50 protein-coding genes and 3 pseudogenes (1 of these 53 cut by a window edge) are annotated in these 56,910 nt (G+C 59.8%); 32 read left to right on the top strand and 21 right to left on the bottom strand.

Features of this window, described 5'->3' with window-relative positions:
- Both G9Q84_RS19535 and G9Q84_RS19540 read left to right on the top strand, forming a co-directional pair.
- Positions 1-795, top strand: the 3' portion of a protein-coding gene (locus tag G9Q84_RS19535; protein WP_032891314.1) for an ABC transporter permease. 90 nt of this gene lie to the left of the window's left edge; 795 of the gene's 885 nt are visible here — the last part of the coding sequence; its start codon lies beyond the left edge, outside the window; it ends in the stop codon at positions 793-795.
- Complete coding sequence (locus G9Q84_RS19540; protein WP_181643923.1) at positions 792-2,417, top strand: dipeptide ABC transporter ATP-binding protein; 1,626 nt, start codon at positions 792-794, stop codon at positions 2,415-2,417. Before G9Q84_RS19535 ends, G9Q84_RS19540 begins: the two co-directional genes overlap by 4 nt.
- Positions 2,418-2,420: 3 nt before the next feature.
- On the opposite strand, the gene G9Q84_RS19545 is transcribed toward G9Q84_RS19540, so the two are convergent.
- Positions 2,421-3,761, bottom strand: a complete 1,341-nt coding sequence (locus G9Q84_RS19545; RefSeq protein WP_181643924.1) for an ABC transporter substrate-binding protein — start codon at positions 3,759-3,761, stop codon at positions 2,421-2,423.
- A 275-nt stretch (positions 3,762-4,036) separates the two neighbouring features.
- Here G9Q84_RS19545 and G9Q84_RS19550 point away from each other — a divergent pair, with 275 nt between their 5' ends.
- Positions 4,037-4,426 (top strand): DUF2946 family protein, encoded by a 390-nt coding sequence (locus G9Q84_RS19550; RefSeq protein ID WP_122753223.1) that lies wholly within the window; start codon positions 4,037-4,039, stop codon positions 4,424-4,426.
- A gap of 84 nt (positions 4,427-4,510) precedes the next feature.
- Positions 4,511-6,574: a TonB-dependent receptor gene (locus G9Q84_RS19555; RefSeq protein ID WP_242461463.1), complete on the top strand. Its 2,064-nt coding sequence runs from the start codon at positions 4,511-4,513 to the stop codon at positions 6,572-6,574.
- Between the two features lie 223 nt (positions 6,575-6,797).
- Here G9Q84_RS19555 and G9Q84_RS19560 read toward each other — a convergent pair whose 3' ends face one another.
- Positions 6,798-7,316: an SgcJ/EcaC family oxidoreductase gene (locus G9Q84_RS19560; RefSeq protein WP_095184873.1), complete on the bottom strand. Its 519-nt coding sequence runs from the start codon at positions 7,314-7,316 to the stop codon at positions 6,798-6,800.
- A gap of 164 nt (positions 7,317-7,480) precedes the next feature.
- Here G9Q84_RS19560 and G9Q84_RS19565 point away from each other — a divergent pair, with 164 nt between their 5' ends.
- From G9Q84_RS19565 to G9Q84_RS19615, 11 genes are all read left to right on the top strand, one after another.
- Positions 7,481-8,647, top strand: a complete 1,167-nt coding sequence (locus G9Q84_RS19565) for a sensor histidine kinase (RefSeq protein WP_181643925.1) — start codon at positions 7,481-7,483, stop codon at positions 8,645-8,647.
- Entirely contained in the window at positions 8,644-9,297 is a 654-nt protein-coding gene (locus tag G9Q84_RS19570; protein WP_032891304.1) for a response regulator, read from the top strand. The genes G9Q84_RS19565 and G9Q84_RS19570 overlap by 4 nt, the downstream gene beginning before the upstream one ends.
- On the top strand, positions 9,294-11,609 hold the full coding sequence (locus tag G9Q84_RS19575; protein ID WP_181643926.1) for an ATP-binding protein: 2,316 nt from the start codon (positions 9,294-9,296) through the stop codon (positions 11,607-11,609). Before G9Q84_RS19570 ends, G9Q84_RS19575 begins: the two co-directional genes overlap by 4 nt.
- Complete coding sequence (locus G9Q84_RS19580) at positions 11,606-12,094, top strand: response regulator (protein WP_095184877.1); 489 nt, start codon at positions 11,606-11,608, stop codon at positions 12,092-12,094. The genes G9Q84_RS19575 and G9Q84_RS19580 overlap by 4 nt, the downstream gene beginning before the upstream one ends.
- A 39-nt stretch (positions 12,095-12,133) precedes the next feature.
- Positions 12,134-12,649, top strand: a complete 516-nt coding sequence (locus G9Q84_RS19585; protein ID WP_181643927.1) for a sterol desaturase family protein — start codon at positions 12,134-12,136, stop codon at positions 12,647-12,649.
- A 156-nt stretch (positions 12,650-12,805) separates the two neighbouring features.
- Complete coding sequence (locus G9Q84_RS19590; RefSeq protein WP_032891300.1) at positions 12,806-14,173, top strand: hypothetical protein; 1,368 nt, start codon at positions 12,806-12,808, stop codon at positions 14,171-14,173.
- The gene (locus G9Q84_RS19595; RefSeq protein ID WP_181643928.1) at positions 14,170-14,682 is read left to right on the top strand and encodes a sorbitol dehydrogenase; all 513 of its coding nucleotides are present in this window, start codon (positions 14,170-14,172) and stop codon (positions 14,680-14,682) included. The genes G9Q84_RS19590 and G9Q84_RS19595 overlap by 4 nt, the downstream gene beginning before the upstream one ends.
- Positions 14,679-16,892 (top strand): GMC family oxidoreductase, encoded by a 2,214-nt coding sequence (locus G9Q84_RS19600; protein WP_181643929.1) that lies wholly within the window; start codon positions 14,679-14,681, stop codon positions 16,890-16,892. The genes G9Q84_RS19595 and G9Q84_RS19600 overlap by 4 nt, the downstream gene beginning before the upstream one ends.
- 300 nt (positions 16,893-17,192) lie before the next feature.
- Complete coding sequence (mexE, locus tag G9Q84_RS19605) at positions 17,193-18,434, top strand: multidrug efflux RND transporter periplasmic adaptor subunit MexE (RefSeq protein WP_032891296.1); 1,242 nt, start codon at positions 17,193-17,195, stop codon at positions 18,432-18,434.
- A 15-nt stretch (positions 18,435-18,449) separates the two neighbouring features.
- A complete protein-coding gene (locus G9Q84_RS19610; RefSeq protein ID WP_181643930.1) occupies positions 18,450-21,629 on the top strand; it encodes an efflux RND transporter permease subunit in 3,180 nt (1,059 codons plus the stop codon).
- Positions 21,626-23,041 carry an efflux transporter outer membrane subunit gene (locus tag G9Q84_RS19615; protein WP_181643931.1) on the top strand — a complete coding sequence of 472 codons (1,416 nt, stop codon included), beginning with the start codon at positions 21,626-21,628 and terminating at the stop codon, positions 23,039-23,041. The genes G9Q84_RS19610 and G9Q84_RS19615 overlap by 4 nt, the downstream gene beginning before the upstream one ends.
- Before the next feature lie 841 nt (positions 23,042-23,882).
- Here G9Q84_RS19615 and G9Q84_RS29390 read toward each other — a convergent pair.
- A pseudogene (locus G9Q84_RS29390) lies at positions 23,883-24,073 on the bottom strand (hypothetical protein); the annotation flags it as partial.
- A 189-nt stretch (positions 24,074-24,262) separates the two neighbouring features.
- Between G9Q84_RS29390 and G9Q84_RS19620 the strand changes: the two are divergent.
- Positions 24,263-24,781 carry a hypothetical protein gene (locus G9Q84_RS19620; RefSeq protein WP_242461464.1) on the top strand — a complete coding sequence of 173 codons (519 nt, stop codon included), beginning with the start codon at positions 24,263-24,265 and terminating at the stop codon, positions 24,779-24,781.
- Positions 24,782-24,930: 149 nt separating this feature from the next.
- On the opposite strand, the gene G9Q84_RS19625 is transcribed toward G9Q84_RS19620, so the two are convergent.
- Positions 24,931-25,953: an AraC family transcriptional regulator gene (locus tag G9Q84_RS19625; protein WP_095184882.1), complete on the bottom strand. Its 1,023-nt coding sequence runs from the start codon at positions 25,951-25,953 to the stop codon at positions 24,931-24,933.
- Positions 25,954-26,082: 129 nt separating this feature from the next.
- On the opposite strand from G9Q84_RS19625, the gene G9Q84_RS19630 reads away from it, so the two are divergent.
- The 6 genes from G9Q84_RS19630 to efeO (G9Q84_RS19655) all read left to right on the top strand — a co-directional run bounded on the left by G9Q84_RS19630 (position 26,083) and on the right by efeO (G9Q84_RS19655) (position 33,014).
- A complete protein-coding gene (locus G9Q84_RS19630; protein WP_181643933.1) occupies positions 26,083-27,681 on the top strand; it encodes a J domain-containing protein in 1,599 nt (532 codons plus the stop codon).
- Positions 27,678-28,670: a hypothetical protein gene (locus G9Q84_RS19635; RefSeq protein WP_181643934.1), complete on the top strand. Its 993-nt coding sequence runs from the start codon at positions 27,678-27,680 to the stop codon at positions 28,668-28,670. Before G9Q84_RS19630 ends, G9Q84_RS19635 begins: the two co-directional genes overlap by 4 nt.
- A gap of 115 nt (positions 28,671-28,785) precedes the next feature.
- A complete protein-coding gene (efeU, locus tag G9Q84_RS19640) occupies positions 28,786-29,631 on the top strand; it encodes an iron uptake transporter permease EfeU (RefSeq protein ID WP_032891284.1) in 846 nt (281 codons plus the stop codon).
- Between the two features lie 10 nt (positions 29,632-29,641).
- Entirely contained in the window at positions 29,642-30,844 is a 1,203-nt protein-coding gene (gene efeO, locus G9Q84_RS19645) for an iron uptake system protein EfeO (RefSeq protein WP_122681567.1), read from the top strand.
- Positions 30,845-30,859: 15 nt separating this feature from the next.
- Positions 30,860-32,164, top strand: coding sequence for an iron uptake transporter deferrochelatase/peroxidase subunit (efeB, locus tag G9Q84_RS19650; RefSeq protein WP_181643935.1), 1,305 nt, complete (start codon positions 30,860-30,862; stop codon positions 32,162-32,164).
- Positions 32,165-32,192: 28 nt separating this feature from the next.
- Positions 32,193-33,014 carry an iron uptake system protein EfeO gene (gene efeO / locus G9Q84_RS19655; RefSeq protein WP_032891279.1) on the top strand — a complete coding sequence of 274 codons (822 nt, stop codon included), beginning with the start codon at positions 32,193-32,195 and terminating at the stop codon, positions 33,012-33,014.
- On the opposite strand, the gene G9Q84_RS19660 is transcribed toward efeO (G9Q84_RS19655), so the two are convergent.
- Both G9Q84_RS19660 and pssA read right to left on the bottom strand, forming a co-directional pair.
- Positions 32,912-35,806, bottom strand: a complete 2,895-nt coding sequence (locus tag G9Q84_RS19660; RefSeq protein ID WP_181643936.1) for a hypothetical protein — start codon at positions 35,804-35,806, stop codon at positions 32,912-32,914. The two genes, efeO (G9Q84_RS19655) and G9Q84_RS19660, sit on opposite strands and share 103 nt — an antisense overlap.
- Before the next feature lie 122 nt (positions 35,807-35,928).
- Positions 35,929-37,272 carry a CDP-diacylglycerol--serine O-phosphatidyltransferase gene (gene pssA, locus G9Q84_RS19665; protein WP_181643937.1) on the bottom strand — a complete coding sequence of 448 codons (1,344 nt, stop codon included), beginning with the start codon at positions 37,270-37,272 and terminating at the stop codon, positions 35,929-35,931.
- 123 nt (positions 37,273-37,395) lie between these two features.
- On the opposite strand from pssA, the gene G9Q84_RS19670 reads away from it, so the two are divergent.
- Positions 37,396-37,959 (top strand): TetR/AcrR family transcriptional regulator, encoded by a 564-nt coding sequence (locus G9Q84_RS19670; protein WP_181643962.1) that lies wholly within the window; start codon positions 37,396-37,398, stop codon positions 37,957-37,959.
- 41 nt (positions 37,960-38,000) lie between these two features.
- On the top strand, positions 38,001-38,480 hold the full coding sequence (locus G9Q84_RS19675) for a nuclear transport factor 2 family protein (RefSeq protein WP_181640055.1): 480 nt from the start codon (positions 38,001-38,003) through the stop codon (positions 38,478-38,480).
- Positions 38,481-38,536: 56 nt separating this feature from the next.
- Here the strand turns inward: G9Q84_RS19675 and G9Q84_RS19680 are convergent, their stop codons facing one another.
- Both G9Q84_RS19680 and G9Q84_RS19685 read right to left on the bottom strand, forming a co-directional pair.
- Positions 38,537-39,685 (bottom strand): PQQ-dependent sugar dehydrogenase, encoded by a 1,149-nt coding sequence (locus G9Q84_RS19680; RefSeq protein ID WP_181643938.1) that lies wholly within the window; start codon positions 39,683-39,685, stop codon positions 38,537-38,539.
- Between the two features lie 11 nt (positions 39,686-39,696).
- The gene (locus tag G9Q84_RS19685; RefSeq protein ID WP_032891269.1) at positions 39,697-40,011 is read right to left on the bottom strand and encodes a hypothetical protein; all 315 of its coding nucleotides are present in this window, start codon (positions 40,009-40,011) and stop codon (positions 39,697-39,699) included.
- Positions 40,012-40,195: 184 nt separating this feature from the next.
- Here G9Q84_RS19685 and ku point away from each other — a divergent pair, with 184 nt between their 5' ends.
- Together ku and ligD are read left to right on the top strand one after the other, a co-directional pair.
- Entirely contained in the window at positions 40,196-41,023 is an 828-nt protein-coding gene (gene ku / locus G9Q84_RS19690; RefSeq protein ID WP_032891268.1) for a non-homologous end joining protein Ku, read from the top strand.
- A gap of 24 nt (positions 41,024-41,047) precedes the next feature.
- On the top strand, positions 41,048-43,510 hold the full coding sequence (gene ligD, locus G9Q84_RS19695; RefSeq protein WP_181643939.1) for a DNA ligase D: 2,463 nt from the start codon (positions 41,048-41,050) through the stop codon (positions 43,508-43,510).
- An 18-nt stretch (positions 43,511-43,528) separates the two neighbouring features.
- Here ligD and lpxO read toward each other — a convergent pair whose 3' ends face one another.
- Positions 43,529-44,428, bottom strand: a complete 900-nt coding sequence (lpxO, locus tag G9Q84_RS19700) for a lipid A hydroxylase LpxO (protein ID WP_181643940.1) — start codon at positions 44,426-44,428, stop codon at positions 43,529-43,531.
- Between the two features lie 240 nt (positions 44,429-44,668).
- Here lpxO and G9Q84_RS19705 point away from each other — a divergent pair, with 240 nt between their 5' ends.
- Complete coding sequence (locus G9Q84_RS19705; RefSeq protein WP_095184893.1) at positions 44,669-45,055, top strand: TIGR03067 domain-containing protein; 387 nt, start codon at positions 44,669-44,671, stop codon at positions 45,053-45,055.
- A gap of 137 nt (positions 45,056-45,192) precedes the next feature.
- Here G9Q84_RS19705 and G9Q84_RS19710 read toward each other — a convergent pair whose 3' ends face one another.
- Complete coding sequence (locus tag G9Q84_RS19710) at positions 45,193-46,005, bottom strand: class I SAM-dependent methyltransferase (RefSeq protein WP_181643941.1); 813 nt, start codon at positions 46,003-46,005, stop codon at positions 45,193-45,195.
- A gap of 157 nt (positions 46,006-46,162) precedes the next feature.
- On the opposite strand from G9Q84_RS19710, the gene G9Q84_RS19715 reads away from it, so the two are divergent.
- Complete coding sequence (locus G9Q84_RS19715; RefSeq protein ID WP_099602364.1) at positions 46,163-47,401, top strand: MFS transporter; 1,239 nt, start codon at positions 46,163-46,165, stop codon at positions 47,399-47,401.
- A 54-nt stretch (positions 47,402-47,455) separates the two neighbouring features.
- On the opposite strand, the gene G9Q84_RS19720 is transcribed toward G9Q84_RS19715, so the two are convergent.
- From G9Q84_RS19720 to G9Q84_RS19735, 4 genes are all read right to left on the bottom strand, one after another.
- A complete protein-coding gene (locus tag G9Q84_RS19720; protein ID WP_095184895.1) occupies positions 47,456-47,653 on the bottom strand; it encodes a hypothetical protein in 198 nt (65 codons plus the stop codon).
- A gap of 145 nt (positions 47,654-47,798) precedes the next feature.
- Complete coding sequence (locus G9Q84_RS19725) at positions 47,799-48,152, bottom strand: hypothetical protein (protein ID WP_181643942.1); 354 nt, start codon at positions 48,150-48,152, stop codon at positions 47,799-47,801.
- A 60-nt stretch (positions 48,153-48,212) separates the two neighbouring features.
- The gene (locus G9Q84_RS19730) at positions 48,213-48,845 is read right to left on the bottom strand and encodes a hypothetical protein (RefSeq protein ID WP_181643943.1); all 633 of its coding nucleotides are present in this window, start codon (positions 48,843-48,845) and stop codon (positions 48,213-48,215) included.
- 92 nt (positions 48,846-48,937) lie between these two features.
- A complete protein-coding gene (locus tag G9Q84_RS19735; RefSeq protein ID WP_143499365.1) occupies positions 48,938-49,540 on the bottom strand; it encodes a hypothetical protein in 603 nt (200 codons plus the stop codon).
- Positions 49,541-49,754: 214 nt separating this feature from the next.
- Between G9Q84_RS19735 and G9Q84_RS19740 the strand changes: the two genes are divergently transcribed.
- Positions 49,755-50,321: an isochorismatase family protein gene (locus G9Q84_RS19740; RefSeq protein WP_181643944.1), complete on the top strand. Its 567-nt coding sequence runs from the start codon at positions 49,755-49,757 to the stop codon at positions 50,319-50,321.
- A gap of 429 nt (positions 50,322-50,750) precedes the next feature.
- Positions 50,751-51,311, top strand: a complete 561-nt coding sequence (locus G9Q84_RS19745) for a fasciclin domain-containing protein (RefSeq protein ID WP_122753200.1) — start codon at positions 50,751-50,753, stop codon at positions 51,309-51,311.
- Positions 51,312-51,401: 90 nt separating this feature from the next.
- Here the strand turns inward: G9Q84_RS19745 and G9Q84_RS29395 are convergent.
- Positions 51,402-51,602 (bottom strand): annotated as a pseudogene (locus tag G9Q84_RS29395) (phage tail protein); the annotation flags it as partial.
- Between the two features lie 68 nt (positions 51,603-51,670).
- Here G9Q84_RS29395 and G9Q84_RS29400 point away from each other — a divergent pair.
- Positions 51,671-51,925: a Pathogenicity locus gene (locus tag G9Q84_RS29400; RefSeq protein WP_032891253.1), complete on the top strand. Its 255-nt coding sequence runs from the start codon at positions 51,671-51,673 to the stop codon at positions 51,923-51,925.
- A gap of 36 nt (positions 51,926-51,961) precedes the next feature.
- Here G9Q84_RS29400 and G9Q84_RS29555 read toward each other — a convergent pair whose 3' ends face one another.
- Positions 51,962-52,093: a hypothetical protein gene (locus G9Q84_RS29555; protein WP_256583473.1), complete on the bottom strand. Its 132-nt coding sequence runs from the start codon at positions 52,091-52,093 to the stop codon at positions 51,962-51,964.
- A gap of 118 nt (positions 52,094-52,211) precedes the next feature.
- Complete coding sequence (locus G9Q84_RS19750; protein ID WP_181643945.1) at positions 52,212-52,859, bottom strand: hypothetical protein; 648 nt, start codon at positions 52,857-52,859, stop codon at positions 52,212-52,214.
- A gap of 1,644 nt (positions 52,860-54,503) precedes the next feature.
- Between G9Q84_RS19750 and G9Q84_RS29405 the strand changes: the two are divergent.
- Positions 54,504-54,689: pseudogene (locus G9Q84_RS29405) on the top strand (site-specific integrase); the annotation flags it as partial.
- A gap of 230 nt (positions 54,690-54,919) precedes the next feature.
- On the opposite strand, the gene G9Q84_RS19755 reads toward G9Q84_RS29405, so the two are convergent.
- The 4 genes from G9Q84_RS19755 to G9Q84_RS29875 all read right to left on the bottom strand — a co-directional run bounded on the left by G9Q84_RS19755 (position 54,920) and on the right by G9Q84_RS29875 (position 56,220).
- Entirely contained in the window at positions 54,920-55,165 is a 246-nt protein-coding gene (locus tag G9Q84_RS19755) for a hypothetical protein (RefSeq protein WP_122757232.1), read from the bottom strand.
- Complete coding sequence (locus G9Q84_RS19760) at positions 55,162-55,440, bottom strand: hypothetical protein (protein ID WP_099602355.1); 279 nt, start codon at positions 55,438-55,440, stop codon at positions 55,162-55,164. The genes G9Q84_RS19755 and G9Q84_RS19760 overlap by 4 nt, the downstream gene beginning before the upstream one ends.
- A 140-nt stretch (positions 55,441-55,580) precedes the next feature.
- On the bottom strand, positions 55,581-55,778 hold the full coding sequence (locus G9Q84_RS19765) for a hypothetical protein (RefSeq protein WP_143521221.1): 198 nt from the start codon (positions 55,776-55,778) through the stop codon (positions 55,581-55,583).
- A 136-nt stretch (positions 55,779-55,914) separates the two neighbouring features.
- On the bottom strand, positions 55,915-56,220 hold the full coding sequence (locus tag G9Q84_RS29875) for a helix-turn-helix domain-containing protein (protein WP_122753198.1): 306 nt from the start codon (positions 56,218-56,220) through the stop codon (positions 55,915-55,917).
- Positions 56,221-56,910 lie beyond the last annotated feature (690 nt).

Raw genomic sequence — 56,910 nt, forward strand, 5'->3', positions numbered from 1 at the left:
TTGCTGCGCCGGCCGGGGTTCAGCCTGGCCGTGGCAGTGGTGGTGTTCTCGCTGGTCGCCGCCCTGGCGCCGCACCTGCTGAGCAGCTTCGACCCCTACGCCACCGCGCCGCTCGCCAAACTCACGGCGCCCAACTTGACCCATTGGTTCGGCACCGATGAACTGGGCCGTGACCTGTTTACCCGCGTGGTCTACGGCGCGCGCCTGTCGGTGCTGGCGGCCTCGCTGGCGGTGGGGATCGCGCTGGTAGGCGGACTCGGGCTGGGCATTTTGTCCGGGTTTGCCGGTGGCCGTATCGATGCGGTGATCATGCGCGTGGTCGATGTACTGCTGGCTCTGCCTGGACTGCTGCTGGCCCTGGCGATCGTCACGGCCATCGGTTTCGGCACCGTACCGGTGGCCATCGCGGTGGGCATCGGCATTATTCCTGGCTTTGCCCGTACCACCCGCGCCGAAGTACTGCGGGTGAAAACCCTGCCCTATGTCGAAGCCGCACGGCTGGGCGGTGCCAGTTGGGGCCGCACGTTGTTGCGGCACATTCTGCCCAACGCCTGGGGCCCGGTAGCGGTACTGGCAACGTTGGACTTCGGCGCAGCCATCCTCGCCACCGCAGGCTTGAGTTTTCTCGGTTTCGGCGCCGCACCACCGGCGGCGGAATGGGGCACCTTGATCGCCAACGGCCGGCACTTTCTGATCACCGCACCTTGGGTGTCGTTGCTGCCCGGCCTGTTCCTGGTGGCCGTGGTGTTCAGCCTCAACCATATCGCCCGCACCTTCGAGGAGATCCAGCGATGAGCCCGTTTTTGGTCGATGTACGCCAACTCAGTGTCGATTACCGCTCCAGCGGCCAGGTCAATCCAGCGGTGCGTTCGCTGTCGTTTTCCCTCGCCCAAGGCGAAACCGTGGCGATTGTCGGCGAGTCCGGCTCGGGCAAATCCACCCTGGCCAACGCCATCCTTGGCCTGCTGCCAGACAACGCGCAAATCAGAGCCGGTCAACTGTGGGTGGATGGCCATAACTTGACCCACGCCAGCGAACGCCAGAAACGCAACCTGCGCGGCCGCACCATTGGCCTGGTGCCCCAGGACCCGATGGTCAGCCTCAACCCTACCCTGCGCATCGGCCAACAGATCGCCGAGGCGTTGATCCTGGCCAAGGGCAAGCGCTACCCCGGCGTCGATGCGGATATTGTCGAGTTGCTGCAACAGGTGGGGATCGACAAACCGGTGCTGCGCGCCCGCCAATATCCCCATGAACTCTCCGGCGGCATGCGCCAGCGCGTGCTGATCGCCATCGCCCTGGCCGGTAATCCGCGCCTGATCATTGCCGACGAACCCACCAGCGCGCTCGACGTCACCGTGCAGCGCAAGATCCTCGATCACCTGCAACGGCTGGTCAGGGAGCGCGGCATTTCGCTGTTGATCATCACCCATGACCTCGGCGTGGCCACCGACCGCGCCGACCGCATTCTGGTGATGCAGCACGGCGAGGTGGTCGAACAAGGCCCGCCACAGCAGATCCTGGGCCGCCCCCGCCACGACTACACCCGCGCACTGATTGCCGCCGCGCCCGCCTTCACCAAGCGTCGCGAACCGTTGATCAATCTCGACCTGGGGCGCGAGCCGATCCTCAGCCTGCACAACGTCGGCAAGACGTTTGCCCTACCCAAGGTCAAGGGCGAAGCCTCGACCTTCATGGCCCTGGAAGGTCTTAACCTTGAGGTGTACCCCGGCCAGACCCTGGCCATCGTCGGCGAGTCCGGTTCGGGCAAGAGCACCGCGCTGCGCATCGCCCTCGGCCTGGAGAAGCCGAGCCAGGGCCGGGTCTGGTTCGAACAACAGGACGTTACAGACCTCAGCTGGCGCGACTTCCGCCCGTTGCGCCAACGCCTGCAACTGGTGCAGCAGAATCCCTTCGCTGCGCTGGACCCACGCTTCACCGTGTTCGACAGCATCGTGGAGCCGCTGGTGTCGTTTGGCTTGCTCAAGGGTGCCGCCCTGGAACAGGCGGCGCGGGAGCTGATCAGCCGCGTGCACCTGCCGGTGAGCTTTCTGGACCGTCTGCCCCGTGAACTGTCCGGCGGCCAGTGCCAACGCGTCGCCATCGCCCGCGCCCTGGCGTTGAAGCCCGACCTGTTGTTGCTGGATGAACCGGTCAGCGCCCTGGACGTGTCGGTGCAGGCACGCATTCTTGACCTGCTGCAAGAGCTGCAACGGGAGATGGGCATTGCGTATGTGCTGGTGTCCCACGACTTGTCAGTGGTGGCCAACTTCGCCCATGAGGTGCTGGTGCTGCGCAATGGTCGCGTGGTTGAACAAGGCTCGGTGGCGCAAATCTTTAACCAGCCGGCCACCGAGTACACCCGCGAACTGATTGCGGCCATCCCTGGCCGGCAAGTCGCGGCAAGCGCCGCCTGAGGTTTACTGCGCCGAACAATCACGCGCCACGATGCCCTTTTCCTGGGCATACGCGGCGGACTTGGCTTCGATCAAAGGACGCAAAGTGGCGCGGTCGGCTTGCAGCCAGTCGGTCACCAGCACCCACTTTTGCCCATCCCATTGCTGCACTCGGGCCGAACCGCCGCCTTCGTGGTCCGCGCAGGACAATGTCAACGGCGCCAACAGCCCGTCGAAGCCCATGGCCTTGAGGCGTGCCGCATCGATATTCAGGTGCTCGAACGCCCAGCGAGTTTCCTCACCGTTCAGCGCGCGGTTGCCGAACTTGGCCTGACCGGTGCGCAGCGCTTCGACAGCAATCGCGGCGTTGATCAGGCCGATGTTGTAGTAGACCTTGCCGAAGTAGCTGGCGTCCTTGAGGTTGCTCTTGCCGGGATCGAGGATGAACTGCTTGAGCTTTTTATGAATTTCGAAACCGTCGCCACCGGGGAACGGCGCCAGCGCCTGGTAGCCTTTGGCGGCGGTGCCGGCGGGAATCACGTCGGCTTCAGAGCCTGCCCACACATCACCGATCAGACGGTCCACGGGAACGCCAAAACGCACGGCGGTCTTGATCGCCACCGGTGTCGAAACGCCCCAAGTGCGCAGGAATACCCAGTCCGGGTTGATCTGGCGCACTTGCCGCCATTGAGTGGACTGCTCGTTACCTGGGTCTGCTACGGGAATCTGGATGTTCTCGAAACCGTACTTTTGTGCCAGCAACTGCATGGCCGCCTGGGTTTCGCGACCGTAGGCAGAGTCGTGATAGACAGTGACGATCTTCTTGCCCTTGAGCTTGTCCAGCCCACCTTCGCGCTGGGCAATATAATTGATGCCCACCGAGGCCTGGCCGTAGTAGTTGAGCAACAACGGAAACGCGTAAGGGAACACGCGGCCATCAGTGGATTCGGTACGCCCGCCGGCGCCATCGATCAAGGGGATGTGATCGACGGCAGCACGGTCCATCAGCGCATAGGAGGCCGGGGTGCTATGGGTAAAGAAGAACCCGGTGGGCGCACCGTCAAGGCCGCCTTTGTAGCGTTCGTAGCATTCGATGATGCGGTCGGTCTTCCACTCGGTCTCGCATTCCTGCCAGACCAGCTTCACGCCGTTCACCCCGCCTTCGACTTCGTTGATATAGCGAAAGTAATCAATTTCCCCGGCCCACCACGGAATACCGCTGGAGGCATAGGCGCCAACTCGGTAGGTGGCCAGCGGGATGAACTGTTGATCGTTGGCGGCCTGGGCGATGGTCGACAATGGCCCGCCCAAGGCGCCGAGTGCCAGCAGGCTGGCGATGACTGTGCGTTGCAAGACGTTGTGCATGGGTGTGGTTTCTTATGAAAGGTGAGGTTTCCCCTCCCGTTGTCGGGTCAGCGCCAATCGGGTCACAACACAATTCATGCCAAGCGCATAAGCCTTCTTATTCAAGGGGTTGCGCTGTACCGGTCACCCCGCACGGCTCGGATAATCGAACACTTTATTGAACCGCTGTTGCGCCACCAACACCGCGTTCGGTCGCCAGGCCTGCGGCAAAATAGCGCGTTTTACTTCATGCCTGAACTGCGGCTAAATACGCGCCCCTTTGCGTCGATGGCTTTATGGCTATGTTCAAACGCATCAGCCCCTGGATCGCCTGCCTGGCCCTGTTGCTCAACATGCTGGCCATGCCGTTGAGCCGCGCCCTGCAAACGCCGGACATCGGCCTGATGCTGTGGGGTGGATTCTGCTCGGGCGGCGCCTCCCAAGCCCTGCCACCAGGCTTTGACAAGCTGATCGACCCGCTCAAATCTGCGCCTTCGACTGCCGCCATGAAGCATGGCGACTGCTGCTGCGGGCATGCTGGCCTGGCCGCGCTGCCGTCCAACTATTACCGGCATTGGCTGCCGCGCTATGCGCCGGATGTCGCCCTCGCTGATCCGCTGTTACCCACGTTGCATCCCAGGGTTCGCTGGCCGAGCCTGAGCCCGCGCGCCTCCCCTGTTGCCTGACTGCCCCGAAACCCTTTGTTTTCTGCCGCCCCTTGAGGGTGGCTGAACGTCCTTGAAGTCTTTTGGTCATCAGGAAGCGTGCTCATGCCTGCTCCATTTACTCTGTCCCGCGCACAGCGTATCGCTGTGCCCTCCTCACTCTGGCCGCTGCTCTCAGTGTTTGCACTCACGCCACTGGCCCATGCAACCGAAAGTTCGGCCCTCACCCTTGGCACCGTCAGCGTCCAAGGCAGCACCAACGCCAGCGGCCCGCTGAACACCGCCAGCGTGCTCAGTTCGGTCGACATCCTCGGTGCCGACATCCTGGAGAAAATGCCGGTCAACTACAGCTGGGAGCTGTTCAGCCGTGCGCCAGGGGTCATGCTCACCGAATTCAACCAAGGCACCACCTCCGGCAAGATCTCCTTTCGCGGTTTCAACGGCGAAGGTGAAGTGAACGCGGTGAAGCTGCTGATCGATGGGATCCCCAGCAACAGCAACGACGGCAACATGCCGTTCATGGACATGATTTTCCCCATGGAGCTGGACAGTATCGAAGTGGTACGTGGTACCAGCGACGCGCGCTACGGCCTCAACAACATTGCCGGCAACGTCAACATGCTGACCCGCACAGGAGGCGACTACACCAAGGCGCGAATCCGCTACGGCAGCTACAACACCCGCGAGACGCAACTCGCCAAAGGCATCGAAGGCAGCAACTGGACGCAGAATTACTTCTTCGCCTACCAGAAAGCCGATGGCTACCGGGATCATGCCCAGGCGGATAAATTCTCGATGTCCGGCAAATGGTTCTACACCCCGGACGACAGCAGCTACCGTGTCGGCCTGATCGCTCGCCATTACGAAACCGAGGCGCAAGAGCCGGGATATTTGAGTGAAGACGACGCCCGCCACCACCCCACCATGACCAACCGCTACAACGCCACCGACAAAGGCACGCGGCGGATGAACCAACTCAGTGTGCACTTCGATACCGAACTGGCCGAAACATTGGCCTGGGCGGCAAAAACCTACCTCAACACCTTCGACGACCGACGCTGGACGCAATACTGGCGCACCAGCTCCCAGCAGGAGCGCGACGCCTACGAAACCCAGTACGGCGCCCTCACCTCCCTGACCTGGCGGCCCGAGGTAAGCGGGCTCTACGCCTTCGCCCTGGAAGGCGGCGCGGACGTCCAGCAGCAACAGAACACCAGTGAACGCTACCGGACCCAGAACCGCACACGCCTGGCGCAAACCCGCGACCAGCAGTTCGACTTTGATACCTACGGGGCTTACATCCAGGCTGAGATCAAACCGTTTGAATCGCTGAAAATCATCCCGGCCTACCGCGTCGATAAAATCCACGGCGACTTCACCAACCAAATGACCGGCATGGATTACGCCATCAACGACTATGGGCTGATCAAACAACCCAAGCTCAGCGTGGTGTACTCGCCGTGGGACGTGGCCAGCGTGTACGCCAACTGGGGCCGTACCTTCCAGGTCGGCACCGGCGCCGCTGCCTACAAGATACCGCCACGGGATACCGACCTCGCGCCGTCGATCAACGAAGGCTGGGAAACCGGTATCAAGTTCACCCCCGCCGACTGGATCGACGGCCGCGTCGCCTATTGGCAGCAGGAAGCCAGCGGCGAAGTCAGCCGCCGGCTCAATGACCCGAATGGCGAATCGGATAACGTCGGCGAAACCCGCCGCTGGGGTTACGACGCGCAGTTGAACCTGCACCCGAACGACCGCACCGACATCTGGATGGCCTACGCCTGGCAGTACTCGAAAATCCTCCAGCCCAGCGCCACCCTGCCCAACAGCAAAGGCCAGGAAATCGACCACATCCCCCATCACCTCTACAACGCAGGCATAAACTACAAAGCCACCCCCGCGCTGCAACTGACCGCGTGGATGAACGGCCAGACCCACTATTACCTGGAGCGCGAAAACACCAAGGGGACTTACGGCGGTTACGTGTTGATGAACCTGGGGGCGACGTACCAAGTGACTGAATCCGTCAGTGTCGACCTGCAACTGAAAAACCTCACCAACCGCTACTACGAATACGTCTGGTACGACCCGGACGGCGCGAAGGCGTCACTGCACTCACCCGGCGACGGGCGTGCGCTCTATACCGGCGTCACCTTGGACTTCTGAAAGGCAACCCCTTGTTATCAAACATAAAATAAGTCACTGATTTTAAAGGGTTAACCATTTCCCTAAACGGGCCTGTTTTTGTGACGAGCGTGGCCTCTCACATTTGGATAGGGAGAGGTCGTCAAATGCCCATGGGTTCCGGGTCCGTCACAGGGGCACTCTCCCAACCACCACAAAAAAATGCCTACCCCCGCCAAGGGGTAGGCATTTTTTCCTCCCATCGTTACTGCTTAGCGTGCTTGACCTGCACCTCAGGCATCGCCGAAGAGTGGTGATTAAGAATTTTCCACTGGCCCCCCACCTGCTCATAAACGAAGGTGTAGCGCGCCTGCACATGGCTGACCTGCCCCTTCGCGTCGGTCAGGGTGAAGGTGTAGACCCCGCTGTCCATGGCTACGTTAGTGCCCAGTTGGCGGATTTCACGGTAGTTGATCTGGCCTACCGGCTTGAGTGCCAGGAAGTGATCGAAGTAGTCCTTGATCTGATCCGGCGTAGTGCGCACTTGGTTGGACACGGTGGGCTGCAGCACCGCGCCCGGCGCATACAGGTCGACCACCGAGGTGACGTTGCCGGTCTGCAAAGCGCTGTTCCAACGGTCAAACAAACCGGCAATCTCCCGGTCCTTCACATTGGCCGGCGCCTGGGCCACCTCACGGTAGACATACGGCGACGTTTCGGCGGCCTGAACAAACGGAACGCTCAAGGCAAACATCAGGGCGATTGCTGCGGGCTTGAATTGCATTGGGATACTCCAGTGGTGTTCGTTGAGCCCACTTTGCCAAGCCGACCGTGGCGCGCCATCGGCCAACCGGAGTCATTTACCTATGCCATTTGGCAGATAGCGCCCAAGGTGTTTAACCATGTTTAATAGACCCCCCGCACGCCCGCAGCACTGGAGCATCACCCATGCATAACCCGCCCCATGACCCCGGCAGCGCCTTGGCCATGCGCGCGCATTTCCGGCAATCGGAAAGCCGCACGGCGCGGCTGCGGCTGTTAGTGGATACCGGGCAGGAGCTGAGCCAACTGGCCCCCGACGCCATGCGCGAACGCGTGCTCGCACGGGCTTGCGCGTTTCTTGCGATGGACCATGGCCTGCTGCAGGAATGGGCCGCCGACGGAGCTGTTCGCACCACGGCGAGCCATGGCAGCCCGGCACGCTTGACCAGCCTGGCCGCCCTCGCTGACCGCGATCTGCGCGCACCTCGCTGGAAGGAGCAGCCTCACAGCGTGCTGCAAGTGCCGTTGCGTGGCAGTGACGGCAAAGCGTTTGGCCTGCTGGTGTTGGGCAATAGTGTCAGCCTGCGGGCACCGGAGCACGAAGACAGCGAATCCCTGCAACTGCTCGCCACCCTGCTGGCCACTCACCTGGAAAACGATCGCCTGCTGACCACCCTCAAAACCCGCGACAAGACGCTGTCCGACCTGGTCAACCGGCTGTTTCGCGCCCAGGAAGACGAACGCAAGCGCGTGGCCTACGACCTGCACGACGGCCTGGCACAGACCCTCGCGGGTTTGCACCAACGGCTGCAAGGGTTTGCCGGCCGCTGCCCCGTACTGCCGGACGCACTCGCCGCCGACTTGCAGGCGATTCTCACCCTGGCCCAGCACTCCGTCGGTGAAGGCCGTCAACTCATCGCAGGTCTGCGCCCCACCGTGCTGGATGATTTCGGCCTGTTCAAAGCCCTCGACAAAGAAGCCGACCGTCTGCGCGACGCTGGCATCAACGTGGTGTGGCTCGTCCACTGTGAAACGCGATTGCCCAGCCAGGTGGAAATCGCCCTGTTCCGGATCGGCCAGGAAGCCATCAACAATATCCTCAAGCATGCGCGCGCCAGCCGGGTGAACCTGACCCTGGCCTTGCACGACGGCCAGGCTTCCCTGCGCATGGACGACAACGGCAAGGGCTTCACTTCGGCCCCCTCACGCGATGACGCCCAGCATCTTGGCCTCGCGACCATGCAGGAGCGTGCCAGCCTGCTGGGCGGCAGCTTCACCTGCGTCAGCGCAGTCGACTGCGGTACCCAACTGCACGCCCGCGTGCCAGCCCACTTGCCTGGAACTCCTCAATGACCGACGTCCTGCGTCTCGTACTGGCAGACGACCATGAAGTCACGCGCACCGGTTTCGTCTCTCTGCTGGCCGGCCTCGCGCAGTTCGAGGTGGTCGGTCAAGCCAGCGATGGCCTGCAAGCAGTGGAGCTGTGTGAGCAACTGCTGCCGGATATCGTCATCCTCGACATCCGCATGCCCGGGCTCAACGGCTTGGGCGCCGCTCGGTTGCTGCAAGAGCGCCTGCCAGCGGTGAAAGTGGTGATGTTCACCATGGACGACAGCCCCGAATACCTGGAAGCGGCGATGAATGCCGGTGCGGTCGGCTACTTGCTCAAGGACGCCAGCCGTGCCGAGGTGATCCAGGCCCTGCAAAAAGTCGGGGCCGGCGGCGAAGCGCTCAACACAGCGGTCAGCACGCGGCTATTGCGCCGCATGACCGAACGCCAGGCCAGCGGCGCGGCCCCCACCGAAAACCTCACCCCGCGCGAGCGCCAGGTCCTTGGCTTGGTGGCCAACGGCATGAGCAACCGCGCCATCGGCGAGCAGCTCGGGATCACCACTGGCACCGCCAAGGCCCATGTGGAACGCGTGATCGGCAAGCTCGGCGCAGCTGATCGCACCCAAGCCGCCGTACGCGGCATCGCCTTGGGCCTGGTGACGTCACCATGAAGCGGCGTTGGGCCGACCTGCCACTGCGGGGCAAGGCGCTGGTGGTGATCTCGCTGCCGCTGGTGGTGCTGTTGCTGTCGCTCGTGCTGATCTACACCACCGAACGCCAGACCGCCCGCGCCGAAGAGGACGTGCGCCGGGTGCTGCGCGTGCAAGGCGATATCCAGGCTGTGCACACCCTGCTCGCAGAGGCCGCCGCCAGTGTGCGCGGCTACCTGCTCACTCGCCGTGAAGACTTCCTGCCCAGCTACCTCAACGCCAGGCCGCAGATCGAGTCCGCCCTACGCCGGCTTGACCACAACGTGCGTGATCAACGGGTACGCGAGCAACTCAGCGCCATCAAGCCGCTGATCGATGGCAAGGTCGACGGGCTTGAAGAGATGCTCAAGGACCGCGACGCCACGCCGCAATCGATCAGTGCCATCCTGATCAGCAACAAACACATCCTCGATGCGCTGCGCCAACACATCAGCACCATGCTCACCCTTGAGGCGTCGTTGCTGGCCGAGCGCAGCGCGGCGGCGGCCGAAACCCGTCAGCGTTTGTTGCTGTCCACCTGGCTGGCGGCGATTTGCGGCTTGTTTGGCGCCATCGTCGCCGTGTTGTTCCTGTCCAAAGGCATTGTGGCGCGGGTCCAGAATGTGCAGCGCAACGCCCAGCGCCTGGCCCTCGGTTCGCCGCTGCTGCCGCAACCGCCGGAGCACGATGAAATCGGCCAATTGGGCACCAGCCTCGTAGAAGCAGGGTTGCTGCTGGCCGAGCGCGAGCGCGCATTGCGTGACAACGAAGAACGCTTGCGGCTGATCATCGATGGGGTCAAGGACTACGGGATCTTCGCCCTCGACACCGCGGGCTATGTCACCAGTTGGAACAACGGCGCCGAGCGGATCAAGGGCTACACCGAACAGGAAATCATCGGCCAGCATTTCTCGGTGTTCTACTTGCCCGAGGAATGCCCTCAGCACCCGGACATGGCGCTGCGCGAAGCCACCCGCAACGGCGATTACACCGAAGAAGGCTGGCGTTGCCGCCAGGACGGCACGCGGTTCTGGGCCAGCGTGGTGATCACCGCGCAGTACGACGGCACTGGCGCCTTGCGCGGTTTTTCGAAGATCACCCGCGACATCACCGACCGCCGCGCGGCCGAGATCGCTCTGCGCAAGGCCCGTGAGGAAGCCGAACGTGCCAGCCGTGCCAAAAGCGAGTTTCTGTCGCGCATGAGCCACGAACTGCGCACCCCGCTCAACTCGATCCTGGGCTTTGCACAACTGCTGGACATGGACGCGCCCAAGGCGCAAAAGGCCGACGTCGGGCATATCCTGCGGGCCGGCCAGCACTTGCTGACACTGATCAACGAAGTGCTGGACATCGCCAAGATCGAGGCGGGAAGCCTGGCGTTGAATATCGCGCCGATCCCTCTGGCGGAGGCGTTGCAAGAGGCGCTGTCGCTGGTGTCGCCGATGGCCGCCGAGGCGGGCATTCGGTTACAGCCATTGCCCGCCTTGGCGGCGGATGTGGGCATCGTGGCCGACCGGCAACGCCTGACCCAGGTGCTGCTGAACCTGCTGTCCAATGCGATCAAATACAACCAGCGCGATGGCGACGTCAGCATCGAAGTCAGCATTGATGGGCCGCGTATCACCGTGTCGGTGTGTGATACCGGCAACGGCATCGCGGCGGATCACCTGGGGCAATTGTTCAAACCGTTCGAACGCCTGGGCGCCGACCCCAATGTGGAAGGCAGCGGCCTGGGCCTGGCCCTGAGTAAAAGCCTGTTGGAAAACATGGACGGCCACCTCAACGTGCAAAGCCAGGCCGGCATTGGCTCACGCTTCACGCTGGAGCTCCCGTTAGCCCGCGTGGCGGCATTCCAGCGCAGTACCACGCCCGTTATCGACACCCAGTTGCCGCGCCCTGTCCCCGCCGCCTGCACGTTCCTGGGCAAGGTGTTGTGCATCGAAGACAATCTCTCCAGTCTGGCGCTGATCGAAACCCTGCTGCAACGCCGACCGGGGATAAAACTGCTGTCGAGCATGCAAGGCCAACTGGGCCTGGACCTGGCCGCGCAGCACGCGCCACAGTTGATTCTGCTGGATGTCTGCCTGCCGGACCTCGACGGATTGAAGGTGCTGCAACGCTTGCGCCAGTCACCGATCACCCGTGACACACCGGTACTGATGATCACCGCCGACGCCAGCGACCTTACCCGCCAGGCTCTGCAGGACGCCGGCGCAACCGCCGTGTTGAATAAACCGATCAACGTGCCCGCGTTTCTCGCCCACCTCGACCAGTCTTTCCCGGAGCCCGCGTGAACCTCGACCTGCGCATTCTAATCATCGACGACCAACGCCCGAACCTCGATCTGGTGGAGCAACTGCTGGCGCGCGAAGGGCTCACCAACGTGCTGAGCAGCACCCAGCCGCTGCGCACCCTGGAGCTGTTCAACAGCTTCGAACCGGACTTGGTGATCCTCGACCTGCACATGCCGGAGTTCGACGGCTTTGCGGTGCTGGAACAACTCAACCGGCGTATCCCCCAGGGCGAATATCTGCCGATCCTGGTACTCACCGCCGACGCGACCCGCGACACCCGCCTGCGCGCCCTGGCCCTGGGCGCCCGGGACTTCATCAGCAAACCCCTGGACGCGCTGGAAACCATGCTGCGGGTGTGGAACCTGCTGGAAACCCGGGTGCTCTACAAGACCTTGCGCACCCTGGTACCCGCGCAGCACATCGAGTTGTTGCAACGGCGTGAATCAACGGGCAATCTGCCCGCCGCCGGGGAGGACTCGGCTTAACTTCCCCCTCGGTTCATGCACCTCAAGGACGATCCGCACATGGCGGCTTCAAACAAATGGCTGATGTCGTCAGTCGCGTATTACCTGGATTTCTTCACCGTTCCCCTGTTTATCGGTCTGGCGCTCTGCCTGGCGCCACTTGATCCGCTGCAACTGCTCGCGGGCTTCATGGCCTGGACGCTGGTGGAGTATTCGGCACACCGCTTTCTGTTCCACTCGCTGTATCGCCACGAGCACTGGACCCACCATGTGGATGTGCTGGCCTATATCGGTGTGTCGAGCTGGAAAACCAGCTCCACCTTTGCGGCATTGCTGCTATCGGCCTGGTACGCCGGTTTGACCTCGGCGTTTGTCGGCGCGGTGACGGGCTACTTCTATTACATCTCGGTGCACTACGTGATGCACCGCCCGGCGCATTGGGCCTATCGATTTATTCCGGGGCTGGTGGCCAATCACGACCTGCATCATCGCAAAGGCATCGAGAAGAACTTCGGCGTGTCTTCACCGCTGTGGGACCATGTGTTTCGCACCTATATCCGCGCAGAGCGTGCCTGAAGCGCCTCTGAGCGATTGTTTTTATTACGAATAAATCTAGCGTCCCGTACACCGGCATTTCCAACCTTATCTACGCTCAAGCCCGTGCCAGGAGGCGCATTGAAGAGTCCATGACGGACCCACTGTCTCCTGGCGTCTGATGCCTAGGAGATACCGATGAGAATGGAAACCCATCGCCCCCGGCCCGGGTTCGGCTGTGCGCTGTTTGGCGCGTTGCTGAGCCCCCTGGTCGTCGCGGCCCCCACGTTGTCTACGCAAATACCCTTCGATGTCACGGCGACCCCGCCCTTCTCTCTCGACAGCCTGCAAGCCAACTTCGATGAAATGTCGTGGCAGACGTTCATTGCGCTGAACTGGCCGGTCCTGGCCGATGGCAAGCCCAATACCGGCGTGCAGATCGGCCAGCAGGACGCGGCCACGGTGTGGGAAAGCTACAAGGAGAGCTACCAAATCTTCCTGCCCCAAGGGCAGAAACCAGCGGCCTGGCAGGCGCCGGCCAGTGTACCGGCGGCCTGTGAAGGCAAGGGGTCGGGGCGCTTGTTGCAGCAAATGGGCAAGGTCCCGGATGTGCTGGACGAGTTTATTCAGCCGTTTCAAAGCGGCCCGCTGGTGGACCAGAGCGGCGTGTACACGCGCAATGAAATCGTGGTTAACCAATCGATGTTCGACGGCATCGTCAACAATGGCCTGTACAGCATCCAGGGTCAGCAGGCATTTTTTGCCGCCAGTGCGACCAATGCGGTGGCATTCAGTTGCGGCAACCCGGCCACCAGTGACGTGGGTTCGTTGATGGTCAAGGCCTCGTGGAAGGTGCTGGACGGCAACGACAACCCCAGCAGTTTCCACACCGTCGATGCCCTGGTGTATACGCCAGGCAACAGCGACCCGAGCAAAGGGCCGGTGGTGGCCGAGTCCTGCGTTGCCGAGCCGGTGGGGCTGGTGGGGCTGCATATCGTGCATAAGACCACCAGTGCGCCGCAGTGGGTGTGGTCGACCTTCGAGCACGTTGACAATGTCCCGGAAAAAACCACGCCGCCTGCCGAGCGCAAAGGCCCGTACCTGTTCTACAACGCCAGCAGCCATGCCGAGGTCAACCAACCGCCGCCACGGCCCTGGAACCCGGCGGTAAAGGCCACGCCATCGCAGATCGTGCGCGAGATCCCTTTGACCGATGAAACCAAGGCGCTCAACAGCACTTACCAGAACCTGCTGCGTACGGTTAACCCCAACAGCGTCTGGGCCAATTACCAGTTGATCAGCACCCAGTGGCCTACCCTCAGCGGCCAGCCACCGTGCCAGATCTCGGCCACCAAACCGTTGGGCAATCCAGCGCCTTCGTTCCTCGCCAATGCAACGCTGGAGACCTATATCCAGGGCACGGTGCCCCAGGCGTCCTCCAGTTGTATCGCCTGTCACGGCAATGCCGCCACCCACGTGACGCAATCACCGCGCACCAGTTTCGCCGACTTCACTTACCTGCTCGAACGCGCTCAATCCACCGGTGTGACAAGGAGTCAGCCATGAGTACCGACTTGGACAATTTTACCGGCCTGAGCGTGGTGCTCACCGGCATCAATCAGGAACTGCTGGCGCCGTCGGTAGACCCCATCGGCCTGCCCACCCTGTTTCTGAATTTCGTTGGTCCTCGCGTGGGCCAAGACGTGCTCAGCGCCCTGCTCGCCCAATACGCCGCGCTGGCGAGCGAGCAGCAGACGCCGCAGCAAATCGGCAACGCAATCCTGATGCAGAACGGCCAACCCGCCGCCACGCAAACTGCCCAAGCGGCGCGCGCGATCATGAAACTGTGGATGCTCGGCGTGTGGTATCAGCCGTACGCCCAAGGCGCGTTCCCGGTGAACGAGCAAACCGTGGTCAGTGCCGAGGCCTACACCCAGAGCTGGGCGTGGAACATCGCCCAGGCCCATCCGATGGGCTACAGCGAGTTCTTCTTCGGTTACTGGAACAGCCCACCACCGAGCCTGGAAGACTTCACCGGGGTTACCGCCAGCCCACAGCCTGGAGCATCGTCATGAGTACCGAACAAGCAGACGTAGTGATCGTCGGTGCTGGCCTGGCGGGCAGCATCATTGCCTATCAATTGGGCTTGGCGGGGGTGAAGGTGCTGGTGCTGGAATCCGGCCCGGAAGTCCCGGCCAACCGAAACCAGTACCTGGAGCGTTTCTACACCGCCACGCTGAAGACCCCCGAGTCCCCCTATCCGCCGGTGAGCACCCTCAGTCCGACGCGCAACCCAGCCGAACAGAACGCACCGCGCGCGACCATCGCTGACCTGCTCGATGACAACTGGAAAAATCCCGAGGTCAGTTACCTGGTGCAAAAAGGCCCGTTGCCGTTCACCAGCACCTATGAGCGCGTCGGCGGCGGCACTACCTGGCATTGGGTCGCCACGTGCCTGCGCATGCTGCCGAATGATTTTAAGATGAAGACGCTGTACGGCGTGGGCGTGGACTGGCCGATCAGCTACAACGACCTGCAAAGCGCTTATTGCCGCGCCGAAGCAGAAATAGGCGTGGCGGCCAACGTCGCCGACCAGGCCTACCTGGGCATCACGTTCCCAACCAACTATGAATACCCGATGACCAGCATTCCGCTGTCGTTGGTGGATGGCAGCTTCGTCAGCGCGGTGCAGGGCCAATCGTTCCAAGGACTGCCGCTGGTGGTGAGCCCCACCCCAGCCGGGCGCAACTCGCAGCCGTATGCCGGGCGACGGGTGTGCGCAGGCAATACCAACTGCACGCCGATCTGCCCGATCCAGGCCAAGTACGACGCCACGGTGACCCTGAACAATGCGCTCAACACCGGCAATGTGCGGGTGCTGTACAAGACCGTAGCGAGCAAGGTCACGGTGGCAGCGGACAAGACTGTCAGCGGCATTGAGTTCATTCAGTATCAGTTGGGCGATGGGCCGGCCACCGGCACTGGCGTCGCGATCGGGCAGCGCTATGTGATCGCCGCCCATGCCATCGAAACGCCAAAACTGCTGCTCAACTCCACTAGCAGCGCCTGGCCCCAGGGCGTGGCCAACAGCAGTGGCCAGGTCGGTCGTAGCCTGGCGGACCACCCGATCTACCTGGCGTGGGGCTTGATGCCCGAAGGCAAGACGGTGTTCCCGTACCGTGGCCCGGTGTCCACCGCCGGCATCGAAAGCCTGCGCGACGGCGCCTTTCGCAGCCAGCGCGCGGCCTGGCGGATCGAGATAGGCAACGAGGGTTTCAACTGGCCGATCGGCGACCCGTACACCACCGTGGCCGACCTGATCGATGGCACCAACGTCAGCCGCACCAACCCACTGCCAAAGTCCACGGACGCGTCCCAGGTGCTGTTCGGCACGGCACTGGTGCAACAGCTGAACAACCTGCTCACCCGGCAGTTTCGGGTGGGGTTTCTGGTGGAACAAGTCGAGGACGATCCGAACAAGGCCAACTGCTACATCGTGCCGTCCAGTCAGTACAAAGACCGTCTGGGCATCCCGCGACCGGAAATCCATTACAACCTGTCGGACTACACCAAGGAAGGCTTCAAACAGGCGCGGATTCTTGCCAGCCACGTCATCACTGAGCTGCTGGGCGCCACCGAACTGACCACCGATATCAAGCCCGGTTTGTTTGAATACCAGGGCGAGTCGTACTCCTTCCAGGGTGCCGGGCACTTGATGGGCACCTACCGCATGGGCGCCGACCCGGCCACGTCGGTGGTCGACAAATACCAGCGCAGTTGGGACCACAACAACCTGTTCCTGGTGGGCGACGGCGTATTCCCCACCACCGGCACCTCCAACCCGAGCCTGACCATTGCCGCGCTGTCGATTCAGGCCGGCGACACCCTGTGCAACGACCTCAAAGCCGTCACCGTGCAGGTGCAAGCCAACCAGCCATGGCAAGGGACTGGCGTGCAAATCAGCGGCCCAAGCCCGCGTGTAGTGCGGTATGTCAGCGGCCATTGGCTGGCCAGCCCGGTCGGCGGCATGGTTGATGGCAATGGCAGTCCGGGGTTGATCGCCAAAGCGGGCTACACCCTGCCGGGCGCAAATGAAGGCGCGCTGGTTGGGCGTGTGGGCAGCAGCGGGACACCGTTTCTGGTGGGGGATCTGGCCGAGATTCCGCCGGGGCAGACGGGGGAATTGCAGCTGTGTATCAACGATGATCTAGAGGGGCGCTATGGCATTGGTTTGGGGGATAACCAGGGAGCGCTGACGGTGCAGATCGGGTTCGGTACAGCGTAGGGCCCACGGCCAAACACCGTCCGGTCGTTTTGACTGGACGGTTTCACCCGTCCATACGCCCACCTCAATGCGATGCCTGACACCCCAACCGCCACACCCTCTCAGTGCTTGTTGCGAACCACGCAACAGTCCTTTGTCATCACGCCCATTGATAGCACCCTAACGAAACCCCCATCCTAGAGGGCTAATCTCGCGCTTATATCATTCGCAATGATAGTTACCTTTGCTTCATTCGATTCGTGACATACCACCCCGCCGCGCATGATCCGCCCATCTCAAATACATTGGCGGATGCACCTCATGGAACAGTCACTCAAACATTTGCGCTTCCCCCTGGCGATTTTGGCCGTGGTGGTGATGAGCGCGTGCGGCAAGACCCCGGAACAAGCGGCCGCCATGCCAGCCGCCAAAGTCAGTGTGGCCAAGGTGCTGGAACAACCGGTGAACGAGTGGGATGAATTCACCGGCCGTTTGGAAGCACCGGAAACGGTGCAGATCCGTCCACGGGTTTCTGGCCAGATTGACCAAGTCGCTTTCACCGAAGGCGCTTTGGTCAAGAAAGGCGACCTGCTGTTCCAGATCGACCCGCGTCCGTTCCAGGCTGAAGTGCGCCGCCTTGAAGCCCAGTTGCAACAGACCCGCGCCGCCGCCACTCGCAGTGACAACGAAGCCCAACGCGGCGAGCGCCTGCGCCAGAGCAATGCGATCTCCGCCGAACTGGCCGACTCGCGCACCACCGCCGCCCAGGAAGCCCGCGCCGCCGTCGCCGGGATCCAGGCGCAGTTGGACCTGGCCAAGCTGAACCTGAGCTTTACCCGCGTAACCTCGCCAATCAGCGGCCGCGTCAGCCGTGCCGACATCACCGCCGGCAACCTGGTGACCGCTGACGTCACCGCGCTGACCAGCGTGGTTTCCACCGACAAGGTCTACGCCTATTTCGACGCCGATGAGCGCGTTTACCTCAAGTACACCGAGCTGGCTCGCCAAGGCCGCCGTGGCGCTACCACCCCGGTTTACCTGGGCCTGTCGAATGAAACCGGCAACCCGCACCTGGGCCAGATGAACTTCGTCGACAACCAGGTCAACCCGGCCACCGGCACCATTCGTGGGCGCGCCGTGTTTGACAACAGCAAGGGCGAATACACCCCTGGCCTGTACGCACGCCTGAAGCTGGTGGGCAGCGGCACCTACTCCGCCGTGCTGATCAACGATGAAGCCGTGGGCACCGATCTGGGCAAGAAATTCGTACTGGTGATGGACGGCGACAAACCGGCTTATCGCGCCGTGGAACTGGGGCCGAAGATCGAAGGTTTGCGCATCGTACGCAGCGGCCTGAACAAGGACGACACCATCATCGTCAAGGGCCTGCAGCGTGCACGCCCCGGCTCGCCGGTCGCCCCGGAAACCATTCCGATGGCCAGCAAAGAAACCCTCGCCGCCTTGGCCCAACAACGACAAGCGCTTGAAGCCAGCAACCTGGAACAAGTGGCGCCGGATAAAGCCGCGCCCAAACTTGCCAGCGTCGCGACTCCACGCGGTTAAGGGATACGACTCAAGATGAATTTTTCCAAGTTCTTCATTTCGCGTCCGATCTTCGCAGCGGTGCTGTCGCTGCTGATTCTGATCGCCGGCGCGATCTCGCTGTTCCAACTGCCGATCAGCGAATACCCGGAAGTGGTACCGCCGACCGTGGTGGTGCGCGCCAACTTCCCCGGCGCCAACCCCAAGGTCATCGGCGAAACCGTGGCCGCGCCGCTGGAGCAGGCCATCACCGGCGTCGAGAACATGCTGTACATGTCCTCGCAGTCGACCGCCGACGGCAAGCTGACCCTGACCATCACCTTCGCCCTGGGCACCGACCTGGACAACGCGCAGGTGCAGGTGCAAAACCGCGTGACGCGGACTCAGCCAAAACTGCCTGAGGAAGTGACGCGCATTGGTATCACCGTGGACAAGGCCTCCCCCGACCTGACCATGGTGGTGCACATCACCTCGCCGGATCAGCGCTACAACATGCTCTACCTGTCCAACTACGCGATCCTGAATATCAAGGATGAGCTAGCGCGGCTCGGCGGCGTGGGCGATGTGCAGTTGTTCGGCATGGGCGACTACTCGTTGCGTGTATGGCTGGACCCGAATAAGACCGCCTCGCGCAACCTGACCGCCACCGATGTGGTGACGGCGATTCGCGAGCAGAACCGCCAAGTCGCCGCCGGTGCCTTGGGCGCGCAGCCTTCACCTAACGACACCAGCTTCCAGCTGTCGGTCAACACCCAGGGGCGCCTGGTCACCGAAGAAGAGTTCGAGAACATCGTGATTCGCGCCGGCAATAACGGTGAAATCACGCGCCTCAAGGACATTGCACGGGTCGAGCTGGGCTCCAGCCAATATGCCCTGCGCTCGTTGATCGATAATCAGCCAGCGGTGGCGATCCCAATCTTCCAGCGTCCTGGCTCTAACGCCATCGACATCTCCAATGATGTGCGCGCCAAGATGGCGGAGCTGAAAAAAAGCTTCCCCGAAGGCATGGACTACCGCATCGCCTATGACCCGACGGTGTTCGTGCGCGGCTCCATCGAGGCGGTGGTTCACACGCTGTTCGAAGCACTGATCCTGGTCGTGCTGGTGGTGATCCTATTCCTGCAGACCTGGCGCGCCTCGATCATCCCGTTGGTGGCGGTGCCGGTCTCGCTGATCGGTACGTTTGCGGTGATGCACCTGTTTGGGTTCTCGCTTAACGCACTGTCGTTGTTCGGATTGGTATTGGCGATTGGTATCGTGGTGGACGACGCCATCGTGGTGGTGGAAAACGTCGAACGTAATATCGAGTTGGGGCTTGAGCCCTTCCCCGCCACTGAAAAAGCCATGAGCGAAGTGACCGGTCCGATCATCGCGACGGCGCTGGTGCTGTGCGCGGTATTCGTGCCAGCAGCCTTTATCAGCGGCTTGACCGGGCAGTTCTACAAGCAGTTCGCGTTGACCATTGCGATCTCGACAGTGATCTCCGCGTTCAACTCGCTGACCCTGTCCCCTGCACTGGCAGCGGTGTTGCTCAAGGGCCACAACGCGCCGAAAGATGGCTTCTCCAGGTTCCTCGACAAGCTGTTGGGTGGCTGGTTGTTCCGTCCATTCAACCGCTTCTTCGAAAAAGCCAGCCACGGCTATGTCGGCACCGTTCGCCGGGTGATTCGCGGCAGCGGCATCGCACTGTTCCTGTACGCAGGTCTGATGGTCCTGACCTGGCTGGGCTTTGCCCACACACCGACCGGCTTCGTACCGGCCCAGGACAAGCAATACCTGGTGGCCTTCGCCCAGTTGCCCGACGCCGCCAGCCTGGACCGCACTGAAAACGTGATCAAGCGCATGTCTGACATCGCCTTGAAACAGCCCGGCGTGGAAAGCGCTATCGCCTTCCCGGGCCTGTCGATCAACGGGTTCACCAACAGCCCGAACAGCGGCATCGTGTTCGTGACCTTGAAGCCATTCGATGAGCGCAAAGACCCGAGCATGTCCGCCGGTGCGATTGCCGGCGCGTTGAACGGCAAGTACAGCGACATCCAGGAAGCCTACATGGCGATCTTCCCGCCGCCACCGGTACAGGGCCTCGGCACTATCGGCGGGTTCCGTCTGCAGATCGAAGACCGTGGCAACCTGGGCTATGACGAACTGTACAAAGAAGTGCAGAACGTCATCACCAAGAGCCATGGCGTGCCGGAACTGTTCGGCCTGTTCACCAGCTACACGGTCAACGTGCCCCAGGTCGATGCCGCCATCGACCGCGAAAAGGCCAAGACCCACGGCGTGGCGATCAGCGACATCTTCGACACCCTGCAGATCTACTTGGGCTCGTTGTATGCCAACGACTTCAACCGCTTCGGCCGTACCTATCAGGTCAACGTGCAGGCGGAGCAGCAGTTCCGCAATGATTCGGACCAGATTGGCCAACTGAAAGTGCGTAACAACAAGGGCGAGATGATCCCGCTGGCAACCTTCATCAAGGTCAGCGACACCTCGGGCCCGGACCGCGTGATGCACTACAACGGCTTTATCACCGCTGAAATCAACGGCAACGCCGCACCGGGCTACAGCTCCGGCCAGGCAGAAGCGGCGATTGAAAAACTGTTGAAGGATGAACTGCCCAACGGCATGACCTATGAGTGGACTGACCTGACTTATCAGCAAATCCTCTCGGGCAACACCGCGCTGTTCGTGTTCCCGCTCTGCGTACTGCTGGCGTTCCTGGTACTGGCTGCTCAATACGAGAGCTGGAGCCTGCCACTGGCGGTGATCCTGATCGTACCGATGACGCTGCTGTCGGCCATTACCGGGGTGATCATCTCGGGTGGCGACAACAACATCTTCACTCAGATTGGCTTGATTGTACTGGTGGGCCTGGCGTGTAAGAACGCGATTCTGATCGTCGAGTTCGCCAAGGACAAACAAGCCGAGGGCCTCGACCCGCTGGCCGCGGTGCTGGAAGCCTGCCGCCTGCGTCTGCGGCCGATTCTGATGACCTCGTTCGCCTTCATCATGGGTGTGGTGCCACTGGTGTTGTCCAGCGGTGCCGGTGCCGAGATGCGTCATGCCATGGGCGTGGCGGTGTTCTCCGGGATGATCGGTGTGACCTTCTTCGGTCTGTTGCTCACGCCAGTGTTCTACGTACTGATCCGTCGTTATGTGGAGCGCAGCGAAGCGCGCAAAGCGGCCAAGGCCTTGAAGCTGGAGACACAGCAATGAGTGTGAAAGTATTCCTGCCGAGCTTGCTGGTACTGGCGCTGAGCGCCTGTGCCGTGGGCCCGGACTACAAGACCCAGACCCCGGAGGCGGCGAACATCACCGCCGCCGCGGACGCCAAGCAGTATGACCACGCCAAGTTCGAAGGCATCTGGTGGCAGCAGTTCGAAGACCCGACGCTTAACCAGTTGGTGACTCAATCGCTGCAAGGTAACCGCGATTTGCGCGTAGCGTTTGCCCGCCTGCGCGCTGCTCGTGCAATCCGCGATGACGCCAGCAATGATGCCATGCCGACGATTACCAGCCGCGTCAGCAGCGACCAGGGCAAGGGCCAGATCCCGGGCCAGACCACCCGCCGGGTCAAGACCGAGCGTTACGACCTGGGCCTGGACATGGCCTGGGAACTGGACCTGTTCGGCCGCATCCAGCGCAACCTGGAAGCCACCGACGCCGACCAGCAAGCCGCCGAAGCCAATCTATACCAGCTGCAAGTCACCCTGATTGCCGAACTGGTGGACGCCTACGGTCAACTGCGCGGCGCACAACTGCGTGAAAAGATCGCCCTGGACAATCTGAAGAACCAGCAAGATTCGCGCACCATCACCGTCAGCCTGCGCGACGCCGGTGTGGGTGACCAACTCGACGTGGAACGCGCCGACGCACGCCTCGCAGCCGTTGAAGCCAGCGTGCCGCAACTGCAAGCCGAACAAGTGCGCGAACGTAACCGCATCGCCACCCTCCTCGGCCAGCGTCCGGACAAGTTGAGCGTGGACCTGGGCCCGAAAGACCTGCCGGCGATTGCCAAGGCGTTGCCGATCGGTGATCCAGGCCAACTGCTGCAACGTCGCCCGGACATTCTCAGCGCCGAACGCAAACTGGCCGCCGCCACCGCACGTATCGGCGTGGCCAAGGCCGACCTGTTCCCACGGGTCAGCCTCAGCGGCTTCCTCGGCTTTACCGCCGGGCGCGGTTCACAGATCGGTTCGTCCGCCGCGAATGCCTGGGCCCTCGGCCCGAGCATCACCTGGGCCGCGTTCGACCTGGGCAGCGTGCGCGCCCGTTTGCGTGGCGCAGACGCCGAAGCCGATGGCGCCCTGGCGACCTATGAGCAGCAAGTGTTGCTGGCACTGGAAGAATCCGAAAACGCCTTCAGTGACTACAGCAAGCGTCAGCAACGCCTGATCTCACTGATCCGCCAAAGCGAATCCAGCCGCGCCGCCGCCGACCTCGCTGCCATCCGCTACCGCGAAGGCACCGTGGACTTCCTCGTCCTCCTCGACGCCCAACGCGAACGCCTCGCCGCGGAAGACTCCCAGGCCCAGGCCGAAGTGGACCTGTATCGCGGGATCGTGGCGATCTACAAGGCACTCGGAGGTGGATGGAAGCCAGACACCGTTGTAGCAACGGCGAAGTGATGTAAAGAGCTCCTTTGGTTGGTCGCATCCAACCAATTTTTAGCCCCGTGGCCTGTTTGGTCATGGGGCTTTTTTTTGGTCGGATACTTTTCAGGCGTGTGCATTGGGACGTGCCCCCCACACTCCCCAGCGATATCGGTCAGAACATTCTCCATTCACATCGCAAACTAACGTTGACCGATTCATGGTCGACAAGGAATGGAATGCTTAATACAAACAGCAGATTGATATGGGTATGGTCGTTACGAATGCATTCAGTGTTGATGACGAAACTTGGAGAAAGGAAAAATGCGAACCAAGCAATGAACGATCTTGCCTACTTTGTCGCCTCTGCGAACTATAGTTCCTCCGTAGGTGAGCGTGCGTATGCGATGACAAAAGGGAGCGGCGTCAACAAAACTCTCTCCATGCCGCTCCCGATTCTCGCTCAACGCCCAACGACACCCAAGATACCGCTATAACTCTCAGAAACACTCAAACATAAAGCGGACACATGTAACGACAACCCCATTAACAATGCAAACGACAGCGCAACATACCTTTTCATACATTCACCCTCTTAAACTCAACTTCATAAGTTAATGATCAACATTTCCGCATGCAATACATGCATTAAAACGACCTCACTCTTTCAGCTACCCATACGTTCTCCTCATAGCAGGCGCAGTTTTTTTTGCATTGAGTGCTTATGCCGCGACACCTGAGTAGGAGTCAGCGAATACATCGGTGAGAACCGCGCCACCACTGTGCATGAATTATAAATCCATGTAAGCCGGACACTTCCCCAAAAGCCGTAGGATCGCACTGTCAGACGTCGACGAAGGATATAGCTAGCTACTTCTTAGTCCTTTATACCCCGGGCACAAATTCGAATAACCTCATTCAACATCAAATTCCGGTAATGCCCAGGATTCGACCCCGCCCACTTGCGAAACGCCTCATAAAATGAGCTCGCAACCGCAACCTTGCAGTAATCTCGACAAATATGATCTGCGGTTCCGCCACCCACACAATCGCCCGTTCTTTGCGCATACGGCCTTGGGGCCTTCGGTTTCCAGCCAGGTGCCAGCAGGCAGTCAGAGATACGCTTTAGGAAGTTGCCCTCACGCTACCTTGCAGTATCTGTCAGACCATTCTGAAATTACAGCGCTGACTAAGGTTGGCCGGTCCTAGGTCGATAAGGGATGGAATGCTTAATACAAACAGCAGATTGATATGGGAATGCTCGTTACGAATGCCGCAGCCACGCTATCGAAGCAAACTGATGCTCGCGTAGTCAGAAATCCGACGATGGTGACAAATGCGTCCACTGTGAATGAAGAGGCCAAGGCGGCGGAGACACTGAAACTGAAGGATCAAGAAAAAACCAATAACTTAAAGGCATTCTTAAAAAATTATGACATGACATCTATTAGCACGTACAAGCTGAAAGATGTAGGAGGAAGGCTATACGAGGCAGGTCTGATAGATGGGAACACATTTAGTATGTTCATTTCCGGCGATGGCGCATTCGATGAAAATGGGCACCAGACAAAACAGGACGTTAAGTTGAATGCTATAGCGCTATTCAATGAGAAATATGAAGATCAACTGGCATATTTCAGTACCGACCGCTACTCGAAACCCGAAGATGTCACCTATATTCTTGGTGGAATGAAAAGTGCAAATCAAGTAATCAATGCCCTGGCCTATTTTGTAAACTCTGAAAATAACAACCTGTCGGTAGATGAGCGTGCCTGAGCCACGACTCGTAGAATTGCAGTGCAATCAACCGCGCATGAATTATCAATCCAAGTAAGCCGGGCACTTCCTAAAAGCTCGAAGGATCACGCTGTCAGACGCAAACGCAAGACACAGCCAGTTATTTCTTAGTCCCTTGCCCCCCGAATTTAAACCCGAGTGACTTCATTCAAAATCAAACTCCGATAATGCCCAGGATTGGACCCCGCCCACTTCCGAAACGCCTTATAAAACGAGCTCGTGTCCGCAAACCCCAACCGCGCGGCAATCTCGGCGAAGCTGATCTGCGGTTCCGCCAGCCACACTATCGCGAGTTCTTTGCGCACGCTGTCCTTGAGGCCTTGGTAGGTTTGCCCTTCTTCCGCCAGACGGCGGCGCAGGGTTGAGGCGGAGATGCATAAGGTGGCCGCAAGGCCTTCGGTTTCCGGCCAGGTGTCGGGGGGCATTTGGCGCAGGTCGTGTTTGATCCGTGTGGCGAGGCTGTCGGGGTCGCGGTATTTGACCAGGATGTTGGCCGGCGCGTGGGCGAGGAAGCGCTTGAGTTCTTCAGGGCTGCGCTTGATGGGCAAGTCGAGGCAGTCGGCGGAAAAGATCATACGGGTGCGCGGTCGGTCGAAGCGCAGGTTGTCGGAAAACATCACTTGGTAGTCGTCGTAAAAGTCTGGCTGTGGGCAGCGCAACTCAATAGCCAGGATGGGAATGCGCCGTCCCGCCAGCCAGCAGGCGACGCCGTGCACGATCATCCAATAGGTGAAATAGGTGAACGCGCGCTGCGGCTTAGGCTCGGGCTCGTGCAGGACAATCTCTGCCAGGCTCTGTTGGCGCACCAACTGGGCGGGCATGCGTTCCAGCATCAGCGAGAGGAACCCCAAACCGGTTTCCAGGCTGGTAGCAAGCGTTGGTTGCGCCACGCAGGCATGGCACAAAAACGCCAGGCTGCCGGACTTGAGCTTGCGCGGGTCCATGCCGAAGAATTCGTCGTCCATGCGCCGTGCCAGCAAACGCCACAGCCGCGCATAAGCGGTAGCCGAAATGCGCGCGGTCGGCAGTTCGAGCAACCCAGGGTCAATCCCGACTTTGCGCAAGACTTCAATCGTGGCTGCACCGGTTGCACAGCTCTGCAACAAGGCCTCGCGTACGAGGTGGATGGAGATGGTGTCTTTTTCCAACATTGGCGCCGCCGTGCCCTGTGTGGCGTGAAGTGCGGCCATCTTAGGCAGTCGCGCGGCAAAAGAGTAGGCACCGAGGTATTGGTCTCGGGTATTCTGCGCCGGGATTTTTACCGACAGGGAGTGGAATCGATGAGTTGCTGGGAAGTACTTGGGCTGCCGTCCGACGCCGATGCTCGCAGTATCAAGCGCCAATACGCGGTGTTGCTCAAACAGCATCGCCCGGATGAAGACCCTGTCGGCTTCCAGCGCCTGCGCGAGGCCTATGAGCACGCGCTGCAATGGAGCCGTTATGAAGCGCCCGTCGAAGTGCCGCAAGCGCTCCCGGTCGACACAGTGCAGCCCGCTACGACCGAGCCCGACACGCGCTTGGACCAGGCGCAAGCCTTGGTGGACGACGCCACACCGGCCAATCTTGCGCGTCTCTATGAGCAAGCCCAGCACATTGGATGCGCCGAGGCTTTTGAGGCCCTGCTGCTGCAACGCTGCCTGAATGGCACGGAACCCGCGATTGCGGCCTGGGCCGTCACTCATCTGCACTGGCTCACGCCCTGGCAACGGGAAACACCCGTGCGACTGCCCGACTATCGTCTGGCTGCCTTGTTGGAGCAGATGTTTACCGACGTCGAGCACACGCTCACCGAATTACTCAATCAACAACAGGTCGAGGCCTTCACGGCGGCCTTGATCGAGTTGCATAACACCGAATGGCTCAAGCCCCTGGCGCGCCATGCGCGGCTCAATGACGTACTCGCGCGCACGCTGCTGGCCAGCACCTTCTGGTCCGAGCCGCTGTTCGAAACCCTGTGCACCGAGCAGGCCTGGTCCGATCAGTACCTGGAAAACCACTGCCCCGAGCCTGAGTGGTCGGCGTTAAAGGAACGCAATGTACTGGAGCGTTTCAGTGCACAGGTCTACCACCAGGCCAGCCTGGACAGCCGTGACCCCAAGGCGCGCGCGGCCAGGTTGCTGTTCGGCGACATGACGCTGGAACAACGCCAACGCTTCTCCCGGCGCTTCGGCGAATCCGACTGGAACGCCTGCCGCACCCTCAGCGAAACCCTGCTCAACCAGTACCCGGCCCTGTGCGCACACATGCCCGGTGAGGATCCCTACTTCTGGCGCGACTGGGAACGCATCAGCCGCCCCTGGCCGATGTTTGTGGCGTTGCTGGGCATGGCCGTCGGCTGGGCGATCCACGACCAGCAAATGACCGACCACACCTTGATGGAATCCCTCGGCATGGCCCCTACCTGGGCCTTCCTGATCGCCATACCGGCCCTGCTCATCCTCGCGATCTGGCGTCCGGCCACCGACGGTTTTGGTGAAATCGATGAGCGGCTTGCCGTGCACCTGTCGCCCTGGCTGAGCTTTCGCCGGCCGCCACCGTTGGTGATCCGCGAGATTCTGCCGTGCTGGGTGCTTGGCCTGTTGATCTGGATGATCCTCGGCAACTACGCGTTGGCGGGCTATGTGTTGACGTTGCAGGGCCTGGGCCTGGCGCAGCGCGTGCTTGGTCGGCCGGGATTACGTGCAGCTCTGAGGTGGCGCTGGCCGGCGCGACCGTCGACGCGCCAATGGGCCATCGGCCTGGGCCTCGGTGCCCTGCTGCTGAGCGCCGCGCAGATGTACGAAAACAATCAACGTATCCACCGTGATGAGGGCTTGCAGCCGTTCTTGATGAGCCGTTGCAGCGGACTCAAAGCTGGCGCGCCGGGGTGTACACCATGAACCGCATCACCTTTGCTGCCCTCTGCACCTTCGTGCCCCTGGCGCTGAGCACCGTGGGCCTGCTGACGAATACCGATATGCTCGCCCCGCTGAAAACCTGGGCCAACCGCCCGGCAGCGCTTGAACACCAGCAAGCCCAGGCGCTGCGTCCGGTGATCGACTGCCTCAACCGAGTCGACAGCAATTGGCGAGTGGCGTACTTCAACTACCGCAGCCGCAGCCCCCGCGCCAACGACCCGAATCTGGCGTTCATCGAGCGTTTCCCCGAGCTGTATCAGCGCACACAAGGCCCGCAATTGAGCCTGCTGGACTACGACGCCAAACGCCCGGACCTGTGCCTGCTGACGTCCTCGCAAAGAAGCGCACTGCAAAAATACTTGCCGCAGATCGCCGCGCTTCGCAACGACTATATGGACCACCTGCTGCAGGTCTATTCATCGGTGAAAGCGTTCGACTTCTACCCCAGCGCAACCGTCCCTGGCCTCACCCCTGCGCAGCGGGCGATCAGCGATGCGCAGTTCTTCCCTGTGGCGGAAAAATTCCTCACGGTCTCATCCGAACTGCGCGCCGCCGTGGACGTAGCCGACCGCCGGATACGCCTGCAACAACTGCAGCACTTGCAGGTACGTGACGAACACCAGATGGCGCTTATCGCCGGCCTGATCCTGCAGACCCGCGATACGATGCACAGCCTTGACCCACAATCCCCCAAGCAATTGGCGGACGCATTGAGCGACATACAGCAGACCTGGGATTACGCCCAGCGGTACCTGCGCCCCAACCTACCGACCTCCGAAACCAAGGCCCAACAGTTGTGGCAGCGGATTAAACAACCCGGTTACGACTACCTTGGCGCGCTCCAAGCACTTGCCCAGCATTCCAGCGAAACCCCCGACCCAGACCGGCTAAACGCTGATTACTTTGAAACACAACGGCGCTTTGACTTGTTGGTGGACGCCTATAACCAGGCCGTCGGACAGGACTACTGAGCGGCCTTCTCCTGGTCGTTCAGCCACTGTTCAGCAAACGTCAATATTTCCTGTTTAGCAATGAGTATCATTATGTTACAACTTAGGCTCCTATCTAGTTACGCTCTGGTGCCGAATGCTTGTCCCCTTTCTCATCATGCTGCGCGAAGGCATTGAAGCAGCATTGATCGTTGGCATCATCGCCAGTTACCTGCAACAGACTGGCCGCGGCCAATGGATGCCGGCGGTGTGGATTGGGGTGTTCCTCGCCGCCGCGTTGGCTTTGTTGGTGGGCGGTGGCCTGGAGCTGGTCAGCGCCGAATTCCCGCAAAAACAACAGGAACTGTTCGAAGGCATCGTCGGCTTGGTCGCCGTGGGTATTCTCAGCTCCATGGTGTTCTGGATGCGCAAGGTCGCGCGCTCCATCAAGCATTCCCTGCATGCCTCCCTTGATCAGGCTCTGACCGGTTCCAAACACCAGGTCACGGCCCTGATCCTCATGGTGTTCTTCGCCGTGGCCCGGGAAGGCCTGGAAACCGTGTTTTTCCTGCTGGCGGTGTTCCAGCAAAGCGAAGGCCCGGGCGCGCCGATTGGCGCCTTGCTCGGCCTGGTCCTGGCGATCATCGTGGGTTTCCTGATCTACACCGGCAGCATGCGCCTCAACCTCGGCGCGTTTTTCCGCTGGACCGGCCTGTTCATCCTGGTGGTCGCCGCCGGCATTCTGGCCAATTCGGTGCAGGCCCTGCACGAAGCAGGCGTGTGGAACCACCTGCAAACGGTGCTGTTCGACTTCAGCGCCGCATTGCCGATGGACAGCCCTCTGGGTTCAGTGCTCGCCGGCATGTTCGGCTACCAGGAAGCGCCGACCGTCAGCACCCTGGGTGCCTACCTGATCTACCTGGTGGTCGCGCTGGTGATGTTCTTCCTGCCTGCCGCACCGGCCAAACCCGCCAACATGCCCTCTTCCGTTTCCAGCCAGTAAGGACCGTCTCTTGTCCAACCCAACGCCTCAACCCGCCTCGCCACCCCGCGCCCTGCGCTGGGCGGTGGCCGGCTCGGTGGTCGTGATGATCGCCGCCGGTGGCCTGTTCTATTACGCATCGCAATTGGCCGCCGCCAAGCGCCAGACCAACAGCAATGAGATCGCTGTAACGATTCATGGCCACGCCTGCGAGCCCAACGCGTTGACGGTTCCGGCCGGGCGCGCGAGCTTTCGTATCATCAACCGCTCCGACCGCGCGGTGGAATGGGAAATCCTCGACGGCGTGCTGGTGGTCGAAGAGCGGGAAAACATTGCCCCCGGTCTGAGCCAGGTGATCAACGCCAACCTGCTGCCGGGCGACTATGCGATCACCTGCGGCCTATTGAGCAATCCCCGTGGCACCCTGCATGTGACGCCAACGGCAGCCTCCGATGCCCAGGCCAAGGCCAAGCCGTCGATGGTGGCGTTCATCGGCCCGCTGTCGGAATTCCGCGTGTACTTGAGCGGCCAGGGCAGCGCGCTGGTCAAGGCTGCGACCGCCTTGCAACAAGCAATCGACGCCGGTGACCTGGCGCAGGCCCAGGCCCTGTATGCGCCGGCCCGTGAGGCTTACCAACGACTGGCGCCGGCGTCCCAACGCCTGGCAGAGCTGGACAACGCGATCAACGCCCGCGCCGATTACTTCGAGAAACGCGAACAGGACCCGGCCTTCAGCGGCTTCCATCGCCTCGAATACAGCCTGTTCCAGCAACGCAGCCTCGACGGCCTGGCCCCGGTGGCGCAGCGCTTGGTGACCGATGTCACCACGCTTAAGCAGCAACTGCTGGCTCAATCGCTGCCACCGGAGCAACTGGTGAGTATCGTGGTGCGCAACCTCAACAGTCTGGCCGATGTGCGCGCCATCAGCGGTGAGGAAGAGCGCTACAGCCACCTAGACCTGAACGGTTTCGCCGCCAATCTGCAAGTGGCGCACAAAGTGGTCGAGTTGATGCGTCCACTGTTGACCAAGTCCGCTGCCGACCTGTTGCCTGACATCGACAACGCCCTCGCCGCGTTCGATGCCGAGCTCGCGGGGTTCAAGGTCAATGACAGTTACAGCACGTACGACAGCGTGACCGCCGATCAGCGCAAGCAGATCGCCGACAAGGCCAAGGCTCTGGCCGATGCACTCGATGGAATCGACCCCGCCCTTGGCCTTTCCGGCCTGCAGTGAAGACGACCGAATTTTATGAGTGACTCAGAACAGTTTTCAGCCCAACGTCGCCGTGTCCTCTTGGGCATGGCCGCCACCGGCGCGGCCATAGCCGGCAGCACCCTGACCTGCCCGGCCATGGCGGCCGCCGCCGAGCAAGTCACTACCGCACCGCGCAGTGACAAGACCCAGGACCACCACGATTTTTTCGGCAAGCACCAAAGCGGTATCGTCACCCCGCGCCCGGCCTGCGGCATGCTGGTGGCGTTCGACGTATTGGCCAGCGACCGTGAAGACCTGGAGCGCCTGTTCCGCACCTTGAACGAACGCATCAGCTTTCTGATGACCGGCGGCACCGTGCCCCAGGTCGACCCGAAGCTGCCGCCCACCGATTCCGGGATCCTTGGCCCGGTGGTCACACCGGACAACCTGACCATCACCGTGTCTGTCGGCGAATCGCTGTTTGATGAACGCTTCGGACTGGGCGCCGCCAAACCGAAGCGTCTGAGCCGCATGGTCGGTTTTCCCAACGATGCGCTGGAGCCGGCGCAGTGCCACGGCGACCTGAGCCTGCAATTCAGCTCTAACACACCGGACACCAATATCCACGCCCTGCGCGACATCGTGAAGAACCTGCCCGACCTGTTGCTGGTGCGCTGGAAACAGGAAGGCAGCGTGCCGCCACAGGCGCCGGCCAAACCCGGCGAGCCGGCGCAGAGCGCGCGTAACTTCCTGGGTTTCCGTGATGGTTCGGCCAACCCGAATTCCAACGACAACAAGGCGATGGACCAGATTGTGTGGGTCCAACCCGGCAGCGACGAACCGGCCTGGGCCGCCAATGGCAGTTACCAGGCGGTGCGCATCATCCGCAACTTCGTCGAGCGCTGGGACCGCACGCCCCTGCAGGAGCAAGAAAGCATCATTGGCCGCGTCAAGACCACCGGTGCGCCCATGGATGGCCAGAAAGAATCCCAGGTGCCCGACTACAGCAAGGACCCGGAAGGCAAGCTGACCAAGCTCGATGCCCATATCCGCCTGGCCAACCCGCGTACCCCGCAGACGCAGGCCAACCTGATCCTGCGTCGACCGTTCAACTACTCCAACGGCGTCAATAAAAACGGTCAGCTGGACATGGGGCTGTTGTTCATCTGCTACCAGGCTGACCTGGAGAAAGGCTTTATCAGCGTGCAGACCCGACTCAACGGCGAGCCCCTGGAGGAATACCTCAAGCCCGTCGGCGGCGGGTATTTCTTCACCTTGCCGGGAGTCACCGGGCCCAAGGATTTCATCGGTCGCACGCTGCTTGCCGCCACGCACCCTCAAACCACTGCCACCACCTGAAACCAACCCCCACAGCGGAAACCGCCCTATGAAGAAGTCGACCCTCGCGTTGTCGTTGTTAGTGACCCTCTCACCCCTGGCCGCCTTCGCCGCCACCACGGCGCCGCTGGATCTGGTAGGGCCGGTGTCGGACTACAAGATCTACGTCACCGAAGAAATCGGTGAATTGGTCACCCAAACCAAAGCGTTTACCGACGCCATCAACCAGGGCGACCTGGCTACCGCCAAGAAGCTCTACGCGCCGACCCGCGTGCATTATGAGTCCATCGAGCCGATCGCCGAGCTGTTCAGCGATCTGGATGCGTCCATCGACTCCCGTGTCGACGACCACGAAAAAGGCGTGACAGCCGAAGACTTCACCGGCTTCCACCGCATCGAATACGCGCTGTTCTCGCAGAACTCAACCAAGGGCCTGGAAACGTTGACGGCCAAGCTCAACACCGACGTCAACGACCTCAAGACCCGGGTCGACGGCCTGACCTTCCCGCCGGAAAAAGTCGTGGGCGGCGCCGCAGCCCTTCTGGAAGAGGTCGCAGCGACCAAGATCTCTGGCGAAGAGGACCGCTACAGCCACACCGACCTGTATGACTTCCAGGGCAACATCGACGGTGCGAAGAAAATCGTCGACCTGTTCCGTGGCCAGATCGACAAACAGGACAAGGCCTTCCTGGCCAAGGTCGACAAGAACTTCGCCACCGTGGACAAGGTCCTGGCCAAGTACAAGACCAAGGACGGCGGTTTCGAGACCTACGATAAGGTCAAGGACAACGACCGCAAGGCGTTGGTAGGCCCGGTGAACACGCTGGCTGAAGATCTGTCGACGCTACGCGGCAAGCTGGGCTTGAACTGATCAAGACCTGACGCGACGTCCCGCGCTCCGGCGCGGGGCATCACCGGTTCGGCGCTGCTCGCCTGGCCCCCCGCAACCATCATGTACGTACGCAATTTTTCTTCAGCCGTGAGCAGATGCGGCGCCGTCTTGCCCCATTTCGTCGCTCCCCCCGCCAGCAGCACCGGCAGTTTTACCAGGCCCTTCGTCGCGGCATGGATCATCTGCGGATAACCATCCAGCGGGTTTAACGCGGCATTGGCAAACAGGCCGGAGTGTTTGATGAAGTCAAACGCGCGCTCGCTGAAACTGGCCGCGACTTTAGCCGTATTCGCCGTAGCGGCCGCGGGTCTGAACCGCGTGGCAAGTCGCTGCACCGGGTTGGGCAGCAAGGCCTTGGCCGAACGCAGCAGGCCACTCGCCTGACCGCCGGCGCCGATGGCCACGCCGATCATATCCACGGTCAAATTGCCCAGGCCCTGGGCGATATCGCCACGCTTGAACGCCTGGTACGCACCGAGGAATGGCACAAACCCCAATAGAAACTCGTGCTCGCGGGCCCGGGCTTCCCGGCGTTTTTCAAGTGGTAACGGATCACGCGCGCGCTGCAAGAGAGCCTCGGCGGGCTCGTAGAAATTGTCCTGAGCGATTCTGCTGGCAATGGCCGCGATCTTGCGCGAGCCATAAGTGTTGGGCACGAAGCTTTGCAGCGTGTGGTTGGCAGGCAACTCGCCTGGCGCAATCGCTCCCCCCAGCGGTTCAACGATAACCGACGACGCCATCGCCTCCGGCCGTGGCGCAGAGCCGGTCGTGTAGGCAGCAAGATCGAAGGGCATCTGTGTGCCACGGACTATCGGCACATACACCGAACCATGGGGCGCGCTGATGCGCTGCTTGCGAATCACGCCGTGTAGCTCGATGGCGTCGGGCAGGTCTGTACGCTTGATCAGCTCGCCGCTGGCGAAGACCTCGTAATAGGCCACCGTCTGGTCATGCTCCACACGCATCAGGGTTGCGTGGCGACCGCGCTGCGCATCTTTGCGGGCCTGGGTCTCCTCGACCTGAACGACGCCAGTTTCGCCACGCAGGGTGAACAATTCGACCTTGCCCAGCTCGATCAACGTGCGCTCGGCAAGGGGTAACTGGGCAAACATCAATTTGAGCTTCGTGGCATAGGCGCCCTGGAGCTGTTTGAGGTGACGGTTGACGGTGCTTTTGAGTAACGGTTCAAGCTCGGGCAGATGACGAATGCGTCGATCCAGTAACTCCAGGGCGCCCTCCGCCACCTGCGGCGCGCGGTCTGGCTGATAGGGCGTTTGCGCAGACGTCGGCGGTGCTAGCAAATGCTTGCTGAGCACCCACTTTCCCGGTGTGAGGTCGCCGGTCATGTAGGTTTCCAACAGCGAACGGCTGCGCGGTTCGGTGACCGGTGCGTTGCGGCGATCTTTGCCGTTAGCCAGTTCCAGGCTCATGCGCTCAAGCTCAGACGCCGTGCTGTCGGGGAATAATCGCAGCAACTCCCGGATGGCCAGCGCCTTGCGCGTCGGCAGTTCCACGCTGGCGCTGGCGAAGGCCTCGGCCGTCTCTTCTTGCTGTTTGAACAGTGCCCGCGACGCCTCCTGGAGGTCGTGTTGCGAATACTCGCCGTCACTGCGCAGCCTGACGGCGCCGTTCAACACGCCCCAGTCGGCGAGGATTTTCAGCGCATTGAGTTGCATCAATTCTGCTTGCGCCTCACTGGTGGGCACCAGGGTCGTCAGTGCACGGACCTGGTGTTCACTCATCATCCGTGACGTGCCCGGCGCAGCATGATCGGCCAGCGTGCAGCCCAGGCGTAGCTCCATCCAGGCCAGAGTGCCGATACGCAACGTGTCCGGCACTTCCTTGACCAGCATTTCCGGCGCCGCTTGCGCCAGGTATACCGGGGTGACCAGCGCCGCCAGGTCGGGCGTCAGCTTTTTATATTGCTGCAGGTGCTGCTCGATATCGCGCCGCACCTCGCTCAACGAACGGCCCATATTCGCCGGTTGATAGATCGAATAACCACCGATGTGCCCAGGTTTGACGTCGTCCAGGTTGATCCGCGCGACTTTAGTCAGTGTGGCCTTATCAGCCTCGCTCAACGTGTCGGGGGAATATGGCCCGGTGTAGTCACCCACTGCGGGCGCCGGCGGCAGCGACAGCCGTAACCAGCGGATGACATTGCGTGTCTCGGCCACGGTGCGTGGCGACCCCAGCCCCTTCAATTCGAGGAGCTGGCGTGCGTCAACCCGTGGCGTCGAGTACACGGCATTCCCCAGTGGTTCGGTCAGTGGGGTCAACGCCGCAAGCTCATCACGCAACGTGTCTACGTCGTTGACGTAATGGGTCAGATTCACCCAGCCCCCCACCGGGCTCAAGCGTTCAAGGCGGCCTTCAGATACTCGAAAGGGCTTACCGTCCCAATCGAACCGTTCGCGCTGCAGCAGGGCGAGCATTTGCGGGCGAGACACAAATGCCTGCAAACGCTCCATCGCCGCTTGGCTGCGCGCGAGCAGTGGCGATGTGCGGGGAACGTCCCAGGCCTCGGCGGACCAGTCGGTGCGTGCGCCGTCCGGCAGGTCTTCAAGCCCGGCTTCAAGGCGCTCGGCCAGCGCGTCCCGTTCCACCAGTTCAGGACTCAGGCGCGGCGCCTGGGCAAGGTTGGCGACGTTTGCCGGGGCGGCCCATAGGCGCGGCTGCTGGACCGTGGGCTTGGCACTGTCCTCTCCGACTACGAGAGCCTGCACAGCATATTGAAGGGGCGAGCCGGTGCTCGACAGTGGCGTCAACATATTCAATCCTCTCTGCGCTAGGCCGTGGAATACGGCTTCGTCTGGAGAGGCAATCTAAGGAAAGCTGAAACGCGCTGAATGTAAGCCGAGTCTTGCCGCCTTACGCGTTGCGTTGCGGCGGATTACAGGATCCGGTAAAGCAGTCGCTCGATCCGCACGCGGCTCACCCGACGCAGAAACTTGCCGACCGCCGGGGGGTAATCCACCAGTGTCTGCAACTGCGCGTACCCGTCGATGCGGGTGGTGTGCTGGAAAATCTGCTCAAGCTCGGTCCGCCGTGTTTCCAACCATTGCCCCTGGGGATCGTCGATCAACAAGGCGTTTTCCAAGTCGAGACGGAACGCCCGAGGGTTTAGGTTGTTGCCGGTGAGCAAGGTGTAACGCTGGTCGATCCACATGCCTTTGAGGTGGTAGGTGTTGTCGCCATCGCGCCATAGGTGCAGGTTCAATTGGCCGCTGTCGATCATCGGCTGGTGGCGCTTGGCAAAGCGACGCAGGCTGATTTCGTACAGGTATGGCAGTGCCGCGATGACCTTGAAAGGCTCGCTGGGTGGGATGTAGAAGTCGTTGGCGGTCTTGTCACCGACGATGATGTCGATCTTCACGCCACGCGCCAGGGCACGGTTGATCTCGCGCGTGACCGCCAATGGCAGATTGAAGTACGGCGTGCAAATGGTCAGTTGCTGCTGGGCGCTGGCGATCAGCTCCAGGATCACCCGGCTCAGCGGGTTGTTCTTGCCGACGCCGAGCAACGGGCTGACTGACAGGTGGCCATTGGGCAACTGCCCGGCTGTGGTGTCGTAGGTCGCGTGCTTGAGGCGGCTGCGCAGGTCGCCGATGTCGTTGCGCAGGCTGCGGGTGGTGGGCGGGTTGGGCAGGTCAAGGCGGTGCACCGCTTTGGACGCTACCAGGCCGTGTTCCACCAGGTGCTGCATCGAATCGGCCAGGGGCTTGCTGTGGATCAGGTGATAACGGTCAAACCGGTATTTGTCGAACTTGTGCAGGTACACGTTGTTCAGGCTGGCGCCGCTGTACAGCACGCTGTCATCGATCACAAAGCCCTTGAGGTGCAACACGCCAAACAGCTCGCGGGTTTGTACCGGAACGCCGTACACCGGCACTTCGCTGGCATGGCTCTGTGTCATGGCCTGGTACCAGGCGCTGTTGCCGGGCTGTTTGCCCGCACCAATCAACCCGCGTTGGGCGCGCAACCAGTCGACCACCACCACGATGTCCAGCTCCGGCCGTGCAGCCTTGGCGGCGTGCAAGGCGTCGTAGATCTCCTGCCCTGCTTCGTCCTGCTGCAAGTACAGCGCCACGATGTAGATACGCCGGGTGGCTTGGGAGATTTTTTCCAGCAGGCAGCGGCGGTACGCATCCGCACCGGACAGCACATCGAGCGCGTCGGGAGTGAGGGGGAAACCACGCAGTTTGGGCAACAGGGAGCGTTTGAAGAACGACGGCATAGGGCTCGCAATGGGTCGAATCCGAAGAGGCCCCGAGCTTACACCATGGGGTTGCTCAGGTCTCGTTGCCTCGTAGGAAAAAGCCCATTGACCATGAAGAACGATCGTTCTACTGTGTGCGACATGAACGACATTACTGGCAATGAAACCCGCGACATTATCCTCGACGTCACCGAGAAGTTGATCTATCGCCACGGCATCGCCGCCACCGGCATGGACTTTCTGGTGAAAACCGCTGGCGTCTCGCGCAAGAGTATTTACCGCTACTTCGCCAATAAAGACGAGTTGGTGATCGCGGCCCTGCAACGCCGCGATGAACGCTGGATGCACTGGCTGCGCGGCGAAGTGGAACGAGTCGACGGCAGCGGCGAACGCCTGCTCGCGCTGTTTGACGCGCTCAGGACGTGGTTCGGCTCGGCGGATTTTCGCGGCTGTGCCTTCATCAACACCAGCGGTGAAACCGGCGACCCGCACAGCCCGGTGCGCCTGCTGGCCAAAGCGCATAAACAGAAACTGTTCGAGTACGCACTTGAACTGTGCCAAGCCCATGGCACCTGCGACCCCGAACAGCAGGCAGCACACCTGCTGATCCTGATCGATGGCGCCATTACCGTTGCCTTGGTCATGGGCGATACAACCGCTGCTGATAACGCGCAATGCATGGCGCGAACGTTATTAGGGCTTTGAATGCACTGGCCGAGCCACTTTGCCTAAACAGGAGCGTTGAAATGTCATCCACCCCAGAAACACGCCCGCCGCTGCCGCCATTCACCCGCGAATCAGCGATTGAAAAAGTCCGCCTGGCCGAAGACGGTTGGAACTCCCGCGACCCACAACGTGTGTCCCTGGCTTACACCCTGGACACCCAGTGGCGTAACCGCGCCGAATTCGTCCATGGCCGCGAAGAAGCCAAAGGCTTTCTCACGCGCAAATGGGCCAAGGAGCTGGATTATCGGCTGATCAAGGAATTGTGGGCCTTCACCGGCAACCGCATTGCCGTGCGGTATGCCTATGAATGGCATGACGACTCCGGCAACTGGTTCCGCTCTTACGGCAATGAGAATTGGGAGTTCGACGAAAACGGCCTGATGGCCAACCGTTTTGCCTGTATCAACGACAGGCCGATCATGGAAAGCGAGCGGCTGTTCCATTGGCCGCTGGGCCGACGCCCGGATGAGCATCCGGGGTTGTCCGATCTCGGCCTGTAAAACCTGGTGCGGTTCAAATGTGAGAGGGGGCAAGCCCCCTCCCTACGCTGAGTGCCTCAGTCCTGATTAAGGCCGACTCGATACAACGCACCATCATCCTCATCCGTCAGCACATACAAAAAGCCATCCGGGCCCTGCCGCACATCGCGAATACGCGCCTTCAAACCTCCCAGCAAACGCTCCTCGTGGATGACCTTGTCGCCCTCGAACTGCAACCGAATCAGCTCCTGGCTGGCCAGCGCGCCGATGAACACGTTGTGCTGCCACGCCTTGAACCGGTCACTGTCGTAGAACGCCATGCCGCTGATGCCCGGTGACTTTTCCCACACATGATGGGGCGCCACGGTACCTTCCGCCGTCTTGCCTTTGGCCTCCGGAATCGGCGTCAGGGAGTAGTTGATGCCGTGCGTCGCCAGGGGCCAGCCATAGTTTTTGCCACGTTCGACGATGTTGATCTCGTCACCACCACGGGGGCCGTGCTCGTTTTCCCAGATCGTGCCGCTCCAGGGGTTCAGTGCCAGTCCCTGTGGGTTGCGTTGGCCGTAGGACCAGATTTCGGGGCGTACGCCCGGCTGACCAACAAAGGGGTTGTCATCCGGCACGCGGCCGTCGGGGTAGATCCGTACGACCTTGCCTTGCAGCTTGTCCAGGTCCTGGGCAGTGGGTCGGTCGTTGTTTTCGCCCAGGGTCACAAACAGGTACCCATCCTGGTCGAAGGCCAGGCGCGAGCCAAAGTGATTGCCGGTGGAGAGCTTCGGCTCCTGGCGCAGGATGACTTTGAAATCGATCAGGCCGCTGAGGTCCGCCGCCAAACGTCCACGTCCCACCACAGTGCCGGCCGTGCCGCCTTTGCCGCCGCCTTCGGCGTATGACAAATAGACCGTGCGGTCCTCTTTGAAATCGGGCGACAGCACCACATCGAGTAAACCGCCCTGCCCCTTGGCCCACACCTCAGGCACGCCGCTCAGCGGAGCCGAGAGCTTGCCATCCGGGCTGACAACGCGCAGGTGGCCAGGGCGTTCGGTAACCAGGAAGCCTTGCTGGTCCGGCAGAAACGCCACGGCCCATGGGTGGTCCAGGCCTTTGACGATCGAGGTGACAGTGAGGCTGCCTTGTTCACTGGGGAACTGCTGCAAATCGGCGGCGTAGACCGTCGTCAGGGTCGTCGCGCACATAACGGCTAACAGGGTTTTGCGTATAAACATAAGACGAGTCCTTACCGGCGATTGCCGTTGGCATCAAACGTGGGGGCTTTAGTGTCGGTGGCCGGGCGGCTGGGCGCGGCCTCACGCTGGGGGTAACGGTTGCCGATGCCGCCGTTTTCCAGGGTCGGCGGGCGCGTGGCCGGCACGGTCTGGATACCGCGAATCGCCGGCGCATTGGGCTGCGTGCCCTGCATGCTGTTGGGGTTGGCCCGGTGAATGGGGCCATTGTTGGTGTTGTTGCCGCCAGGCAGGTTCTGCGCTTGAGCGGTGGCTGCAAGTGCCAGGCTCAGCGCCAGCACTGCAAGATGACGCACGCGGGTGATCATGACAAAGCCTCTCTGGGACGAGGAGTACCTGCTTTCGATACCACGCTACGCCTGGGGTTCGGCTTTGGTAACTAAATACTTCCTCATCAGGTGTAACACGATCTGTCCGCGCATCCATCCAGGGAAACTTTTTTAACCGCCCGCGAGTCACCCGAACACAGTCTCTTCTCAAGGAATCGCACTTATGCCACGGGCCATCTGGAAAGGCGCCATCAGCTTCGGTTTGGTTCATATCCCTGTATCGCTGGTCTCCGCCACGTCCGCACAGGGTGTGGATTTCGACTGGTTGGACAAGCGCAGCATGGACCCGGTGGGCTACAAACGCATCAACAAAACCACCGGCAAGGAAGTGACCAAGGAGCACATCGTCAAAGGCGTAGCGTTTGAGAAGGGACGTTATGTGGTGCTCAGCGAAGAGGAGATTCGCTCGGCCCACCCCAAGTCTACTCAGACCATCGAAATCATCGCCTTTGTCGCCAGCGACCAGATCCCGTTGCAGAACATCGACACGCCCTACTTCCTGGCGCCGGACAAACGCGGCGGCAAGGTCTACGCGCTGCTGCGGGAAACCCTCAAGAAAACCCGCAAGGTCGCCCTGGCCAATGTGGTGCTGCACACCAAGCAGCACCTGGCGGCATTGATGCCCCTGGAGTCCGCACTGGTGCTGGTGATGCTGCGCTGGCCCGCCGAGGTGCGCAGCCTGGATGAATTGGAACTGGGCAGCGACGTAACCAAACCCTCCCTGGCCAAAGGTGAACTGGACATGGCCAAGCGCTTGGTGGAGGACATGAGCGCCGACTGGCAACCGGATGCCTACCGCGACAGCTTTCAGGAAAAAATCATGGCGCTGGTGGCGAAGAAGGCCAAGGCCGGCAAGATTGAAGATGTGGAATCCAAGGAAGGCAGCGAAGAGCGCAAGTCGGCCGATGTGCTCGACCTGACCGAACTGCTCAAGCGCAGCCTGGCGGGTAAGCCTGCGGCGAAAAAAACCGCCAAGAAAAAGGCCTCTTGAGCCTGGCATTACTGGGAGAACGCCATGGCAAAGCCGCTGAGTGAATACAATCGCAAGCGCGATTTCGAGATCACCGCAGAACCTTCCGGCAAGGCGACCACGGGCAAACGAAAGACGTCAGCACTGTCGTTCGTGATCCAGAAGCACGACGCACGCAACCTGCACTATGACTTTCGCCTGGAACTCGATGGCGTGCTCAAAAGCTGGGCCGTGCCCAAGGGCCCAAGCCTCGACCCCAGCCAGAAGCGCTTGGCGGTTCACGTGGAAGACCACCCGCTGGGCTACGGCAGTTTCGAAGGCAGTATCCCGGCCGGTCAATACGGCGCCGGTGATGTGATTGTCTGGGACCGTGGGGTCTGGAAACCCCATGACGACCCACACAAGGCTTACGCCGCCGGCAAACTCAAATTCACGCTGGTAGGTGAAAAACTCTCGGGCGATTGGGCGCTGGTGCGCACTCGCTTGAAAGGCAGCGGTGACAAGGAACAGTGGCTGCTGATCAAAGAGCAAGACCAACAGGCGCGCCCTGCCGCCGACTACGACATCGTGCAGGCTGAGCCTAAAAGCGTGCTCAGTGATGCCTCCATAGCCCCCACCAAGAACCAGCCGAAAGCCAAGAAAGCAGCCGCTGCACTGCCCGAGCAATTCACACCGCAACTGGCAACCCTGGTAGACCGCGCGCCCGACGGGGACTGGCAGTATGAAATCAAGTTTGATGGCTACCGCATGCTGGCGCGGATTCGCGACGGCGAAGTCCGCCTGTTTACCCGTAACGGCCATGACTGGACCGAGCGCCTGCCGCGGCAGGTCAAAGCCCTGCACGCCCTCAAGCTCAAGGACAGTTGGCTGGATGGCGAAGTGGTCAGCCTCAACCCTGAAGGTTTACCGGACTTCCAGGCCCTGCAAAATGCCTTTGACAGCGGCCGTAGCCTGGACCTCGTCTATTACCTGTTCGATGCGCCGTTTCTGGATGGCGCAGATCAGCGCCAGGCCCCCGTAGAGGATCGCCGGGCCATGCTCAAGGCCGCGCTGTCTGGAAGCAAAAGTAAGTTACTGCGGTTTTCTGAAGCCTTCACCGCCCATCATCAGGACATTTTACAGAGCGCCTGCAACCTGGCCCTGGAAGGCGTGATCGGCAAACGCATGGGCAGCCCCTACACGTCCGCTCGCAGTACTGACTGGATCAAGCTCAAATGCCGTTTGCGCCAGGAGTTTGTGATTGTCGGACATACCCGTCCCCAGGGTTCGCGCAGCGGTTTTGGCGCATTGCTGCTGGCGGTGAATGACGACAGCGGGCTGAGGTACGCCGGTCGCGTCGGCACCGGTTTTGATCAAGCGTCGTTGGAGGCTATCTACACGCAGCTCAAAGCGCGGGCGCGCAAAACCTCGCCTTTGCACAAACCCCTGACCAGTGCCCAGGCGCGAGGCGTGCAGTGGGTGGAGCCGACGCTGGTGGGGGAAGTACAGTTTGCCCAGTGGACCCGTGACGGTGTGGTGCGCCACGCCACTTTTATGGGCCTGCGCAGCGATAAACCGGCCGCGCAGATCGTGCACGAACAGCCGCAGGTGGCTGAATCCATGAAAGCCCCGCAAGCCAAGACCCTGTTGAAGATCACCCACCCTGAGCGAGTGATCGATCCACTAAGCGGCACGCAAAAGCAGCAATTGGCGCAGTTCTACGAAAGTATCAGCGAATGGGTCCTGCCCTTTCTGCGGCATCGCCCGGTGTCCTTGCTCAGGGCTCCGGAAGGCATCGAGGGCGAGCAGTTCTTCCAGAAGCACTCGGAACGCCTGGCGATTCCCCATATCAAGCAATTGGACGCCGCGCTGGACCCAGGCCACGCGCCGCTGATGGAGATCGACAGCGTCCAGGCACTAGTCGGCGCTGTGCAAATGGGCACCGTCGAATTTCATACCTGGGGCGCCACCTCAGACAAGATCGAAACCCCTGACCTGTTTGTGCTGGACCTCGACCCGGATCCCGCGTTGCCCTGGAAAAGCATGCTGGAAGCGGCACAACTCACCTTGTCGGTACTGGACGAGCTGGGCCTCGATGCGTTCGTCAAAACCAGCGGCGGCAAAGGCCTGCACTTGGTAGTGCCGCTGGCACGACGGGACGGTTGGGAGCCGGTAAAAGCCTTCGCCAAAGCCATTGCCCAGTTTATGACCGCGCAACTGCCGGAACGCTTTACCGCCACCTCCGGGCCGAAAAACCGTGTGGGCAAGATCTTTATCGATTACCTGCGCAATGCACGGGGCGCGAGCACCGTGGCCGCCTACTCGGTACGGGCTCGGCCAGGGCTGCCGGTGTCGGTGCCGGTCAGTCGTAAGGAATTGCAGGGGTTGCGTGGCGCGCAGCAGTGGACGGTGGCCAATCTGCACCAACGCTTACAGGGACTGAAGGAGGATCCGTGGGAGGGTTATGCCCATCGGCAGAAGATCAGCAAGAAAATGTGGGACAAACTGGGCGCCCAGCCACCGCAGTGAGGACGCCCTGGCCGAGCGTTAGATGAGCACGAAGATCAGCGCCAAGGCCGCGAAAATCGCCCATTTTTCCAGGTAGTAACGGGTGCGGTTGCGTTTCTTCAGCTCTTTGCCGCGCAGGCGGATCTTGTACAGACGCGTAAACGCTCGGTTCAGTCCGCCGGTCTTGTCGCCAGCGTCGTTGGGCGAACCCGCCGCCGCCATCACTGTGCGGCTGAACCAGCGGTTGAACACCGCAGCCCAGCGGTATTTCATCGGCCGCTCGACATCGCAGAACAGGATGATGCGGTTCTGCTGCGTGGTGTTTTCGGCGTAGTGAATATAGGTCTCGTCGAACATCACCGGTTCACCGTCACGCCAGTAGTAGCTCTCACCGTCCACATTGATGTAGCAGCCAGGATCATTCGGGGTATCCAGGCCCAAGTGATAGCGGTAAGAGCCGGCGTAGGGATCGCGATGGCGTACCAGTTTGGAACCCGGCGGCAGCTCGGCGAACATCGCGGCCTTGATCGAGCCGATGCTCTGCACCAGCTCGGTGGTGCGCGGGCACAGCTTCATTGCGGAAGGATGGCTGTCGCCGTACCACTTGAGGTAGAAACGCTTCCAGCCCGACTTGAAAAACGAGTTGAAGCCCACGTCGTTGTACTGGTCGGAGCGCTTGATCGCCCCTGCCTTCATGAGGTTCTGGCCTTCCTGGCGAATCTCTTCCCAATGCTCCTGCAACGGACTTAGGTCAGGGAAGTCGCTGGGCGAGAGAAACGGTCGACCGGGGAGTTTGGAGAACAGGTATAGAAAACAGTTGATGGGTGCCAGGAAGGTTGAATGGTCACTGAGCTGGCGACCCAGTTTGTGTCGCACCCGGCCACGCAGGTGTACATACGCAATGGAGGCGACATAGAGAACAACAATGATGAGCTTCAAGGGATTTCGTCACACGTCAGTAGAGAACAGGCTGCTCCTGCGTGCCCACGACGGCCGAGGATGAATAGCAGCACCTGAAATCACAATTCACAGACAGGCAACATGAGCGGCTTGATGACAAGCGGTTACATGGCCATTGGCAGTTATTTAGCCATATTCTGTAACGAAAAGTTAACTAAGAATTGTGAAAAGCTGTCTACTTAGGCAGGGTTCGCACCTGCACAACTACAAGGAATGGTTATGTCGCCCACTTTAGATCCGGATCATCAGGCCCTTCAGGGCGCCTGGGAGCAAACGTCACTTGAGGACAGCGGTGTCCTGAACCCGGTAGACGCTCACACTGCGCCCGGTGCCATCACCACCATTTCAGGCGACCGCTTCGAAGTGAAAACCGTGCAAGGCGACCTGTTGCTGGCCGGCCGATTCTCCCTGGACAGCAGCACTACACCAAAAAGCATTACGTGGGTCGATTCCATGGGCGATGACGCCGGCAAGCCGTTGCCTGCCAGCTACCGCCTTGATGGCGACGAATTTGTATTTATCGCGGCCGATGAAGGGATGCCCAGGCCCACCGTCTTCAGCACCGGCCCCGGTCAGACCATGCGCAGTTTCGTGCGGCGCGCTTGATCAATGCGCCGTCCGAACCTGCGACATGCTTTTCACACAGCCTTCACTTTCGGCGCGATAGGGTAAAGCCTACCTACTCCAGTGAATCCCTTGGCCCGCCTCTTTAAGCGGGCTTTTTTTTGCGTGGACAAACCGTATCAGGCAGGCCTTTTAGTGGCGGTCAAGGTAAAGCACAGCGGCAATTGCGCCGCTTGGTGCTCGTACTGATCGTAGAGTTCTTCACGATTGGAATGCGCATATTCCTGCAAGTGACTGATCTGCAGGTCTGCGCAAATCGCGGCGCTCACCACATCGCCCAACGTGTGCACGTACCAATAGGAAGTCGGTCCGACTACCTCACCCTGACCTTCATAGACAATCGACTCCTGCAGCACAAAGGGTTCGCGCTGAAAGTACGAGCTGGCAGGTAGCAGCGGCTTCTGCGCCCTGGGGTCGAACACTTCCAGGAACGGATGGGTTTCGTACATCACCAGCGAACCGCCGGGCTTCAGCGTGCTGGCGACATGGCGCATGAACAACGCCACATCCGGCATCCAGCCGAGCACGCCGATGGTGACCAGGGCGATATCAAAGCGCTCGTGTAACCGCTGCGGCAACTGGTGGATATCGCTTTCGATAAATTCAGGAGCATGAGGCGACACATCGGCAAGCTCACGCGCTTGCCGGAGAAACGCGGCGGACTGGTCCACCCCCACCACCGAGCGTGCGCCGAGGGCGAACAGCGACAGGCTTTCTCGACTGTTGTTGCAGCCCAGTTGCACCACGTCCTTGCCGGCGACACCCAGGTCCTGCAGAACCCCTGTAATGGTTGGGTCCAGGCAGGAAAAATCGGCGTTACCAACACCGGTCAGCAATGCGCTCCAGGTGTCGGTGGTTTTATGCAGGCCGGCAGATTGGTCCCAGGCGTCCTTGTTGCTGGCAATTGCCTGTTGGGCTGAGGGCATGTCCATTGCGTCTCCAGATAAGTCTTACGGCGGGGCACCGAAGATAAGCCACATGCCGGCGTATTGAAACTCCAGGCAACTGCGGAAACTTAACGCTCACCGCGCAGGTCATTAACGCAATGAGTGTTCAGCCGTTGAACGCCCCCTCTGCGAAGCCGTCATCGTGGCCAATCACTCCGACCTGCGAAATGCCTTGTCCCTGGACAGCCTGAACTTCTTTCTGGCGGATGTGCGCGACGGCCTCGGCCCGTACCTGGCCATCTACCTGCTGGCCGTGCACAAGTGGGACCCGGCCAGCATCGGCGTGGTCATGACCCTGGCGGGCATCGCCGCGCTGCTCACCCAGGGCCCGGCGGGCGCACTGATCGACCGCACGCGCAGCAAACGCGCCGTGGTTGCGCTTGCCGCCATCCTGGTGACCGCCAGCTGCCTGGTGCTGCCCTTCGTCAGCTCCTTCAGCCTGGTGGCGTTGACCCAAGCTGCCAGCGCCGTCGCCGCGTCCGTGTTCGCCCCGGCGATTTCCGCTATTTCCCTGGGGATCACCGGCCCGCGGGCATTTACCCGCCGCACCGGGCGCAATGAAACCTTCAATCACGCCGGCAACGCCGTGGCCGCGCTGCTCGCCGGTGGGTTGGCCTACCTGTTCGGACCGGTGGTGGTGTTCTACCTGATGGCGTTTATGGCGGTGGCCAGTGTGGTCGCGGTCAGTTGCGTGTCAGCCAAGGCCATCGACCATGAAGTGGCCCGCGGCTTCGACCCTGCCCACGCCACCGATCATGAACAGCCGTCGGGCCTGAAGGTATTACTGGCCAACCGTCCGCTGCTGCTGTTTGCCATTTGCTGCGCCTTGTTCCACCTGGCCAACGCCGCCATGCTGCCGTTGGTCAGCCAGAAGCTGTCCCAGATCAACCTGCAGATGGCCACCCCGCTGACCTCGGCCTGTATCGTCGCCGCGCAATTGGTGATGGTACCGATGGCCTGGCTGGTAGGGGTCAAGGCTGACGTGTGGGGACGCAAACCGCTGCTGATATTCGGTTTCATGATTCTGCCGCTGCGTGGCGTGCTCTACACCGTGTCCAGCGATCCCTATTGGCTGGTGGCCGTGCAAATGCTCGACGGCATCGGTGCAGGGATCTTCGGCGCGCTGTTCCCGGTGATCGTCAAAGACCTGACCCAGGGTACCGGGCGTTTCAATGTCAGCCTGGGTGCGCTGTCCACCGTGTTTGGCTTGGGCGCGGCACTGAGCAACAGCCTGGCGGGGTTCGTGGTGCAACAGGCGGGCTATAACGCGGCCTTCTTAACCCTGGCGGGCGTGGCGGGCGCTGCGTTGGTGCTGTTGTGGGTGGCGATGCCGGAGACGTTGGAGAAACCGCTCTATGCGCCCCATGCGCCTGCTGCATGATAGAAGCGACACAGAAAACCCGGCACATGGCCGGGTTCCTTTCTCTACACATACTCAGTTGTCGGGATGTTCGCTGGCGACCGAATCGGCAGCATCGACATCGGACATGTCCTCTTCTAGAGGTGCATCATCGTCCGGCGGCAGAGGGATATTGTCCTCATCATTTCTCGGGTCGTGGCCTGTCTCGTTGTCTGTGCCACGTGTTACGGCCTGCTGTGAAAGATTGCCGGGGGCGTTCTCATTGATGTCCATGCTGGCTCTCCGTTCTTACGCTCGGGATATCCGCGCTTAAAGATGTGAGGCGGCAGATCCTGGCAAGTGCCAAGCATTAGACGAATGGCGAAAAAATACAGGCATCGTGTGCGGGCCTTTTAGCTACCAACTGCGTACGCACTGATTACCGATAGCCGTCCGGACTCGTCTTCCTCAGGTTTTCACAAATATCACGCAGGACATCCGCAAGTGGAGGTTGGAGCAGAAAGGACTTCATTTCCGAGACTGCCGCTTTGTATGAAGGATCAGCGTTGACCCTCCGGAACTCGGACTTTCCCTCTTCGCTGAAGGTGGGATCACTGACCAGTCCTTCTAGGGTCAAGCCACGCTCGGGATTTCGCTCGTCGCATATCTCAAGTGCAGCGATGAAGCTGACGGCGACCTTTTCTTCGCGTATCGGGTGAGTTGCTGTAGCTGCCTCGACTGCAGTGGCAGCGGATAGAAGCCCCCACAACGCTGCGCTTTTTCCTGAGAACACTTATTTACTCCTGATTTGGGCAACTGAAACTGCTTCTCACTTATGGACCGTATGAGTCGTTCATTTGTCCAGATTCAGTAGTTCGTGCATCCGCTCGCCAATTATTCCTCGCAGCCAGGCAGCATGAAACTCCATCTCTTCCAGGGAAGTACCCTCAGCAAGTTGGTATTCGAACACCTTGTCCTTCGGCCCCCGATACACAACGCTGAAATGACCATCGCGGTCATACGAAGCGACTACGTAGGGGCAGATGTAAATAATGTCGCTAAACGGCACGCGCACTTGGGTGGGTTTACGTGCGCGACGGATGACAGTGAGGGTAAGCAGTTGCTGGTTTTCGTCGAACGTAAAGGCCTGCACCCTAGGCTCAGAGAAAATCCACGCGAAGACCAATCCCATAACCACGACAGAGCCGAGCAGGAACAGGATGAGCGACGACGTTGTAAAACTCGACTCATCGCTGGACGGCACATCCTGCATCGCACCGAGCCCGATAACGAGCAAGATCGCCAGCCCGAAGGCAGGCAATAACATAATCACCGCAGCGCAAAAGCCCAAAATGGCCGAACCCGTGCTGCCAATGATCGGTAAGTCCGGACCACCCAGCCAAATAGATGGGTGGGCGGCGGGATTTTCAGTGCGTGGTGCGGCGGGTGGTGCGGCGACGTGGTGAGGTGGACTTGGACGATTCATTAGGCAGGCTCAAGGGTGCTGTATAGACGGTACCACTACTGCCACTTCTCTAACCCGCAGAGCGTATTGATTCAACGGATATGAAGGCAGGGCTACAGAAGCTGTTTCATGAACTCCTGAGTCGGAACATCAAGCCCCATGCTCTCACCGAACACCACCTTAATCCCATCATTGGCAATTAGCAGCATCTCGCAGTGCATACCAATGGCAGTCGTCAAATGGTTGAAATCACGCAGTTCTTCCACATATTTGTCTTTATAGGATTGCAGACGATGAGAGGCCAGGTCTCTGAGACTCGGGTCAGTTTCTTGAGCTAAAGCGCCCTCTTCTGCTAACAGACGTCGCTTAGTCAACCCCACTTGTAAGTTGGACATCCGAAAGCGCGTGTATGTGCGTATGACGCTTATGGCGCGAGATGTGAACTCGATTGCCGCGTCTTTTTTCGTCTCAGCACCCGACCAATCGGCAGATTGCATCTCCAGCAAATCCGCTGTTAGCGCCTTCTCGGCATCTTCACCGCGCGCCAAGAAGCTAGACAGGTCTAATGCCGGCTCAGCGTCAAAAGCAAGTAGGTGCGAGGCGACTAATGATGACGCTTTAGCCACATTGTCACGGCCCTGATATGCGCTCCATCCAGAACCGGCTATTCCACATCCAAAAACAATCAGCAAAAGCGCGACGGTAATTTTTCTCATGGATCCCTCCAAATCATCCAGAAAGGCTATCACGGCGAGTTTCAAAAGCGGAATTGAGCCAATGGGCATCATGACAATGACTAGAGCGCGGGGCTTCTTGAGCGCGCGCAGTAAAGCCTAGGGCGCTCAGAACATCTTTCCTGTAATGCGTTGCTGGTGGAGGCCAGGTCCAGCACACTAAGTCCGCGCTTTTCAGTTGAAGGAGTAGGTTCAAATGACAGCTCTACCAGGCTCGATCCCGCTTGTTATCCTGGACGTTCAAGATGCGATTGATAGACCAAACTGGGATGGAAAAAGTAATCCTGAATACTTGGCAGTGATCCAGCGCCTTCTAGGCCACTGGCGATCAAACGGCTGGCCAGTTATTCATGTGAAGCACGATGAGCGCACTTCTACATCCAGCTATTTCGTCGACGGCCCGTGGAATGGCATCAAGAAAGAGGTCGCCCCGATACAGGGAGAAGCCGTCATCATCAAACAGGAAAACTGCGCCTTTATTGGCACCGAATTGGATGCCACTCTCACACAGATGCAAGTAAAACGGTTGGTGCTGACGGGCGTTGTTATTCACAACAGTATGGACGCCACCGTCCGTGCGGGGAAAGCGCTCGGATACAGCATCATCTTACCGTCAGATGCAACGACCGCCGTGCCCGTTGTTGGGGCGAATGGAAAGTCTTGGGACGCGACAACCGTTCATGAACTGACCCTAGCAATACTCAATGATGAATACGCCGACGTAATGTCATCGGACGAAGTGATCGCACAATTCACGCTATGAACTATGAAGGTACCCAGTGCCGCAGAAGCATTTGACACGCATCAATCGCCAGCTATTTCGACAGGCGTAAGCATGTCCTTTGGGTACCGAAAATACCTAGCGCATATCGCAATTGGAGTGACCTTTATCTTTTCCCCACGCTGCTCCAAGCCAAACACCGGAGCAGACGATCATTCCAGCGTCTGCCAGTAATAGGGATGGCAACTTGCGCTTCGTTGCGTGATCCCTCACAACAGAGTCGAACCCCTAACATACCGTCCTGTCCAGGCATCCAGCGTGGGTGGCATTCCAGTGAAAGTAACCGACAGGTTTGAACAGGCAGGCACTGCGCTTAAAAAGTTATTTTATGAGGAGGTGCATCCACTTTGATCGTTGGCTCGTAGATTCAATACCCTCACCCGGAGGGCATAAGAGCCAAGGAGATACATCATGCACGCTTTTTTCAAAAAACTTGCTGCAACAGCCTGCTTCGCGATTCTCTCCGTAACTGCAACGTTCAGCTTTGGTGCCGACCCCGTAATGGTCGGAGGTGCAGCTATGTACCCGACCAAAACCATCGTTGAGAACGCGGTCAACTCGAAGGACCACACGACACTGGTAGCCGCTGTCAAAGCTGCCGGCCTGGTTGATACGCTCAATAGCAAAGGTCCGTTCACCGTGTTCGCCCCCACAAACGAAGCCTTTGCAAAGCTGCCAGCGGGCACCGTCGATACTCTGGTCAAGCCTGAGCACAAAGCCGACCTAACTAGAATTCTGACCTACCACGTCGTGCCGGGCACTCACACATCGGCACAGCTGATGGCCGAAGCCAAAAAGAACGGCGGCACCGTTGTGTTGAAAACAGTTCAAGGTGAGTCGCTGAATATCAAGCTGCATGACGGCAAGCTTTGGGTGGTGGATGCCAAAGGCGGTAAGGCTGGTATCAGCATCGCAGACGTAATGCAGTCCAACGGCGTAATCCATGTTGTGGACTCAGTGTTGATGCCTTAAGCGCTCTTTAAGCCCGGCAGACGCAAAGTTTGCCGGGTATTGGCAACCTGCATAGACACTTCAGTTAATCCGAATTCAAGGTATGGAAATTTCGCCGGGTGGCGCTGGGTGAGAGCCTAGGTAAATCTCGGCATGATGAGGGTGAACCGTGTGCCCGACCGGCATCACGATCATGTCGCCACGCTGCGGCCGTCTAAGTGAACGAACCTGCCAGCAGTCCCAGGCACCGTGAACAAACGAACGCTTGAGCAGCGGCGTCTGTCCGTTCGGCATGATCGTCCAAAGGTCACCGGCCTGTTGAGGCACCCTGTAGCGTCAGGCACACTTGCGCGGACTCATCGCCCAAAAAGGAATTTACGATGCCGTTTTCACCGGAGGAAAGAGCCGCTTTGCTCGCGCTCAAAGGCGTAGGACCAACCGTCATTACTCGGCTTGAGCAAATGGGTATCGAATCGCTCGCCGAACTCCGCAAATCAAATGTTAGTGACATCCTGGCTCAAGCATCCGCGGCATTAGGCTCGACTTGCTGGAAGAATAGCCCTCAAGCCAGAGCGGCCATCACCGCAGCAGTGGAGCTTGCGAAGCGCTCTACAGAGCAAATCCCGGCCCGGTAGGCACGTTCGATTGACTCCCAGTCGGGTTGCTTTTGGTCATGGAGAATCCCCTACCATCTGATGGGTCTGTGCATGGGCATGGAGCAAGCGTTGGGGCAGACCGGAAGCCTTTGCAGCGTCCACAGCATCGGCAATTGCCTTGTCGAGCAGGCGCAGCAGACAGTCCATGCGCTCGTCTCCGCGGGGCGTGATTGAACAAAATGTCTTCTTAGCCAAAAACGAAAAAGCCCAGCAGTCGCGCTGGGCTCAGATATGAAAACTCAGTAAAAAATATGAGCCGTGCTACTTAATCCTTGCAACGCGTTTGCGGCGACTCCGTACCTGCGAGCCTTTTTGGCAATGCAAACGGCAGGTTAGGGATAGAGGTAAGCTCGACTACGCCAAACATGCACATAAGCACCGCATTCCCATCCGCGTTTGGTGCGCTGCTGAGTCCAACCAGGGCCTCATAGTCTTTCCCGGGCTCCAGAGTGAATACTTTCGCCTGGCCTGGGCAAACAGCGTAAGTGCTGCCGTAGCTGCCGGCGGACGCACCCAATGTTGCTATCTGAAAGGGTGCATCCGTTTTAACGCGGTACTCAGCCACAATCTCGGTGTACAAGCCTTCGGCCATCCGAACAGATCCGATGTACTGCTGAAGCTTGGGTGAAACCCTTCCCGGCATTCCAAGACTGGCGGGCTTAAGTGGGTACCGGGGGTAGTTAATGCTCGGCTGCCCTTCCTCTGAGAAGCGGCCAGCTTCAGCCATTTTGTGGCGAGTATCCGGGGCGCAGCTGCCCGTCACACTATCGCCAAACACATTAGAATTGGTGATCACACGAACGCGAGCCGTATTGTCGGCCTGAGGTGGATCGACATAGGGAACAGAGGGGAACCCGCCACAACCAGCAAGGGCGATAGACGAAGAAAACAGGAGCAACCAGGTATTACGCATGTACTACATCCTTGAACTTACCTAAGCGCCATCGTGTGCGAATCAGACTAAAAACTCTAGACATTAATCCTCAGTAAAAACCTGACAACGCGCTTTATATTTTATTGCTTGCCCGGTTTGTCCCGCCTCTTGGGCATCTAAAGTATCTGCGCTGCGACGGCAATAACAGTTTGCGTTTTTGAATCAGCTCAGGCATCACTCCCTGCTCAGAGCGGAAGATGTGGTGGGGTCGAAAAAGAAAGGACCTTAGTGACGGCTAAAGCCTCAAAAGTCTGCATGAAATTGATAGACCGAACGATCGGAAGGCTAACTAGTCCAACGCTTACCGGATCAGATAACGCAGCGTCCGCAGTTCGGCCATCACCCTATCTCTCGGTATCACCACCCGACAGACCTCTCTGAATTCCAGTTTCCAGGATTGACCCTTTTGGGTATGGCTTCGGCCAAGAGGCTCTAATGGAAAATTTAATACCCTATAAAATTCATTATCTACACGATGGGAAGCCGGAGCACTTCTATACGAATGCAACGGCGTTCAGCGAAAGCGATGCGATTCGCATGGCCACAAGACACGCTGGTGAGGGCCCTGAATATTGGATACCGATAGGTCTGTCTCGGGACTCAATATTAAAAATTGCCGACAAGCTGGGTATTACGAAGGTCCGTTGGAATAAAGCCGGGTAAAACCACGGGCGCCGCCGCAGTTCTAACTCGCAAAGTTCGCGAATAAAAAACCCGGCGCGGTGGCCGGGCTTAGTTGGATGAGCTCCAGCGCAAGCTCGGCTGTTGAATAAGCCCGAACCGCCCTTGGATGAGATTGAAAAAGAGACGAAGACGGCCCACGTCTGTCGCGAGGTCGCCTGGGGGGAAGTGGTGGAGCGCACTAAAACGGGTGCAGACCGCTTGGTTTTGTGGAATGCCCCTGCCATGCCACCCCTTAAAATCGTCGGTGAATACGCAGAGCGTCAGAAAAAGGGAAAGCCACAGGGCCTTGAGACGCCTTTTATTTTCCTGCCGTCATGGACTCCAGAGCCCCCTAACTCGAACGTTACCTGCAAAGGCATTAATAGGGGCCCGGCGCCGAAAGTTCTTAATACCCGTCGTCCTCTGCCATACAACTGTCGTCACACATATGCGACAATGCGCGCCAAATTCCAACACACATCCCCATTTTTTTGCTCAGCGACCGGGTTTCGCGCCTTGATGTCGCTGTTGATGCATGCCTGACGGCGCCTGCTGCCATGCTCGCAACCCATTGATAGGTAAAGTAATTGATCTCCACAGCTAACATCACCATGCGGTATGAAACGCATTCTGATGATTACTGCTGATCAGCGTTTACTGGGCCAAGTCGTCATGAGTAATCAACGATAAAGTACCGAAATGCACCCGTTGGTCCCAAGATTGGTCCCAACGGGGAAATTTCAGCCCATGCCGAAACTGCATAACCCTTCCCCGGCTTCCTGCCGACTGAACACAAACCACCAAATAGCCCCACTACTCCTAAGACATCTCAAATGGCAGCATTCGGTCGATTCTGTTGAAAACAGTCGTACTCGCTTAGCCAAGGTGACCGCCTGCATCAGACTTTTTCAACAGAATCGGTAAAAAGCGGACCTTCGCGATGACTTTTCCAATGCTGGTACCCACGCAAGTCCGTTGCTAACCACAGGTATTGCCTCAATCGATTGGATCGCTGAACAAATGGGGTATAGCAACGGGAACATGATTCGCCAGCACTATGGAACGTTGATCAACGAGGATGGGCCTGACGTGGTGGGGATGCTGCAGTTGGCCCTAAAGCTTTCGCCGGTCACAGCTCTACACTGAACCCAGTGATACCCACCGTTCGGCAAAGCGGCCCATCGCCGTCAGGCTTGCCCAGGTGCGCAATGGCTCACGCCGCGAGCGCACCGGTACCAAGCTCGCAGTTGGGCCGCCCAGTCGGATAGACAATGTCCACTTGCTGATTTGGCCGGCAACACGGCCGACGACGGCTTCCCGGATAGCCTACTGGCTTGCTAGAGCCTTTAGCGTGTCCGATTGGATCGCCTCGCCGATCACTGTGCCAACTCCTTACGGCGCAAGTCGGCGGCGACATCTACCGCAATAAAAAGCGCTTCGATGGTGGCCGGAGTCAACGCGCGCGACGCTTGCACACCTTCCACAAAGCCTTCGGCTCGTTCCTGAGCCAGTTCCAAAGCGCGCAAATCTGCAACACGCCCGAGGCGTGCCAAGTGATTGGCCAACTTGGTGCGAATCAAATCTGGCAGGCTGATGCCGTTAAGAGAGAGCACTCCGCTCATACGTTTTTCGCCACCGTATTGGCTCCCAAGCGATCCGCGACAGCCATCCACACCTCCGCCAGAGTAGATGTCATGGCCAGTTCTGTTTCATTCGCAATCAGTTCCGCATCCCGCAGGGCCTGCGTGTAGCCAACGGTGTTATGGTAGTCACGTATAGCATCCGTCTGGTCTGCAGCAGCATGTAGAGCGTTCAACCGTAAATACCAAGCGCTCTGGGTCCTGGCGTTTGGTAAGCCTGGCTGATCGTTAGTCACGAGTACGCTGTTGGCTTGCATGCCCTAGTCCCTGATGTTATGCGCTAATCAGTACACGGGGCACTGGTACGCCAGTATAGGGGAGCATGGTTACCGCAGCCAACGAAAAAGCCCCCCCAATCAAGCCTTGGTGTGGGGGCCTTTTGAACATAAGCGGCGTATTAGAAACAGTTGTGACGCGGGCTATCAGCCAAAATTTTGCGGAACAAATGCCAGACCTCAGTATCTTTTACAAAAATAACGCATTTGTAGAGATTTTCATGGCCGCGCAAGGCGACTTGATCAATTGGAACAGCAGATGGCAAATTTCCGGAGGTGTCGTTTCCTGTAGGAGTTGCCGCTCCCAACAACTTGAGCATGAAAGAAGCGAGCCGTTTTTACACGCGTCCAACTGCTGATACCAGGGACAGCAACGCAGGCCATGGGATGAGCTGCAAGCTATATTTGAAAAGCTTCAGAGTTTTTAAACGCTAGTCAGATACTACCTACGTCTTGTCAAACGCGCCTGACGATACAGTCCACTAGTTCCGTAATTATCCTGCGCTCATGCAGCGGCAATCTGTTTAGTGCCACTGCAAAATCACTTTCCTCAGGTCGACGTAACCGTTGACCGGTCAGAACGTACAACACGTCGACTCCGATTTGAGCTAGCCGGGCCAAATACAAGGCGCTCGGGCTTCGCTCCCCCCGCTCGTACTTAGACTGTGCATTCGACAGCACGCCGCCAATCGCTGCGAACCTCTGCTGTGTGTACTTCAACCGAGTGCGTTCTTCTTTGAGCCGCATCCCAATTTTGTCCATACATGAACCCCACAAAATTCTCAGATGACTAAAGAATTTTAGGCCACCACTGCAGAGACGGAAACCCGTTATCGATCGCAAAAAGGGGCCATTCGGCGACTCATTGCTACAACGTACAAACGTGGCTCAAGTACGCTCGCCTATCGACACAAGTTCGCACCAAAATGGCGCGACAGTCCCATGGTGGCCCAATGGGGCTATTTCTTAGATGGAAAAACCAAAAATACAAGATTTTCTCTATTAAAATCATGGATTTGCGTGTTTTAAATTGGCGGTGAGGGAGAGCTTCGAACACAGCACGCGTTATCTCGACCTAGGCAAAACCTAAATTATTTACTCGCTCAAAATTTCAAAAAGTCGCTTCTCAAGCGCCACTTTGAACAAGATTCGTAGATTGTCTGCATCGAGATTGGAAATAGTCTGATCTAGTTGAAGTCTTAAAATCAGGTCATGCGTGCGAATCTCACGCCTCCGTGCTTCAAGTGAGGTAGGTGCGTACGCAATCCCGTCGAGTAAATGAGCCGACACGCCATTCGCGGGATGAACACTGGTCCTGGCAACAGACATGGCTTCTTACCCTCGGTCTCAAACGGCTGGAAAAACACGCATATGAATCTGCGCTCACTTGTAGTGAGTAGTGGGTCTAACACTAAGTTCATAAAGAAACGAGTGCCCCCATGTTGCTAGAAA

This window comes from Pseudomonas sivasensis, assembly GCF_013778505.1.
GTDB lineage: Bacteria > Pseudomonadota > Gammaproteobacteria > Pseudomonadales > Pseudomonadaceae > Aquipseudomonas > Aquipseudomonas sivasensis.

What these genes read in the sequence shown, in the direction of transcription:
- G9Q84_RS19595 (WP_181643928.1), top strand. Translation starts at nt 14,170, where the DNA reads ATGAGTACCGACTTGGACAATTTTACCGGCCTGAGCGTGGTGCTCACC.
- G9Q84_RS19545 (WP_181643924.1), bottom strand. Translation starts at nt 3,761, where the DNA reads ATGCACAACGTCTTGCAACGCACAGTCATCGCCAGCCTGCTGGCACTC.
- G9Q84_RS19685 (WP_032891269.1), bottom strand. Translation starts at nt 40,011, where the DNA reads ATGATCACCCGCGTGCGTCATCTTGCAGTGCTGGCGCTGAGCCTGGCA.
- pssA (WP_181643937.1), bottom strand. Translation starts at nt 37,272, where the DNA reads ATGCCGTCGTTCTTCAAACGCTCCCTGTTGCCCAAACTGCGTGGTTTC.
- efeU (WP_032891284.1), top strand. Translation starts at nt 28,786, where the DNA reads ATGCTTGTCCCCTTTCTCATCATGCTGCGCGAAGGCATTGAAGCAGCA.
- G9Q84_RS19710 (WP_181643941.1), bottom strand. Translation starts at nt 46,005, where the DNA reads ATGGACATGCCCTCAGCCCAACAGGCAATTGCCAGCAACAAGGACGCC.
- G9Q84_RS19740 (WP_181643944.1), top strand. Translation starts at nt 49,755, where the DNA reads ATGACAGCTCTACCAGGCTCGATCCCGCTTGTTATCCTGGACGTTCAA.
- G9Q84_RS19635 (WP_181643934.1), top strand. Translation starts at nt 27,678, where the DNA reads ATGAACCGCATCACCTTTGCTGCCCTCTGCACCTTCGTGCCCCTGGCG.
- G9Q84_RS19660 (WP_181643936.1), bottom strand. Translation starts at nt 35,806, where the DNA reads ATGTTGACGCCACTGTCGAGCACCGGCTCGCCCCTTCAATATGCTGTG.
- G9Q84_RS19670 (WP_181643962.1), top strand. Translation starts at nt 37,396, where the DNA reads ATGAACGACATTACTGGCAATGAAACCCGCGACATTATCCTCGACGTC.
- G9Q84_RS19705 (WP_095184893.1), top strand. Translation starts at nt 44,669, where the DNA reads ATGTCGCCCACTTTAGATCCGGATCATCAGGCCCTTCAGGGCGCCTGG.
- mexE (WP_032891296.1), top strand. Translation starts at nt 17,193, where the DNA reads ATGGAACAGTCACTCAAACATTTGCGCTTCCCCCTGGCGATTTTGGCC.
- G9Q84_RS19735 (WP_143499365.1), bottom strand. Translation starts at nt 49,540, where the DNA reads ATGAGAAAAATTACCGTCGCGCTTTTGCTGATTGTTTTTGGATGTGGA.
- G9Q84_RS19575 (WP_181643926.1), top strand. Translation starts at nt 9,294, where the DNA reads ATGAAGCGGCGTTGGGCCGACCTGCCACTGCGGGGCAAGGCGCTGGTG.
- G9Q84_RS29400 (WP_032891253.1), top strand. Translation starts at nt 51,671, where the DNA reads ATGCCGTTTTCACCGGAGGAAAGAGCCGCTTTGCTCGCGCTCAAAGGC.
- G9Q84_RS19540 (WP_181643923.1), top strand. Translation starts at nt 792, where the DNA reads ATGAGCCCGTTTTTGGTCGATGTACGCCAACTCAGTGTCGATTACCGC.
- efeB (WP_181643935.1), top strand. Translation starts at nt 30,860, where the DNA reads ATGAGTGACTCAGAACAGTTTTCAGCCCAACGTCGCCGTGTCCTCTTG.
- ligD (WP_181643939.1), top strand. Translation starts at nt 41,048, where the DNA reads ATGGCAAAGCCGCTGAGTGAATACAATCGCAAGCGCGATTTCGAGATC.
- G9Q84_RS29875 (WP_122753198.1), bottom strand. Translation starts at nt 56,220, where the DNA reads ATGGACAAAATTGGGATGCGGCTCAAAGAAGAACGCACTCGGTTGAAG.
- G9Q84_RS19745 (WP_122753200.1), top strand. Translation starts at nt 50,751, where the DNA reads ATGCACGCTTTTTTCAAAAAACTTGCTGCAACAGCCTGCTTCGCGATT.
- G9Q84_RS19550 (WP_122753223.1), top strand. Translation starts at nt 4,037, where the DNA reads ATGGCTATGTTCAAACGCATCAGCCCCTGGATCGCCTGCCTGGCCCTG.
- G9Q84_RS19560 (WP_095184873.1), bottom strand. Translation starts at nt 7,316, where the DNA reads ATGCAATTCAAGCCCGCAGCAATCGCCCTGATGTTTGCCTTGAGCGTT.
- G9Q84_RS19630 (WP_181643933.1), top strand. Translation starts at nt 26,083, where the DNA reads ATGAGTTGCTGGGAAGTACTTGGGCTGCCGTCCGACGCCGATGCTCGC.
- G9Q84_RS19615 (WP_181643931.1), top strand. Translation starts at nt 21,626, where the DNA reads ATGAGTGTGAAAGTATTCCTGCCGAGCTTGCTGGTACTGGCGCTGAGC.
- ku (WP_032891268.1), top strand. Translation starts at nt 40,196, where the DNA reads ATGCCACGGGCCATCTGGAAAGGCGCCATCAGCTTCGGTTTGGTTCAT.
- G9Q84_RS19675 (WP_181640055.1), top strand. Translation starts at nt 38,001, where the DNA reads ATGTCATCCACCCCAGAAACACGCCCGCCGCTGCCGCCATTCACCCGC.
- G9Q84_RS19620 (WP_242461464.1), top strand. Translation starts at nt 24,263, where the DNA reads ATGCTCGTTACGAATGCCGCAGCCACGCTATCGAAGCAAACTGATGCT.
- G9Q84_RS19565 (WP_181643925.1), top strand. Translation starts at nt 7,481, where the DNA reads ATGCATAACCCGCCCCATGACCCCGGCAGCGCCTTGGCCATGCGCGCG.
- G9Q84_RS19730 (WP_181643943.1), bottom strand. Translation starts at nt 48,845, where the DNA reads ATGAATCGTCCAAGTCCACCTCACCACGTCGCCGCACCACCCGCCGCA.
- G9Q84_RS19625 (WP_095184882.1), bottom strand. Translation starts at nt 25,953, where the DNA reads ATGTTGGAAAAAGACACCATCTCCATCCACCTCGTACGCGAGGCCTTG.
- G9Q84_RS19750 (WP_181643945.1), bottom strand. Translation starts at nt 52,859, where the DNA reads ATGCGTAATACCTGGTTGCTCCTGTTTTCTTCGTCTATCGCCCTTGCT.
- G9Q84_RS19570 (WP_032891304.1), top strand. Translation starts at nt 8,644, where the DNA reads ATGACCGACGTCCTGCGTCTCGTACTGGCAGACGACCATGAAGTCACG.
- G9Q84_RS19600 (WP_181643929.1), top strand. Translation starts at nt 14,679, where the DNA reads ATGAGTACCGAACAAGCAGACGTAGTGATCGTCGGTGCTGGCCTGGCG.
- G9Q84_RS19720 (WP_095184895.1), bottom strand. Translation starts at nt 47,653, where the DNA reads ATGGACATCAATGAGAACGCCCCCGGCAATCTTTCACAGCAGGCCGTA.
- G9Q84_RS19765 (WP_143521221.1), bottom strand. Translation starts at nt 55,778, where the DNA reads ATGCTCAAGTTGTTGGGAGCGGCAACTCCTACAGGAAACGACACCTCC.
- efeO (WP_032891279.1), top strand. Translation starts at nt 32,193, where the DNA reads ATGAAGAAGTCGACCCTCGCGTTGTCGTTGTTAGTGACCCTCTCACCC.
- G9Q84_RS19590 (WP_032891300.1), top strand. Translation starts at nt 12,806, where the DNA reads ATGAGAATGGAAACCCATCGCCCCCGGCCCGGGTTCGGCTGTGCGCTG.
- G9Q84_RS29555 (WP_256583473.1), bottom strand. Translation starts at nt 52,093, where the DNA reads ATGGACTGTCTGCTGCGCCTGCTCGACAAGGCAATTGCCGATGCTGTG.
- G9Q84_RS19610 (WP_181643930.1), top strand. Translation starts at nt 18,450, where the DNA reads ATGAATTTTTCCAAGTTCTTCATTTCGCGTCCGATCTTCGCAGCGGTG.
- G9Q84_RS19585 (WP_181643927.1), top strand. Translation starts at nt 12,134, where the DNA reads ATGGCGGCTTCAAACAAATGGCTGATGTCGTCAGTCGCGTATTACCTG.
- G9Q84_RS19755 (WP_122757232.1), bottom strand. Translation starts at nt 55,165, where the DNA reads ATGAGCGGAGTGCTCTCTCTTAACGGCATCAGCCTGCCAGATTTGATT.
- G9Q84_RS19680 (WP_181643938.1), bottom strand. Translation starts at nt 39,685, where the DNA reads ATGTTTATACGCAAAACCCTGTTAGCCGTTATGTGCGCGACGACCCTG.
- G9Q84_RS19760 (WP_099602355.1), bottom strand. Translation starts at nt 55,440, where the DNA reads ATGCAAGCCAACAGCGTACTCGTGACTAACGATCAGCCAGGCTTACCA.
- G9Q84_RS19555 (WP_242461463.1), top strand. Translation starts at nt 4,511, where the DNA reads ATGCCTGCTCCATTTACTCTGTCCCGCGCACAGCGTATCGCTGTGCCC.